Here is a 57,671-nt window from a genome sequence, read left to right as displayed (position 1 = left end):
TTGCTTTTCCGCGGCAAGCGGCCGGAAATCATTGCCGATCTGGCGCAGCAATGCGTCTAGGTTGAAGGCCGTGTCGTCCGGTTTCATGGCACCGGCATCGAGGCGGGAAATGTCGAGCACGGCGCCCAGAATGGTCTCGACCGATTCCAGCGAGGAGTCGATGTTGACCGCGGCCTTGCCGGCCGGGCCCTTGCCGGCCTTTTCGATCAGCGACGAGCAGTAGAGCCTGGCGGCGTTGAGCGGTTGAAGGATGTCGTGGCCGGCCGCGGCGAGGAAGCGCGTCTTGCCCAGATTGGCCTCCTCGGCAAGCATCTGCGCCTGCGCCAGTTCCTCGTTGACCCGGGTCAACTCCTCGTTGACCCTGGTCAGTTCGATGGTGCGGGTCTTCACCCGCTGTTCCAGCGACTCGTTCGCCCGCTTCAGCGCCAGGTCCTGCTCGACGCGGCCGGAAATGTCGGCATAGGTGGCGACGATGCCGCCGTCCGGCATCGGGTTGGAGCGCAGCTCCAGGATCCGGCCGCTGGTCTTCAGTTCCATCTGCCAGGGGCTGACGAAGCTGGTCAGCCGGTTGAGCATCGTCACCCGCTGGTCGGTCGGGATATCGCCGCGCTCCGCCAGATGGCGCAGGATCTGGTCGAGCGAGACGCCGACCTGGCCCATGTCGTCGGGCAGGTCGAACAGCTCCCGGTACTGGCGGTTCCAGCAGATCAGCCTGAAATCCCGGTCGAAGACGGTGATGCCCTGTTCCATCTGGTCGAGCGCGATCTGCAACAGGTCGCGATTGTGTTGCAATGCTTCCGTGGCGTCGTCGAGCAGCCGGAAGGCATCCCTGGATTCGCGGTCGTGGCGGCGAAACAGCAGCGACAGGATCAGCCGCGCCGACGAAGAGCCGACGGCGCTGGCCAAAAGCTGCTCGGAAAAGCGGATGACGTCCATGCTGGCCTGCTCATTGCCATGCAGGATGACGTTGGTGGTCTTTTCGAAGGACTGGAACGACCGCTCGGTGCGCTGGACGCCGAGATAGCGCGCGATGGTGTCCTTCAGGTCGTTGACGGTGACGGCGGTACGGAAACGGCGCAGGCTGGGCATCGGCCCGGCTTCGCGCGGCACGAAGATCGACGCCTGGATGCGCTCCAGCGGCACCGCGGCGCGTGACAGCGAGCCCAGTACGAAAAACAGTGCGTTGATCGACAGGCTCCACAGCACGCCGTGGTTCAACGGCTCCGCAACGGTGCCGAACAGCGCCTGCGGCCGCAGCGCTTCGAAGCCGAACAGGCCATGCACCAATATGCCGGTTTCGGGCGCGACGAGCGATGGCAACAGCAGCGTGTAGCCCCAGATCAGGATGCCGGCGACCATGCCGAGGGCCGCGCCCCTGCCATTGGCGCCGCGCCAGATCAGCCCGCCGATCAGCGCCGGCGCGAATTGCGCGATCGCCGCGAACGACATCAGGCCGATCGACGACAGCCGCGCGCTGTCGGTGCTCTCGCGATAGTAGAGGAAGGCGATGAAAAGCATGATGAAGATCGATGCCCGCCGCACGTTGAGGATGAGCGTAGACCAGTCCTCGTTTTCGGAAGACGTCGTCCTCAGCAGCCGCCGCACGAACAGCGGGATGATGAGGTCGTTGGAGATCATGATCGACAGCGCCACGCTCTCGACGATGACCATGGCGGTGGCCGCCGACAGGCCGCCGATGAAGGCAGCCATGGCCAGGAAATCGTGACCGCCGAACAAGGGCAGCGACAGCACATATAGGTCGCTGCTCGTCTTCGTGCCGACCAGCGACAGTCCGGCGAAGGCGATCGGCAGCACGAACAGGTTGATCGCCACCAGATAGAGCGGAAACACCCATGTCGCGGTGCGCAGTTCCGCCTCGCTGCGGTTCTCGACGATGGTGACGTAGAACTGCCGGGGCAGAAGGATGATAGCGAAGCCACTCAGGCAGGTCAGCACCAGCCAGGTGGCGAGTGACGTCGAATAGCCCATCGCCTGCCGCACCTGGCCGTTTTCGGCCAGCTTGCCGAACATGTCGCCGGGCCCGCCGAAGATCAGGAAAGTGACCATCAGGCCGATCGCCAGGAAGGCGGCAAGCTTGACCACGGTTTCGACCGCCACCGCCAGCACCAGCCCGTCCTGGTGCTCGGTGGCGTCGGCGTGGCGCGTGCCGAACAGCACCGCGAACAGCGCCAGCAGCATGGCGACCACCAGCGAGATGTCGCTGACGAAAGGATCGAACGAGGGCGGCGAGCCGGTGTAATGCTCGACCATCAGGCTGACGGAACCGGAGATCGCCTTCAGCTGCAGCGCGATGTAGGGCACCGCGCCGATGGTCGCGATCAGCGTGGCGATGGCGGCCACGGTGAAGCTCTTGCCATAGCGCGCGCCGAGGAAGTCGGCGATCGAGGTGATCTTCTCGGTCTTGGCCAGCCGCACGAGACGGTTGAGCAAGGGAAAACCGAACACGAACACCAGCACCGGGCCGGTGTAGATGCCGAGGAACTCCAGGCCGCGCTCGGAAGACAGGCCGACAGAACCGAAAAACGTCCAGGAGGTGCAATAGATGGCCAGGCTGAGCGCGTAGATGAACGGACGTGCGCGACCGGGCCCGGAGCTGGCCGAGCGGCGGTCGCCAAGGCTGGCGATGGCGAATAGAAGCGTCACATAAGCGATCGCGATGACAACGATGAACAAGCCCTGCACGGCTCGCGCTTCCTCCCTGGCCGGCTCGACGCCCGCTCACCGCACGCAACCACAGCTTGGAAGCTGAGTCCATCGGCGCATGGACGTCTGATGATGCGGGTAAAAACAAACCGGTGCCTTGGCCCTTTTTCCGGTTTTGCAACCGGAGGTTTTTGCTATTGTGGGCTTGGCCGGCGCTGGAGAATGCGGCCGATCATGGCAAGGAGGGTCGAAATGCTGAAAGAATTCCAGGAATTCATTTCCAAGGGCAATGTGATGGACCTGGCCGTCGGCGTCATCATCGGCGCTGCTTTCGGCAGGATCGTCGATTCCCTTGTCAACGACATCATCATGCCGATCGTGGGCGCGATTTTCGGTGGGTTGGACTTCAACAACTACTTCTTCGGACTGTCCTCGAACGTCCACTCGGGCACGCTGGCGGAGGCAAAGAAAGAGGGCGCCGTCTTCGCCTATGGCAGCTTCATCACCGTCGTGCTGAACTTTCTCATCCTCGCATTCATCATCTTCTTGATGGTCAAGGCGGTGAACAACCTGCGCAGGCGCCTGGAGGCCGAAAAGCCCGCGCCTGCCGCCGCGCCGCCGCCTGCCGATGTGCAGCTTCTGACCGAAATCCGCGATCTGCTCGCCAGGAGATAAAGACATCAGGTTCTTCTGGACCAAAACCCCGGTCGTTCACGGCCGGGGTTTTTTGCTTTCGCCCGTAGTAGAACAGCCGGCATGCTATCCCTGTTCGAACGGACCTGCCCATGACCCTGATCCAGAACCTGCGCCCCGAGGCCCTGGCTGCGCCTGAAAGCGGTATCGTCGCCGTCGTCAACTATGGCAGGCTGCGCGACGGCTTGATCCCGCTCTGGGCCGGCGAGGGCGATCTGCCGACGCCGTCCTTCATCACCGATGCCGCGTCGAAGGCGCTGGCCGGTGGCGAGACGTTCTACACCTGGCAGAGGGGCATCCCCGATCTCAGGCAGGCGCTTGCCCGCTATTACCAGAGGCATTTCGGCAAACACTTCGCCGAGGACGAATTCATCGTCACCGGCTCGGGCATGCATGCGATCCAGCTTGCGCTCGACGCGCTCGCCGGTGCCGGCGACGAGGTGATCTATCTGTCGCCCGCCTGGCCGAATTTCGACGCCGCCGCCGCCATCGCCGGTGCAGTGCCGGTGCCGGTCACGCTCGATCAATCCGGCAATGGCTGGTCGTGCGACGTCGAGAAGATCGCGGCCGCCATCACGCCCAGGACCAAGGCGCTGTTCATCAACACGCCGTCCAATCCGACCGGCTGGACCGCCGACCACGAGACTTTGCGCGCCATTCTCGATCTCGCCCGGGCAAATGGCCTTTGGATCATCGCGGACGAGATCTATTCGCTGTTCCACTATGGCCAAGGCCGCGCGCCGTCCTTCCTCGACATCGCGACCGCAGAGGACCGCATCCTGTTCGTGAACAGCTTCTCCAAGAACTGGGCGATGACCGGCTGGCGCGTCGGATGGATCAAGACCCATCCGAGTTTGCAGCAGGTGTTCGAGAACCTGATCCAGTATTCGAATTCAGGTGTCGCCCAGTTCATGCAGCGCGGCGCGGTCGCGGCGCTCGATGAAGGCGATGTCTTCGTCGCCGAACAGGTGGAGAGGGGTAGGAAGGCGCGCGATCTGGTCTGCGGCATTCTCGGCGCCACCGACCGCGCCCGGTTCACCGTGCCGCAAGGTGCTTTCTACCTGTTCTTCAGGGTGGACGGCATCACCGATTCGCGCAGCGCCGCCTTCGAGATCGTCGACAAGGCCAATGTCGGCCTGGCGCCGGGCACGGCCTTTGGCCCAGGCGGCGAAGCCTTCCTCAGGCTGTGCTTCCACCGCCGCCTCGACCAGCTCGAGGAGGCGGCGCACAGGCTGGCGAAGTGGATGACGACTGTTTGAGAGGTTGATGACGCCCGAATTGAAAGTCGCTCCGGCGCCCCAGACGGCCGCCGGAGTGGAGTTTCAAACGGGTTTCAGCCGCCTGACTTGGGCACCAGCAGGGGAATGATCCGGTCGGTCTTGGCCACGGAAGGTCGTCCTGCTGAACCATAGGAAATGCCGAGCGCGTCCCAGGTCTCGACCAGGGCGTCCTGCAGCTCGGCGATCAGCGCATCCGAATGGAACGGCGTCGGCGTGATGCGCAGCCGCTCCGTGCCGCGCGGCACGGTCGGATAGTTGATCGGCTGGATGTAGATGCCGTGCACGCCGAGCAGCCGGTCGCTTGCCATCTTGCAAAGCTCGGGGTCGCCAACCAGCACTGGCACGATGTGGGTCGCCGAGTCCATCACCGGGAGGCCGGCGGCGGAGAGGATCTGCTTGGTCCGCGTCGCCTGCTGCTGCTGGGCGTCACGCTCGGCCTGCGAGCGCTTGAGATGACGGATCGAGGTAGTGGCAGCGGCGGCGATGGCCGGCGGCAGCGCGGTGGTGAAGATGAAGCCCGGCGCATAGGAGCGCACGGCGTCGATGACAGCGCTCGTGCCGGTGATGTAGCCGCCCAGCGTGCCGAAAGCCTTGGCGAGCGTGCCCTCGATGATGTCGATGCGGTCGGCGAGGCCTTCCCGCTCGGTGATGCCGCCGCCGCGCGGACCATACATGCCCACGGCGTGGACCTCGTCGATATAGGTCATGGCGTTATAGCGCTCGGCGAGGTCGACGATCTCTCTGATCGGCGCGATATCGCCATCCATCGAATAGACGCTCTCGAACACGATCAGCTTGGCGCGTTCGCGGCCCGCCGCCTGCAGCAGGCTTTCCAGGTGCGCGACATCGTTGTGGCGAAAAATCTTCTTTTCCGCGCCCGAGCGCCGCACGCCTTCGATCATCGAGGCATGGTTGAGCTCGTCCGAAATGATCAGGCAGTTGGGCAAAAGCCGCGCGATGGTCGAGATCGAGGCTTCGTTGGAGACAAAACCGGAGGTGAAGACGAGCGCGGCTTCCTTGTCGTGCAGGTCGGCGAGCTCATGCTCGAGTTCGACCAGCGGATTGCTGGTGCCGGAGATGTTGCGGGTGCCGCCGGCGCCCGAACCCATCCGGCCCGCCGCGTTCTGGAACGCTGCGATGACATCCGGGTGCTGGCCCATGCCGAGATAGTCGTTGGAGCACCAGACGGTGATTTCCTCTGCGCGGCCGTTGGCGCGCCAGATGGCACGCGGAAATTTGCCCGCTATGCGCTCGAGGTCGGCAAAGACGCGGTAGCGTCGTTCCGCATGGAGCTGGTCGATCGCGTCCTCGAAGAACCGCTGATAATTCATGTCGGCTTCCCAGTTTTGCGCTGGATCATAATCATTGCCCGATTGGCCGTCCACCGGCCCGTTTTGGTCAAAATGCCACGCCCCGCACCTGTTCCTAACGAGGGCGGATCATGGCCTATTTCCTGGCAACACCGGCCTGTAGGGCGCTTTTGTTTCGACATGATGCCATATGCCAGCCAAGTCGGTTACGCAGGGTTTTATTGGTCATAGGGCGGGCTTTCCAGTAGAGCGGGTGTTGAGACAGTTTCCGATAGATCTTGAATGCGAGGACGCGGAATGACGGTTTTGGTGACAGGCGGCGCCGGCTATATCGGCAGCCATATGGTCTGGGAATTGCTGGATGCGGGCGAAAGCGTGGTCGTTCTCGACCGGCTTTCGACCGGTTTCGAATGGGCGGTGGCACCGGAGGCAAAGCTGGTCGTCGGCGACATCGCCGACAAGGAATTGGTCGGCTCCATCATCCGCGACAACAATGTCGACGCGATCATCCATTTCGCCGGCTCGATCGTCGTTCCCGAATCCGTCGCCGATCCGCTCGGCTACTACGAGAACAACACCTGCAAGACGCGCACGCTGATCGAAACGGCGGTGCGCGAGGGCGTGCCGAACTTCATCTTCTCCTCGACCGCCGCCGTCTATGGCGGCGCCGGGCTGGAACCGGTGCGCGAGGATGCCCACCTGGCGCCGGAATCGCCCTACGGCCTCTCCAAGCTGATGAGCGAATGGATGCTGCGCGATGCGGCGATCGCGCATGGCCTGCGCTATACGGCGCTGCGCTATTTCAACGTCGCGGGCGCCGATCCCAGGGGGCGCACCGGCCAGTCGACGCCGGGCGCCACGCATCTGATCAAGGTCGCTTGCGAGACGGCGCTCGGCAAGCGGCCGTTCATGCAGGTGTACGGCACCGATTATCCGACGCCCGACGGCACCTGCATGCGCGATTATATCCATGTCAGCGACCTGGCCGCGGCGCATCGCCTGGCCCTTGAGCGGCTGCGCGCCGGGGGCGCGAGCCTCGTCGCCAATTGCGGCTACAGCCACGGCTACTCGGTGCTGGAGGTGATCGAGAGCGTGCGCCGCGCCTTCGGCCATGATTTCGAGGTCAGGACGGGCGAGCGCCGCCCCGGTGACGCCGCCGCGGTGGTTGCCAATTCCGATCTCGCCCGGACGGAACTCGGCTGGACGCCGCAACGCGACGATCTCGACCAGATCGTCGCCGACGCGCTCGCCTGGGAGCGTATCCTGACGGGGAAGAATTCCGCACGCGGTTGAGCGGGTTTTCCCAAGGGCTCGCAAGCCGCTCCGCGAAGCGCTATGGAAGCGTTCGCGGAGGGTGCGGAAGCGCGCTGCCCGGTTCGACCTTTTTTGGGGGGACGACATGAAGATAACGGTGCTCGGGGCCGGCGTCGTCGGCACGGCGGCCGCCTACTATCTGGCGAGCGACGGCCATGAGGTCACCGTCATCGAGCGTCATCCGGCGCCGGCGCGGGGCACCAGCCAGTCGAATGCCGGGCTGGTGTCGCCGGGCGATGCCACCGCCTGGGCTTCCCCGGCGGCGCTGAAGACCTTCCTGCGCGGGCTCTACAACCACGATCTCGGCATCAAGGTGCGACTGCGCTTCGATCCCTATTTTCTCGCCTGGAGCCTGCGCTTCCTGCGCCAGTGCACGGTGGCGCGCCTGCGCGCCAACACCGACATCAAGCTGCGGCTCGCGCTCTATTCGCGCGACTGCATCAATGCGCTGTCGGAGGCGACCGGCATCCACTATGACGAGCGCAAGAAGGGCATCCTCTACTTCTTCCGCTCGCAGAAGAGTCTCGACACCGGGACCGACAATTATCGCTATCTTGCCGAGCATGGCTTGCCGATCGAGATCGTCGGGCGCGACCGGCTGGTCGAACTGGAGCCGGGGCTTGCCGGGGTGAAGGACAAGATAGCCGGCGGGGTTTATTCGCCCACTGACCAGACTGGCGATTCCAAACTGTTTGTCGACAGGCTCGCCGCCTATGCGACCGAGAGGCTTGGCGCCGAGTTCCGGTTCGGCACCACGGTCGAAGGTTTCGATATCGAAGGCGACAGGGTGCGGGCCGTCATCACCTCGTCAGGCCCGGTGGCCGGCGATGCGGTTGTCATCGCAATGGGCCCGGAAAGCGGCCTACTCGGCCGCCGCTACGGCATCGACCTGCCGGTTTATCCGGTGAAAGGCTATACCGCGACGATCCCCCTGGAGGACGAAAGCAAGGGGCCGACTATGGGTGGCGCCGACGAGGACCGGCTGATCGGCTATTCCAGGCTGGGCAACCGCTTGCGGATGTCCTCGACGGCCGAGTTCACCGGCTTTGACCGAAGCTTCAAGCCCGCTGACTTCAACACCATCATCAGCACCGGCAAGGATCTTTTCCCTGGCGCCTTCGACGAGAAGAAGGCCATGTTCTGGGCGGGCCTGCGGCCGATGATGCCCAATTCCGTGCCGGTCATCGGCCGGGCCCGCTACAAAAATCTCTATCTCGACACCGGCCACGGCCATGTCGGATGGACCATGGCCTGCGGCTCGGGCAAATTCCTCGCCGATCTCGTCGCCGGCCGAAAGCCCGAAATCGATCCACAGGGGCTGGTCTATGAAGATTAGGCAAGCGGATCCGTAGTTAGCCCCGCCCTTCGACCGCCGCACGCCAGGTGCTTGCATAATCCGTCAAGGCGGGGTCGACCGGCGGTTCTTGTCTCAAGCCCTTGCCATGCGCCTCAGCCTTGTCCGATGCCAGCAACGCGGCACCGATGCTGGTGCCGGTCGCGGCTTCGGAGGCGACGACGCTTCTGGCGGTCGCCGCCGCCAGCATGCCGACAAAGAGCCGGTTGCGGGCGAAAGGGCCTTCGACAATGGTCGGGCCGTCGGCGCCGATCAGATCGAGGCAGGTCGCCGTCATCAGCGCCAGATAGAAAGAGATGGCGGCAAAGCGCTGGCCGCTGTTCATGCCGTCAGCGTTGAGCCACGCCGCCGCATGATGCGGGAACGGTCCCGACCCCTGTTGTGTCGATGGCAGCAGCAGCGTCCTTTTTGCCAGCACGGCCCCGACATCGTCTTCGGTCCAGTTCTCCGGCTGATCATCCGTCAGCACGGAAAATTCGCGGCCGCCCATGAAGCGCGCCGATGGCACGGGATCGCCCAGCGCGTTGACGTTGACCAGCGTATCACGCGCCGGGTCGAGCGCCACCGATCTGCCGCTGACCGACATCGACACCACCCAGGTGCCGGTCGAGACGACGCTGAAAGGCGGCGCGTCGGCGAGAAGATGCGGCAACAGCGAGGCGTTGGAATCGTGCAGGCCGCAGAACACAGGCGTCCGCGGATCGAGCCCCGTTCGCTCGGCAAGCGCCGGCAGGAGCGGGCCGAGCCGGTCCCTTGCGGGCCGCACCGGCGCCATCAACGCGCGCCAACCGAGGCGGTCGATCATTGCCGAAAAATCCGCTTTCCACGGGTTCCACAGATCGGTGTGGCAGCCGAGCGAGGTCACCTCGTTGGCGGCGATGCCGGTCAGCCGCAGCGCCCAATATTGGGGATACATCAACATCGCCGTTGCCCTGGCGAATTCCGTCGGAAAGCGCTTCTGCTGCCAGAAGAATTGCGCGCCGAGATTGAGGCCGAGCGGCAGCCGCGGCGTGCCGGTTTCAGCGAAGGGCGGACGGATCGCGTCATACTCGGCCGCGAGTTCCTCGGGGCCGTCGAATTCGTAGTCGAGCACGGGCAACACCAGTTCGCCGGAGGCCTCAACCAGAGCGCCCGTCGCGCCATGGGTAGTGATCGAAACGGCGTCGATGGTCTGTTCGCGGTTGAGATCGGCAAGACTGTCGAGGATGAAGGCCCACAGCGCCTCGACGTCGTGATGCGGGTAGCGGGCTTGCCGCACCGGCGCGTTCGCCACTCGGCGCAGCGAGACCTCGCGCAGCGTGGCGAGGTCGACCAGCGCCACCTTGGCGTTGGTCTTGCCGATGTCGATGACGGCGATGTGGCGCGGGGCACTCATGCCATGTGGAACATGGTTTCCAGGGGCACGGCCACCGGCTCATTGTCAGGCCTGGTCTCCATGAGGTCGGCCATGTCTGCCCACCAGCGCTGCATCACCGGATGCTTCGGCAGGTCGGCCATGCCATGGTCGTCCCGCCGCCACAGCACGCCGAACAGGATGTTGGTCTCCTCGTCGAGATGGATGGAATAGTCGGAAACCCCGGCCTGCTTCAACAGCGCGACCAGCGATGGCCATATCTCGTCGTGACGCTTCTTGTATTCCGCCTTCATGCCGGGCTTGAGCATCATCTTGAACGCGTATTTTTCGGCCATCAGCGTCCCCCGCGCAGCCGCCGCCAGACGATCGGCAGCGCGATGACGATGATCAGGAGCAGGCCGATGAAGATCGACATGACGATGCCGGGCACGTTGAGCAGGCCGAGCCCGAAGGTCACCAGCCCCATGATGAAGGCGGCGAGCACGACGCCGACAATGCTGCCTGCGCCGCCAAGGATGCTGACGCCGCCAAGCACCACCATGGTGATGACTTCCAGCTCATAGCCCTGCGCGATCGAGGGACGGGTCGAACCGAGCCGGGAGGTGATCAGCACAGAGGCGATGCCGGACATCAGCCCGGTCAGGCAGAACAGGATGAACTTGATGCGGCCGACACGCACGCCGGAAAACTGTGCCGCGACCGGATTGTTGCCGATGGCGAAGACGCGGCGGCCGAAACTCGTGCGGTGCAGCACGAACCAGTAGACGACGGCGGCGATGAGAAAGAGCACCAATTCGAACGACACCACCCACCGGACGTAACCCTGGCCGAAGAAGGCGAAGCTCTCGGGATAACCCTTGTAGGCCTGGTCGCCGAGGATGATGAAGGCGATGCCTCGAAACAGGCTCATCGTGCCGATGGTGACGACGATCGAGGGCAGGCCAAGCCTCGTGACCAGCAGGCCGTTGAAGGCGCCGCAGCCGAGCCCGACGACGATGCCGATTGCCACCAGCACCGGCGTTCCGGCGCCGGCCTGCACCGCCATGCCCATCATGGTCGAGGCCAGCGCGATGATGGCGGCGACCGACAGGTCGATCTCGCCCGAAATGATCAGCAGCGCCATGGCGAAGGCGATCAGGCCCTTCTCGGTGAAGTTGAAGGTCAGGTCCGACAGCGAATAGGGGTCGAGGAAATAGGGCGAGGCGAAGCTGTTGATGGCGAAGATGGCGAGGGCCACCACGACCAGCAGCGCTTCCCAGGAAAAGATCGCCGAACGAAACGGCTTGTCGAGCCGGTCCGGAATGTGGCGCGGGGCAGGGACGTCGCTCATGCCGCCTCCATTTTTCTCAGGATGATGCGGCCCTGCTGGCGTTCGCCGCGCGCGTTGAGCACGACGGCGAGGATGATGGCGCTGCCCGAAATCGCCATCTGCCAGAAGGGCGAGATGTTGATGACCGGCAGCGCGTTGGAGATGATGCCCAGGAACAGCGCCCCCAACACCGCGCCCCCGACCGAACCGATGCCGCCGGCAATCGAGATGCCGCCGATGACGCAAGCGGCGATGATGTTGAGCTCGTAGCCATTGGCGACCTCGACCGAGGCGATCACGTAGCGTGAGATCCAGAGATAGCCGGCGAGCCCGCCGATCATGCCGGAGATGCAGAAGACGATGAATTTCGTCCGCCCGACATCGATGCCGGCATAGACCGACGCCGTCGGATTGACGCCGATGGCATAGATCGAGCGGCCGAGCGCGGTGCGCGTCATCAGGATGAAGAACAGCGCGATGACCAGAATGGCGATCCAGGACAGCACCGGAATGCCGAGTAAGGCCGCGCGTTGGAAGCCGATGAACTCGGGGCTCATCTTGTCGGCATTGACCCAGGCGCCGCCGGAGATGACGAAGGTGGCGCCGCGATAGATGGTCAGCGTGCCCAATGTCACCACGATCGAGGGGATGTTCAGCCGCCACACCAGAAGGCCGTTGATGGCGCCGAGCACCAGGCCGACGACCAGGGCAATGACGATCAGCAGCGGGATCGGGATCGCCGGGTGAGCGGCGTTCAGCATCGCCACCACCATGCCGGTGAAGCAGAGGTTCGATGCCATCGACAGGTCGATCGAACGGGTCAGGATGACCACCATCTGCCCGAGCGCCAGGATCATCAGGATCGAGGTGTCGTTGAACACCTGGCGCAAATTGCCGGGGTCGGCGAAGGCGGGAAAACGCGTCGAGATCAGCCCGATCAGCACGACGATGGCCGCCAGCAACCAGATTTCGCGATATTTCAGCAAAGTTTTCATGCCGCGATCCCCGCCGCCGTCCGGACCAGCGTCTCGGCGTCCAGTCCGTTGTTGTCGTAGACGGCCGCGACAAGGCCCTCGCGCATGACGACGACGCGGTCGGACATGCCGAGGATTTCGGGCAGCTCCGACGACACCATGATAACCGACAGGCCTTGCGCCACCAGCTCGGCCATGAAGCCGTGCACGGCGGCCTTGGAGCCGATGTCGATGCCCTTGGTCGGCTCGTCCAGGATGATGACCTTGGGCGTGGTCGCCAGCCATTTGGCAATGACGATCTTCTGCTGGTTGCCGCCCGACAGCGTGCCGACATCCTGGCTGAGCGAGGAGGCCCTGAGGTCGAGCCGCTCGGTGTAGGAGCGGGCGAGCGAAAACTCCTCCGCCAGCCGCAGCACGCCGGATTTGGAGGTGCGTGCCAGTGACGGGAGAGAAACATTCTGGAAGGTGGGCAGGCCGATCACCACGCCTTGCTTGCCGCGCTCCTCCGGCACGTAGACGATGCCGGCCTCGATCGAATCCGCCGCCGATTTCGGCGCGATCGTCTTGCCGTCCAGCGTGATCGTGCCGCCGGAGGTGCGGGTGATCCCTGAAATCGCCTGCATCACCTCGCTGCGGCCGGCGCCGACAAGGCCGTAGAAGCCGAGAATCTCGCCCTTGTGCAGCTCGAAACCGATGTCGTTGAATTCGGTGGGGTGCGACAGGCCGGAGACCGACAGCACCGGCGCGCCGATCTCGGCCTTGCGCTGTGGAAAGATGTGATCGACCGCACGCCCCACCATCATGCGCACGATCTGGCTCTGGGCGGCATCCTTGATCAGCCCTTCGCCGACCATCTCGCCGTCGCGGAACACGGTGTAGCGGTCGGCGATGCGGTAGATCTCGTCGAACTTGTGGCTGATGAACAGGATCGCCTTGCCTTCGCTCTTGAGGAACTCGATCAGCAAAAAGAGCTCTTCGATCTCCTTCATCGAAAGGGCGGCCGTCGGTTCGTCCATGATGACGATCCGCGCGTCGATCGACATGGCCCGCGCCACGGCAACGAGATGCTTGTTGGCAATGCCGAGGTCCTTTAGCCTTGCATCGGCGTCGATATGGCGGGCATGCATGGTGTCGAGCACTTCGCGCGCATTTCTGCGCATGGTGCGCCAGTCGATGGTGCCAAAGCGGGTGCGCGGCGCATGGCCGAGAAAGATGTTTTCGGCGACAGTCAGATCGTCGAACAGCACGGTTTCCTGATGGATGGCGGTAACGCCGTGGCCGAAGGCGGCGTGCGCGCTGGGCAGGGTGACGTCCTGCCCGTCTATGCTGATCGTGCCCGCATCGGGCTGGTAGATGCCGGTCATGATCTTGACCAGCGTCGACTTGCCGGCGCCGTTCTCGCCGATCAGCGCCGTCACCTGGCCCGGATAGAGCGAGAGGCTGACATTGTGCAGCGCGCGCACGCCGGGAAAGCTCTTCGAGATGCCGGACAGCGTCAGGCGCGGCGTGGAGGCCAGGGGCCCGTCCTTCACCGTGCCGTGTTGGGCTGTCGTGTCCATGGTCGTATCAAGCCCTGAAACAAGGTGCGTTTGAAGTTGCGGCGGGGCGTGAACCCCGCCGCGTCAGCTTGAAGCTCCGGATCAGTAGATCTTGGAGAACTTCTCGATGTTGGTCTTGTCGAACTGGAAGGGCGGAGCCATCGCAGCCGAATTGGTGTCGTCGAGCGTGACCTTGCCGACGCGGCCGATCGACAGCGTCGCACCGGGCTTGGCCTCTTCCTTCTTCACCGCCAGATCATGGGCGAGGTAGACGGCGGAGTAACCGAGGTCGATCGGGTTCCAAAGAGCCACGGCCTGTGAAGCGCCGTTGTCGATGAACTTCTTGAACTCCGACGGCAGCGCGAGGCCAGTGACGTTGACCTTGCCGATCAGCTTCTCATCGGTGACGACCTGGGCAGCGGCGACGACGCCGACAGTGGTCGGCGCGATGATCGCCTTCAGGTTCGGATAGGACTTCAAGAGGCCCTTGGCTTCGTCGGTGCTCTTGGCCGAATCGTCATCGCCATAGACGGTGGCGACGAGCTTGATCTTCGGAAATTTCTCCGGCAGCACCTTCTTGGCCGCGTCGATCCAGGCGTTCTGGTTGGTCGCGGTCGAGGAGGCCGACAGGATGGCGACGTCGCCGCCCTCAGGCAAATAGTCGGCGGCGAGCTTGATGATGGTCTCGCCGATCAGGCCGGTATCGGACGGGTTCAGGTGAAGCTGGCGGCCTTCCTTGGCGACGCCCGAATCCCAGGAGATGACGGTGATGCCGCGCTCCATGGCCTTCTTCAGCACCGGCACCAGCGCGTCGGCGTCATTGGCCGAGATGGCGATGGCGTTGACCTTTTGCGCGATCAGTGAATTGACCACCTCGATTTGCGCTTCGGCGGTCGCCTTGGTCGGGCCGGTGTAGATGATGTCGACATCGCCCAGTTCCTTGGCCGCCTCTTCGGCGCCCTTGTTGGCGGCGTCGAAGAAGCCGTTGCCGAGCGACTTCACCACCAGCGCGATCTTGACGTTCTCGGCATAGGCGGCATTCACGACCATGGCGGCGGAAAAGGCCGCCGTAACCATCAGTTTCTTCAGAAAGCTCATCGAATATTCCTCCCTTGAGCGTTGCATTCCATCGCCGCTGCGGGCGTGAGGGTGTCTCAGGCTTGCAGCGAAGATTCTTCCTTTGCCGACTTGCGGGCGACGATCAGCGTTACCCCCGCTGTTTCGAGCATCTTTGCCTCGCGGTCCTCGATGCCGTCGTCGGTGATGACGGTGGCGATGCGCGACAGGCCGCACAGGATCAGGCTGGAGCGTTTGCGGAATTTCGAAGAATCGACCAGCACCACCAACTCGTCGGCCTGATCGATCAGCTTCTGTTCCGCCTGGATCAAGAGCGGATCGCCTTCCATCAGGCCGAGCGGCCCGAGCCCCTGGGCGCCCATGAACATGCGGCGCGCGTAGAAATTGCGCGTCACGTCATTGTCGAAGGGCGACAGGATGATGTTCTGCTCGCGGTAGATGGTGCCGCCGGACAGCATCACCGTGTTCTTGGAGTGCTTGAGCAGGCTTTCGGCGATCGGGAAGGAATTGGTGAAGATCGGCATGCGGCGGCCGGTCAGGAAATGCACCATCTGGAAGGTGGTGGTGCCGCCGTTGATGATGATCGGCTCGCCGTCCTTGCAGAGTTCCACCGCTTCCCGCGCTATCGCCCGCTTCTGCGCGGCGTTGAGCGTCTCGTTGACGGAAAAAGGCCGGCCGGCAAGGCCGATGAACTGTGGCGGCGTGATCGCCTCGGCGCCGCCGCGCACCCGGCGCAGTCGCTTTTGCACGTGCAGGGCCGCGATATCGCGCCGGATCGTCGCCTCGGACGACTCCGTCAGGTCGACCATTTCCTGCACCGTCACCACAGGCTTTTCCTGGACGGCGGACAGAATGATCCTGTGGCGCTCTTTTTCGTGCATGGTTCCTCCCTGCATGGCCATCTGGCATTAGAAATCGCGCAGTGTCAATCATTTCCGATCATATAATTTCATTGTGCAGTGCAATATGATTGATGTTGATCGTTTGTGATTGACAAAGCCCCGCCTTGCGTAGACATTCCCGACGAAAAGAGGAGCGCACCGTCCGCGCTTCAAGGGAGGATTACCCATGCTCGACAAGCGCTCCGGCTCGCGCCTCGCCAATCTTTGGGATGATGCGAAGGTAAGGGGGATGAGCGATCCCGAGCTTCTGGTCTATCGTTCGAACACGCTCGGCTCCGACAAGCGTGTCACCAATTACGGCGGCGGCAACACATCGTCGAAAATCCGGCAACAGGATCCGCTCACCGGACAGGACGTGGAAGTGCTGTGGGTGAAGGGCTCCGGCGGCGACAGCGCTTCGATCAAGCTTGATGGTTTTGCCACGCTCTACATGGACAAATTGCGAGCCCTCAAAGGCGTTTATCGCGGCGTCGAGCATGAAGACGAGATGGTGGGTTATCTGCCCCACTGCACCTTCAATCTCAATCCGCGCGCGGCCTCGATCGACACGCCGCTGCATGCCTACGTGCCGAAGCCCTATGTCGATCACATGCATCCCGACGCCATCATCGCCATCGCTGCCGCCAAAGATTCCAAGGCCCTGACGAAGGAAATCTTCGGCGACGCCATAGGCTGGCTGCCGTGGAAGCGGCCGGGCTTCGAACTTGGCCTGTGGCTGGAGAAATTCTGCCTCGACCATCCAGCCGCCAAGGGCGTCATCCTGGAAAGCCACGGCCTGTTCACATGGGGCGACAGCCCGAAGGAATGCTACGAAACGACGATCTCGGTGATCAACCAGGCGATCGAGTGGTTCGAGCGGCGTTCCGAGGGCGTCGCCATTTTCGGTGGCGAAGCGGTCAAGTCGCTCGACGCCGCCGAACGCCGCGCCATCGCCGCGAAGCTGATGCCGAGGATCCGCGGCCTCATCTCGGAAAAGAGTCATAAGCTCGGCCATTTCGACGATTCCGCCGCCGTGCTCGAATTCGTCAATTCCAGGGATCTGCGCCCGCTGGCGGCACTCGGCACCTCATGCCCGGACCATTTCCTGCGCACCAAGATCCGGCCGCTGGTCATCGAGTTCGATCCGGCCAAGCCCGATGTCGATGCCGTCATCGCGCGGCTGGCCGACGACATTGCCGAATACCGCGTCGGCTACCAGGCCTATTATGACAGCTGCAAGCATGCGGACTCGCCCGCCATCCGCGATCCCAACGCCGTCGTCTATCTGATGCCCGGCGTCGGCATGTTCACCTTCGCCGGCGACAAGGCCACGGCGCGCATTTCGGGGGAGTTCTACGTCAACGCCATCAACGTCATGCGCGGCGCCTCGACCGTCTCCTCCTATGTCGGCCTGCCTGCGCAGGAAGCCTTCGACATCGAATACTGGCTGCTCGAGGATTTGAAGCTGCAGCGCATGCCGAAGCCCAAGGCTCTTGCCGGCAAGATCGCGCTCGTCACTGGCGGCGCGGGCGGCATCGGCCGCGCGACGGCGAGCCGGCTGCTGCGCGAAGGCGCCTGCGTGGTGCTCGCCGACATCGACGAGACAGCACTTGCCAGCGCCAACGACGAACTGGCCAAGGCCTATGGCAAGGATTTTGTCCGCCCCGTGGTCATCAACGTCACGTCGGAGGATCAGGTCGTCGCCGGCTTTGCCGAAACGGCGGTCGAGTTCGGCGGCACCGATATTCTGGTCTCCAACGCCGGCCTCGCCTCCTCGGCGCCGATCGAGGACACGACGCTGGCGCTGTGGAACAAGAACATGGACATCCTGTCGACGGGCTATTTCCTGGTGTCGCGGGAAGCGTTCCGGCTGTTTAGGGTGCAAAAGATTGGCGGCAACGTCGTTTTCGTCGCCTCCAAGAACGGCCTTGCCGCCTCGCCGAACGCCGCCGCCTATTGCACCGCCAAGGCCGCCGAGATCCATCTCGCCCGCTGCCTGGCGCTGGAGGGCGCGGAGGCGCAGATCAGGGTCAACGTCGTCAATCCGGACGCCGTACTGCGCGGCTCCAAGATCTGGTCCGGCGAGTGGAAGGAACAGCGCGCCGCCGCCTACAAGATGTCGACCGACGACCTTGAGGAACATTACCGCTCGCGCTCGATGCTGAAGCGCTCGGTGTTTCCCGAGGACATCGCCGAAGCGATCTATTTCTTCGCCTCCGACATGTCGGCCAAGTCGACCGGCAACATCGTCAATGTCGACGCCGGTAACGCGCAAAGCTTTACGCGCTAGGCCTTCCTTCTCCCCGTTCACGGGGAGAAGGTGCCGGCAGGCGGATGAGGGGCAGCGCCAGCCGAACGAAATCTGGGAGGAACAGCAGTGTCCGAAACCATCATCTCGGCTGACGTCGTCGAAAAAAACAACGCCGCGCGCAAGGCCGACCTCGAGCGTGACTACGCCTCGCTCGGCGAACGGCTCGACCGTCGCGGCATCGCCATCGACGCGATCCGAGACAAGGTCGAGAAATTCGCGGTGGCGATCCCCTCCTGGGGTGTCGGTACCGGCGGCACGCGCTTTGCCCGTTTCCCCGGCGCCGGCGAACCGCGCGACATCTTCGACAAGATCGAGGATTGCGCCGTCATCAAGCAATTGACGCAGGCGACACCGACGGTGTCGCTGCACATTCCCTGGGACAAGGCCGACCCGAACCGGCTGAAGCAGGCGGCCTCGCGTTTCGGCCTCGGCTTCGACGCCATGAACTCCAATACGTTCTCCGACGCCAGGGACCAAAAGCTGTCCTACAAATTCGGCTCGCTCTCGCATGCCGATGCCGGAACGCGCCGGCAAGCGGTCGAGCACAATCTCGAATGCATCGAGATCGGCAAGACGCTTGGGTCGAAGGCGCTGACGGTGTGGATCGGCGACGGCTCGAACTTCCCCGGCCAGGTCAACTTCGCCAAGGCGTTCGAGCGCTATCTCCATGCCATGAAAGAGGTCTATGTCGGGCTGCCCGCTGACTGGAAGCTGTTCACCGAACACAAGATATACGAGCCTGCCTTCTATTCCACCGTCGTGCAGGATTGGGGCACCAATTACATTATTGCCAAGGAACTCGGCGACAAGGCGTTCTGCCTGGTCGACCTAGGCCACCACGCGCCCAACGTCAACATCGAGATGATCGTGTCGCGGCTGATCCAGTTCAGGAAACTCGGCGGCTTCCACTTCAACGATTCGAAATATGGCGACGACGACCTCGATGCCGGTTCGATCGACCCCTACCGGCTGTTCCTGGTCTTCAACGAACTGGTCGACGCCGAACTGTCCGGCGCCGACGGCTTCGATCCGGCGCATATGCTCGACCAGAGCCACAACGTCACCGATCCGATCGAGAGCCTGATGCTGTCCGCGGTCGAGGTGCAGCGCGCCTACGCGCAGGCGCTGCTGGTCGACCGCAAGGCGCTTGAAGGTTTTCAGGACGGCAATGACGCGCTGATGGCAACGCAGACGCTAAAATCAGCCTACCGCACCGATGTCGAGCCGATCTTGGCCATGGCGCGGCTGAACACCGGCGGCGCCATCGATCCGGTCGCCGCTTACCGGGCGGCAGGCTACCGCGCCAAGGTCGCGGCGGAACGCCCGGCCGTTGCCGGCGGCAGCGGTGGCATTGTCTGAGGCCGAGCCCGCCCCTCATCCGGTCGCTTCGCGGCCACCTTCTCCCCGCTGGGGAGAAGAGACTGGCGCGAGCGCTGACAGCCTCCTCTCCACTAGACTAGGGAAGAGGTCGGATGGCAATCCGGGTGGGGCTCTTTCTCGTGCTCCCTCAATTGTTAGTGGACTCGATCACCCCAACACGGTTTCCTAGGCGTCCCCCGCCAGGAGCCTCGCCATGCATATCACTCGCCGCACGCTGATCGCCGTCAGCCTCTCCTTCACAATCGCTTTCGCGCCATGGGCGGCCGCCTTCGCCGCCTCGCCAGCGCCTGCCAAAGGCGAGAACGGCATGGTTGTCACCGCGCAGCATCTGGCGTCGGAGGTGGGCGTCGAAGTCCTGAAGAAGGGCGGCAACGCCGTCGATGCGGCGGTCGCCGTTGGTTATGCGCTCGCCGTCGTCTATCCCAATGCCGGCAATATCGGCGGCGGCGGCTTCATGACTGTCCGCTTCAAGGACGGCAAGTCGACCTTCCTCGATTTCCGCGAACGTGCGCCGCTGGCCGCGACCAAGACCATGTATCTCGACAAGGACGGCAAACCGGTGAAAGGCGCCAGCCTCGACGGCTACCTCGCCGTCGGCGTGCCGGGCTCCGTCGCCGGTTTCGAGATGGCGCGCGAAAAATACGGCACCTTGTCCCGGCAGGACCTCATGGCGCCGGCCATTCGCTATGCCAAGGACGGGTTCATCCTCAATCAGGGTGACGCCGCCTCGTTTGCCGGAGGTGCCGACAGGCTGGCGAAGGATCCCGCTGCGGCGGCCATATTCCTGAAGCCGGATGGCAAGCCCTATGGCATCGGCGAGCGGCTGGTCCAACCCGACCTAGCCGCGTCGCTCTCGGCGATTTCCGAAAAAGGCCCCGACGCCTTCTACAAGGGCGCCATCGCCGATGCCATCGTCAAGGCAAGCGGCGCCAAGGGCGGTATCCTGGCCAAGGGCGATTTCGAACAATATGCGGTGCGCGAGCTCAAGCCGGTGACCTGTTCCTATCGCGGCTACGAGATCATTTCCTCGCCGCCGCCCAGCTCCGGCGGCGTCATCATCTGTGAAATCCTCAACGTGCTGGAAGGCTATCCGCTGTCCTATCTTGGCGCCGGTTCGGCCGAGACCGTGCATGTCATGGTCGAAGCCATGCGCCACGCCTATGTCGACCGCAATTCGGCGCTCGGAGATCCCGATTTCGTCGACAATCCGGTCTCGAAGCTGCTGGACAAGGCCTACGCCAAGGATATCCGCGACAAGATCGATCCGTTCCGGGCCGGCGTCTCTCAGGACCTGATGCCGAAGGGGTTCGGCGAGAGCAAGGAGACGACGCATTATTCGATCATCGACAAGGACGGCAACGCGGTCGCGGTCACCTACACGCTCAACGGCTCGTTTGGCGCCGGCGTCGTCGCCGACGGAACCGGTATCCTGCTCAACAACGAGATGGACGATTTCACCCAGAAGCCCGGCGTGCCCAACCTCTACGGCCTGGTCCAGGGCGAGGCCAACGCCATCCAGCCGAAGAAGACGCCGCTGTCGTCGATGAGCCCGACCGTGGTGGCCAAGGACGGCAAGCCGTTCATGGTCATCGGCAGCCCCGGCGGTTCGCGCATCATCACCATTACGCTGGAAGCCATCGTCAACGTCATCGACCACGGCATGAACATCCAGGAGGCGATCGACGCGCCGCGCATCCATCATCAATGGCTGCCCGACACGGTCTATATCGAGCCGTTCGGACTGTCGCCGGACACCGAAAGGCTGCTGGCCGGCATGGGTTATCATCTCGATCTCAGCGACAAGACCTGGGGCCAGGCGGCGGGCATCCTGGTCGGCGGCAAGAGCCTGGAGGAAATCGGGAAGGGCGGCGGCGCGCGCTACAATGGCGCCATCGACAGCCGCGCTGCTTCCGGCGAGGCGCTCGGCTATTGATGGGACTGGGCGCACTCCGCAAGCGTGTGAACCCGCGTCCGAAATCGCGTCGAAAACGAAAAGACAGGGCGGCCTGAGTTTCCGTGAAACGACCGCTCTAATTGACGATCAAGCCGTCACGAAATCAGCGTGACGGTGGATGCGATCAGCATCAGGGCCGCGATGCCGACGAACAGTGCGTAGATGCGCGGCCGGTCGAGCAGAAGCGCGTTTCCCGATATCCAGGCCGATGTGGCGCCGCCGAGCGCGAACAGGAAACCGTTGCGGTGGCCGAAGGTCATCGACGCGGCCATCAGCCCGCCTATGATCAGGGCGCCGAACACGATTATGACGGCGACCGCGTATCTCTCGAAGTCATTGCCGCTGCCCATGGCCGGTCCGATCGCATTCAAATTCGGCAGGTCATCCGGATCGAAGGGGCTGGTCGACCCGTATTCGTCTTGACCGATGGATTCTCGCATCACTCGTTCTCCGCTGACCGGCAACAAACCATCAACACATGCCGAGCGCAACCCGATCGCGTGTTTCTCCCTACGTGTTGACCGCGATATCAAACCGTTCCGGCAGCGCGCGCCAACCGTTTTGTCGGGTTCGGATCACCGCCGCAACTCCAGCGGTGTCTGCCCGAATGGCAACGGCCCGCCAACCTGTTTTTATATGGGCGTTTCTTCTGGAGAAAACATGATGGCTGAGTTGATTCGGCTTCGGCAGAAGCATTTTTACGCGACCGGAGCCGCGGCGCCAGGCGCGGCCGCGTAAAATTTTCAACTCCAGGGGGCCGCTTGATGTTGAGCCAGATGTGTTCCGCACTTGGGGCGAGCGTCATGCTGGCGCTCGCGGGCTCATGATGAACCAGCTCGACCAAAGCGGCCGGGCTGATCGCATGGACAAAGCTCGGCCGGGGATCCAATTTCGGCGACGGCCTGCGATATCCTAAGCTGGTATCAGGGCGGCGATACGATGGATGCTGATCTCCTTGCGTGCCTTGGACGCCTCGTTGGTCAGCCTCATGTCGAACCTCTGTACTGGACAGCCTCGATCCATAGTGCGAGCGCGGTGGCAGGCGACCGTCCCTTTACTTTCAAATCGCGGCCTCGATAGCCGCCGGCCGCGATCCATACCGTTTTTGAACGCTGATAGATTGTTACGCCTCGTGCATTCGCCCAAGCGCATGATTCCGCGAACTTTGGAGCCATTGCCGAGCCCGCTCCCGAGAATGCTGTCTCTATGTGACAAAGCTGCGTGGCCATATCAGGTCCCCTAATCTTGACGGTCCCGGCCGACGATCCCGGCCCCCGCCCAAAATCACCGAATGATGATAGGACCGCTTCCGTTACGGTAATGTGTCGCCACCAGCGCGGTCAGGTATCTCCCGATGCAAAAGCCGCCAGCTTTCGGCAGGGACAGGTCTGGAGTGGCCAGGGATTAAACCCAGCTTAGGTCAACGAGCGGGCGGAGAGCCGGGATCGGCCGCCATTCAAACCTGATCAGGAGATCGGGCTGGAGATGATGATGCGCAAGGCGCACCTGTTCGACGCACAGCGCGGCGCCAGGATAAATTAGGGGGAATGGCTGACGCGCGCTGGCGACTGTCAGCTCATCCTGTCTATCAAGGTTTGGCGTTGGCTTTCCGCCAAGCCTCGTACTCGTCGTTCGCGCTTGGGTGCAGTGGATAGTAGCGTTGCAACGGCGCGCCCCCCATGAGTTTCATTCGTGAGAATTCCTCCCAATCGTGATGTTTCTGGGATTCTTCGATGACCTTCGAGGCCATTGCGACGGGCAGCACCACCACCCCGTCGTCATCGGCGACAATGATGTCGCCGGGGATCACCGTGACACCGCCGCAGGCAATCGGAACGTTGACCGCATTGGGATAGATGCTGGTCTGCACATGATAATTTGGCGTCCAGCCGCGCAGCCAAAGAGGCAGGTCGAGCTTTTCGACATTGGGCCGGTCGCGCATGCACCCGTCGATGACGATGCCCGCGCCGCCTCTGCCCTTGAAATAGGTCGACATCATATCGCCGAAGACACCGGAGCTCATGTCGCCGCGCGCGTCGACGACGACCACGTCGCCCTCCTGGGCATGGTAGAGCACATGTCTGTGAAGTTGCGTCTCCGGATCGGCATATTCTCCCTCGGTGAAGAGGTCCGGTCGCTGCGGCATGAACTGCAATGTCAGTGCCGGCCCGACGATCGACTTCCCATGGTTCTGCGGCACCGGGCCGACCATGTGCGGATTGCGAAAGCCCATGTGGCCAAGTGTGCCCGCGACCGTGGCGGCGCCGATCTCCCTTAGCGCGTCGATCAGGTCCTTGGGCGGCCGCGTGATATCGGGAGTATGCGTCATTTTCGGACTCCGGTTGAAATTGAATTACCAGTTGGTGACAGAGCCGTCGCGGCGCTTGAGATGTGGCGCTTCCCAGAAACGGAAACTCTGCGCCTGGACCGCCGCTTCATTGACCTCGACGCCGAGCCCCGGCAGGTCGCTGACCGGATAATCGGTCCCGTCGAGCCTTGGCTGTACGGGGAAAAAGTCGGAATTGTCGAAACCCAGCTTCCTTTCGGGGATCCTGGTCTCGAGCCACGCGAAGTTGGGCACCGCGGCGGCGAGATGCACGGTTGCGGCCGTGCACACGGGGCCAAGGGGATTGTGTGGCATCAGGTCCACATAGTGCGCCTCGCTCCAGCCAGCGACTTTCATCGCCTCGGTGAGCCCGCCGACATTGCAGACATCGAGCCGGTTGAACTGGTGGATGCCGCGCTCGATGTAAGGCAGGAACTGCCACTTGCTGGCAAATTCCTCGCCGATGGCAAAGGGGATGTCGGTCATCGTACGAAGGGACTCGTACGCCTCCGGTGTCTCAGCCCGTATCGGCTCCTCGAGGAAATCAAGCACGCCGCGGCCGAGCTTGCTGCAGAAGCTCGCCGCCTCGGCCACCGACAGCCGATGATGATAATCGACGCCGAGCACCACCTCATCGCCCAGCGCCTCGCGCGCTTTGTTCAGCATGCTCGCGGTAGGGCCGATCGATTCACGCGGCTCGAAGACGTCCTTGCTGCTTTGTCCGATGGGGAAGAAGCGGATCGCCTGCCAGCCCTGCGCGCGCAGTTCGCGGGCGCGTTCGATCGCAACATCGCCCTCGGCCTCGTCTCCGGTCGAGGCGAAGGTGGGCACGCGGTCGCGCTGCTTGCCGCCAAGCAACTCGTAGACCGGCACCCCCAGCGCCTTGCCTTTGATGTCATGAAGGGCGATGTCGATGGCGGAAATCGCCGCCTGCAGGACCCGACCCCCTTCGAAGTATTGGCTGCGATAAACTTCCTGCCAGATACGCCCGATATGCATCGGGTCGCGGCCGATGAGAAACTCGCGGTAGTGCTCGACCGCGCCGGCTACGGCTTTCTCGCGACCGCTCAAGCCGCTTTCGCCCCAGCCGAAGATACCCTGGTCGGTCTCGACCTTGACGAGCATCTGGTTGCGCGTTCCCACCCATACCGGGTAGGGCTTGATCGCGGTGATCTTCAGGTTCTTGGTCATACACGCCCGCGTTCCACGCGCATCCCCTGTCTCAGTCGGCCTTGAGGGCCATTTCAGTTTCGCCGTCGAACAGATGCATCCGCTCCTGGTCGAACTCGAGCCAGATCCGCTCATCAGGTTTGACGGCGACGTTGGGCGACACGCTGATGTTGACGATGGCGCCCGACAGGAATGCTTGCACGAAGGTGACGTCTCCGGTCGGCTCCACCGTATAGGCCTTGGCCGGAATGGCGCCCGGGACCGCGCTTTTGTGCAGCTTGATCGTCGAGTGCCGCGCGCCGAGCACGACCTTCTTGGTGGTCGCTCCCTGGACCTTGCGCGCGTTGAGTTGCGACAGCTCAAGCGTCCAGCCTTCCGCGCTGGTCAGCGCGGTGCTGCCGTTTGCCGTCGAAGCCTCCAGCGGAATGAGACTCATCGCCGGGCTGCCGATAAAGCTGGCGACGAACATGTTGACCGGATGGGCAAAGACCTGCGCCGGTGAATCGTATTGCTGCAGATAGCCGCCATTCATCACCGCCATCTTGTCGGCCATGGTCACGGCTTCGAGCTGGTCGTGCGTCACGTAGATAATCGTTGCCTTGAGGTCCTGGTGGAAGCGCTTGATCTCGGATCGCATCTGCACGCGCAGTTTGGCGTCGAGGTTGGAGAGCGGCTCGTCCATGAGGAACACAGCGGGGTCGCGGACGAGGGCACGGCCAAGGGCGACGCGCTGCTGCTGCCCGCCCGAAAGTTCCCGCGGTTTGCGCTCGAGCAGGTGCGTCATGTCGAGAACGCGCGCCGCTTCCCTGACCTTCTTGTCGATCTCGTCCCTGGAGAGTTTCCGCATCTGCAGCGGGAACGCCAGGTTCTTGTAGACCGATTTCTGCGGGTACAGCGCGTAGTTCTGGAACACCATTGCGATGTCCCGGTCCTTGGGGTCGAGATCATTGACCACCCGGTCTCCGATGACGATGTCGCCCGATGTGATCGAGGTCAGCCCCGCGACGAGATTGAGCGTGGTTGTCTTGCCGCAGCCTGACGGGCCGACCAGCGCAACGAACTCGCCGTCATTGACCGTCAGCGAAACATCGTTGACAGCTTTGAAGCCGCCATAGGTCTTGACGAGATCTTTGAGGACCACGTGGGCCATTGGCAACTCCCTAATGCTTGACCGCGCCTTCTGTAAGGGCGCGTACGAAGTATCGTTGCAGGACGAGGAACAGCACCACGACGGGCACGCTCATCATGAAGCTGGCCGCCATCAGGCCCGGAAAGTCCGTCGTGTTTTCCGAGAAGAAGCGCTGGATGCCGACCGGCAGCGTCAATTGCTCGTTCTTGGAAAGGAAGGTGTAGGCGTAGATGTATTCGTTCCAGGCGCCGATGAAGGAATAGATCGCGGTGGCGATGATCCCGGGCGTCGAGAGCGGCATCACGATCAGGATGAAGGCCTGGAACCGCGTTGCGCCGTCGATGCGCGCCGCTTGCTCGAGTTGCACCGGGATGTTGTCGTAGAAGCCCTTGAGCAGCCAGATCGCCAGCGGCAGCCCGAACGTCAGATAGGTGAGAATGAGCGAGCCGTGCGTGTTCACCAGGCCGATCGCGCGCATCAGGATGAAGAGCGGCACGAGAAAGATCACTGCCGGAAACATGTTGCGCAGCAAAACGGCGAAGAACAGGAAGTTCCGTCCGGGGAAACTGAAGCGCGAAAAAGCGTAGGCCGCGGGGACAGCCACGATTACGGAAAGGATTGTCGTGACGGTCGACACGAACAGGCTGTTCCAGAAGAAGCGGAGGAAGTCCTGGCCGACGCTGTTCTGCGGATCGAGCAATTTCTGATAGCTGGCGAGGGTCGGCTCGTCCGGCCACCATTGCGGCGGGAATTGCGTCGCCGCGAACCCGGATTTGATCGAGGTGATCAGCATCCAGATCATCGGCAACGCCGTATAAAGCAGCATGAAAACGAGGAAGATGCGCCCGGCCCACCGCCACCCGTCGACGCGCATACGGCGACGGGTCTGGCCTCGGGAGACCGTCTCGGCAATCGCGCTCATGCGCCGCCCTCCTTCCGCTCGTTGCCGCTCAGCGCACGGACGTAGAAGTAGCCCAGCGTCATCAGGATGATGAACAGGAGCACCGAATAGGCCGATGCCACGCCCCAGCGCTGCCGGCCGAAGGCGAGTTCGTAAATATGGGTGATCCAGATATGCGATGCATTCGACGGCCCGCCGCCGGTCATGATCCAGGGGATGATGAAGGAATTGAAGTTGGCCACTGCCAGCAGCAGGATCGTCACCACCGAGACGTTGCGCAGATGCGGGAAGGTGACGTGCCAGAAGCGCTGCCAGGCATTGGCTCCGTCAACTTTCGCGGCGAGCAGCAACTGCTCGGGGACTGTCTGCAGGCCCGCCATCATCATGATCATGGCGAACGGAAACTCGCGCCAGATATTGACGACGATCAGCGAGGGGAGAACCGTGCTGACGTTGTCGATGAAATTCGGCGGTCGGTCGGCCAATCCGAGGCCGACCAGCACTGCGCCGATGATGCCGAAATCCGAATGGTAGATCCACTTCCAGATATAGGAGGCGGCGACCGCGCTGATGACCCAGGGAATGATCAGGATAGCGCGCAGCATACCGCGGCCGATAAAGTCGCGGTGGAGCGCCAGCGCAGTGGCAAACCCCAGGACAAAGGAGATGAAGGTGGACCCGAATGTCCAGATCAGCGTGTTCCAGGTGACTTTCCAGAACACCTCGCTGGTGAGGATGGCCGTGTAGTTGTCGAAGCCGATGAAGGTCTTGTCACGAAGCTGCAAGCCGGGCGGCGTTTTATAGAACGACAGCTCGATCGTGTAGTAGATCGGATAGGCGATGACGATGAGCATCACGGCGATCGCGGGCAGCACGTACGCGTAGTCGGCGCGATGCTCCCAGATATTCCGCAGCGCACCGGACCTGCCGGGTTGCAATTTTCGGCGCGCCTCGGCCTTGCCGGTCACGATCGTCACGATGGTATGCCCTTGTTTCTTCGGAACGAACCGGCTGCGCTGTCAGCGCAGCCGGTCAGGTCGTGGGTCAGGCGCAGGCTAGAGCCCGCCCATCAGGTCTTTCACCTTCTGGGCCGCGTCGTCCGCCGCCTGGTCGACGGTCATCGCTCCGGTCAGAGCATTCTGCAGCATGTCCGGGACGATGATGTTCATGATCTCCGGGGCCTGCGGCAGCGCCGGGAACGGGATGCCGTATGGCAGCATCGAGGTCGTGACATCGAGGAATTTGATGTTGTCCAGACGTTCCTTCATCCATTTGGTCTTGAAGCCGTTCAGGTTGCCGGGATTCGATCCGGCATAGGCCATCTTCAGCGACCATTCAGGGCTCGTCCACATGCAGATGATAGCCTTCGCCGCCGGCTCGTCTACCTTGCCGCCTTCGACATATTCGGGCTTCAGGATGTGGATGTTCGAGCCGCCGAACACGACCGCGCGCTTGCCGTCGGGCCCGGCCGGGATCAGGCCGTAGCGCATGTTGTCGATGACGGTCTGCGCCTTGTCCTTGTCGGTGCCCGTCGCCTTCTTCTGCAGGTCGAGCATGACATTGTAGTCGGACGGGTGCGAGATCATCATGCCGAGTTGGCCGGCGACGAACAGGGGCTGGTTATCGGCCTGCTGGTTGGTGAGTGCCGAAACCGGAACCGACTTGTCGCGAACATACATGTCGTAGGAAGCCTGCAGCGCCGCCTTGCTCTGCGGGCTGTCCAGCTCGACCTGCTCATAGGTCGGGTTTGCCGCCGCTTCGTCGAAGACGCCGCCACCATAGGCCCATAGCTGCGGCATGAAGCGATACGGCGTATTGCCGGCATTCTTGCGAGCCACGAGGCCATACCCGGCAATGCCGAGCTTGTCGTGGATCTGCTTGGAATACTTGATGACGTCGTCCCAGGTTGCCGGTGGCTTGTCCGGATCGAGGCCGGCGCGTTTGAAGATGTCGGCGTTCCAGATGAACGCCATCGTTTCGTTGTTGGTTGGAATGCCGTAGGTCACCCCGTCCCAGGTCACGGCCTTCATGGCGCCGGGCCAGAAGTCCTCGGTCGAATAGCCCACGTCCTCGGGCTTCAGCGGCTGCAGATAGCCTTTTGAAGCGAATTCGGTACCACCCAGGATTTGCAAGCGGACCGCCATCGGCGCGGCATTGCCGAGGAGCGCGGTGCGGAACTTGTCGAGAAGATCGTTATAGGTGAGGGCTTGTTCCTCGAGCTGGATGTTTGGATAGGTCTTGCGGAAGGTTTCGAAGAATTCCTTGTAGTATTGGCGCAGGAGGTCGGGGTCGCCCTCGAACACGCCCTGATACCAGAAGGTCAGTCGCCCCTTGTAGTCCAGCGGGGTGACCTTGGCACAATCGGCCGCCGTGTCGAAATCCTGTGTGCCCGCAATGGCGCGAACATATTCCGGCGACCACTTGCTGAGGTCGACCGGCGGTGCGCCCAGCGCCGATGTGGACATCAGTGATGCCGCCAAAACGCTGACGACAGTGCCGCGCAGGACCGCACTGCCGAGTATAATCCTCGTCATAGGTATCCTCCCTGGTTCTCCCATGCCGCTTTGCGGCGAGGCAAAGCGGTCTTGCTCGTTTGATCGCAGGACGTCTTTGTATCTGTGTACCCGTTCGGGAGCCTTGTACGTTTTCAGATCATGAATTGCCTGTCAACGCGTTAGATCGTACATTGTTTATCGAAACTTTGCGTGTTAATCGGAAAGGGTGTGTATTAATCCAGGGGAGCCGGCCTTGGCCGAACCAAACGATTTCAAAGCCAAGCCACCGGTGGGGATTGACCCCATAGGGGCGTCCAGCGAAGGCGCCTCGCTTTATGAGCTGATCAGGGAAGACATCATCGAGGGACGGCTTGCCGCCAACGAACGGCTCGTGGTCACTGATCTCGCCCGGCGCCACGGCACCTCGACCAACCCCGTGCGCGAAGCCTTGCAGCTGTTGCGCGGCGAAGGCTTTGTCACCTTTCTCCCCAACCGCGGGGCGCGCGTCCGGCCTATCGATCAGGAGTTTGTCCGCGACATTTATGAGATCGGCGTTCTGATCGAGCCGGCTCTGACGCGATGGTTTGTGAATATGGCCACCGGCGAGGACATCGCCGAACTCCAACGTCTCCAGGACCTGATTGAAGAGAACAACTTCGCCGATACGTTCAGGCACAGCGAGCTGGATACCGCCTTCCACACCGTGATGTACCAGCGGCATTACAACCGCCATGCCGCCGAGCTTTGGTGGAAGCATCGTGAAGTGCTGCGAGCCGTGAGCCGGCGTTTCAATTTCACGCTTGCCCGGCGTGCCGCGATCATTCGCGAGCACCGCGAGCTCATCGCGCTGGTAAAGGCGGGAGATGCCGACAAGGCGGCCGAACTCGTTGCTCGCCATGTCGAGGGCTCCGGCCGGCACATCCTCGAACATATGCGTGCGCGCAACGCCGCTCGGGCCGGATAGAATGCGCGATCCAGAACATCGTTAGCCAGACGATCAGACAGAGGTAGCTGACATGAAAATTACGAGCATTCGGCCGTGGCTGATCAAGTCCGATGCGTCCTATTGGGGAGAGTACCTGTTCGTCGAAGTGACGACCGACGAGGGGGTGAGCGGCTGGGGAGAGATCACGACCACCACCAAGCTCGCCAACCGCGCGCTCTGCACGATCCTACGGCAGATCGGCGCCGCCGTGACCGGCGAGGACCCGGCCCGGATCGAGCATCTCTGGCACAAGATTTTCCGCAGCTTCACCTATATGGGCAGCCGCGGCGCCGCGGTCGAATGCGTGAGCGCCATCGACATAGCTCTCTGGGACATCCGGGGCAAAGTTTTGGGCAAGCCCATCTACGAGCTGCTGGGCGGGCCGGTGCGCGATGAAATCGCGCTCTACACCCATCCCAACCAGTCCAAATTTACCAGCAAGGAGGCGGTGGTCCGCGAAATTCGGGACATCGTCGAGTCCGGACACACCGCGCTCAAGTTTGATCCTTTCCCGCATCAGGGACGTGGCGCCGATGGCGTGTCGCGCGAACAGCGGGACGGCTACCTCGATGGCAGCATGACTCGCAAGGACGAGCGCGAAGCGGCCGAACTCACGGCTCTGATCCGCGAAACGGCGGGCCCTGATGTCGATATCCTCATCGATGCGCACGGCCGTTTCGACGTTCCGACCGCCATTCGCCTCTGCCGAAGCCTCGAGGAAGCCGGCCAGATCGACTGGTTCGAGGAGCCTTGCCCGCCCGAGAGCCTCAATGCCCTCAAGCAGGTGCGTGAGAAGGTCAGCGCCGCCATCTCGTGGGGCGAACGCGGCCACACCAAGTGGGACTTCGTGCCGGTGCTCGAAAACAAGCTCGCTGACTACATCATGCCTGACGTCACCTGGACCGGCGGCATTACCGAACTCAAGAAGATCTCTGCCCTGTGCGAAGCCTACTACGTCCCGGTCTCGCCGCATGACGCCGCGGGGCCGATCAACGTGGTGGCGGGGGCGCAGGTGATGATGACAGTTCCTAACTTCTACAAGCTCGAGACGTCGGAGTGGAACTTGGGTAAATACGATCATCTCATCGACACACCGCTCGACGTTTCGAACGGCAGCCTGAAACTGACGTCGAAGCCCGGTCTCGGCATCGAGATGGACCGCGAGTACCTGCAAGCCCACGAGATTGAGCTGGGCTGACGCATGTCGCCTCATGTCGGGGCTGCATGCCGCCGAAAAGCCCGCCTACCAAAACGAGGATAAGTGATGCCCAAGACCGGTGGAGCCGACGAAGCCCTTGATCGGGTGAACATGAACTCCAAGCCGTCCGATCTTCGCATCACCGACATGCGGGTGGCTGAAATCGTCGGCGCACCGTTCACAACGGCGCTGCTCAAGATCTACACCAACCAGGGCATCGTCGGGCTTGGCGAGGTGCGCGACGGGGCCAGCGCCACCTACGCGCTGATGCTGAAGAGCCGGTTGCTTGGCGAGAATCCCTGCAACATCGATCGCCTGTTTCGCCGGATCAAGCAGTTCGGCGGGCACGGCCGGCAAGGCGGCGGCGTCTCGGCGGTCGAAATCGCGCTGTGGGATCTCGCCGGCAAGGCCTATGGCGTTCCGATCTACCAGATGCTCGGCGGCCGGTTTCGGGAGAAGGTGCGCCTCTATTGCGATACCGATGCAACCGTGCCGAGCGGCACAGAGACCGGCAAACGTCTCAAGCAGCGCATGGAGCTCGGCTTCACCTTCCTCAAGATGGATCTGGGGCTGATGCAGATCGCGGATGTGCCCGGCGCGGTCGTGTCTCCTGCCGGCTCACTCGAAGGCTATCGCGTTCATCCTGCCCGCGGCCCGCTCAAGACCGTTGATGAGCGGCGCGCCCGCAACGCGGCCTACGACCTGCATAATGTCGCCCACCCGTTTACCGGCCTCCATTTTTCCGACAAGGGCCTCGACCTGCTCGAGCAGTACATTGCCGAAGTTCGCGAGGTCATCGGCATGGAGATCCCGCTCGCTATCGACCACGTCGGCCACATCTCACTCCAGAACGGCATTCGGCTCGCCAGGCGAATTGAAAAATACGTGCCGGCCTGGCTTGAGGACGTGATTCCCTGGCAATACACCGAGCAGTACCGGCAGTTGCAGGACGCCACCACGGTGCCCATCTGCACCGGCGAGGACATTTACCTCAAGGAGGGGTTCGAGCCTCTGCTCAAGAGCGGTGGCCTCTCCATTGTCCACCCGGACCTGCTCACCAGCGGGGGCATCCTGGAGACCAAGAAGATCGGCGACATGGCGCAGGATCACGGCGTCGCCATGGCCATCCACATGGCCGAAAGTCCAATCGCCGCGATGGCCGCGGCCCATGTCGCCACCGCGACCGAGAACTTCATGGCGCTCGAATATCACTCCGCCGATGTCGACTGGTGGGACGATATCGTCACCGGCCTTCCCAAGCCGTTCGTGCAGGACGGGTTCATCACGGTTCCGGACAAGCCGGGTCTGGGGATCGACGACGTCGTGGACGAGGTGATCTCGCAGCATCTGCAGCCGGGTGTCACCGGCATCTGGCAATCCACCGAGCATTGGGACAATGAATATAGCTGGGACCGGACCTGGAGTTAGCCCAGACGCCCAGCCCTCATTCCTCAAGCTCACAGGGCCAACGACCGACCATTCGTGTCGACCTCTCCGAGGGGAGAGGCGAAGAAAGAAACGGACGAAACCATGATCTACGAACTGCGTATCTACGACTGCCTGCCGGGCAGGCTGCCGGCTTTGCTCAAGCGCTTTTCCGACCAGACGCTGGCCATCTGGGAGAGGCATGGCATCCGCCAAGCCGGGTTTTTCACCACGGCGATCGGCGAAAACAGCAATCGCCTTACCTATTTCCTCGCCTGGGAATCGCTGGCCGAGCGTGAGGCGAAATGGGCGGCTTTCGTCACCGATCCGGCATGGCACAGGGCCCGGGACGAGTCTGAGCGTGACGGGCAGATCGTTGCCAATATCGCCAGCCAGCTGCTCACACCGACAGCTTTCTCGTCTGTGAAATAGGACTGTGCCATGAAGATCACCGACCTGCGCTGCGCCGTCATCGGGCGGCATCCCATCGTTCGCGTCGTCACTGACGAGGGCCTCCATGGCCTTGGCGAGGTCGAGTTCACAAAGACCTATCTCAAGCCCTTTGTGCTGCATTTCCGCGAGGCGCTGATCGGCGAGGATCCGACCGACGTCGAGCGGGTGATGCTGAAGATCCGCCAGCGAGGTTCGTTCAAGCCCTATGGCGCCGCCGTCTCCGCGATCGAGCATGCGCTGTGGGACATTGCCGGCAAGGCCGCTGGCGTGCCGGCCTACAAACTGCTCGGCGGCAAGGTGCGCGACAAGGTGCGCGTCTATAACGGCTCGATCCGCCGGAAACGCGCGGGCGACCGGCCGGAGGATTATGCGGCCGACGTCAAATGGATGATGGAGCAGCCGCAGAACTTCTTCATGGTCAAGCAAGGAATCTCGTTCCACTCGAACATGAAGGACAGCATCGAGGACTTCCATTATGGCGTGACGCAGAAGAAGGCCGGCTATCACGGTGCCATGGATCAGGGCGTGATCAGCGAGCGCGGTTTCAACCACATGCTCGACTGCGTGATCGCCATGAAGGAAGTGCTGGGCGACAAGGTCAGCCTGGCGCTCGACTGCGGCCCGGGCTGGATGCTGCCCGATGCGATCAAGTTCGCTCGCGCGGTGGAGAAGTACAATTTGATGTGGCTCGAGGACATGCTGACCGGCGACTATGTGCCGTGGGTCAATCCGCAGGCCTATCGGGAGCTGACAACCTCCACCTCGACGCCGATCCATACCGGCGAGCAGATCTACTTGCGGCACAATTTCAAGGAGCTAATCGAGACGCAGGCCGTGCGCGTCATCGGCCCCGATCCTGCCGATATCGGCGGTATTGCCGAACTCAAATGGGTCGCCGAGCACGCCTATATGCACTCCATCCTGATGGCGCCGCACGGCACCGCCAACGGCCTGCTGGGCCTCGGCGCCCTGATCAACGTTTGCGCCACCTTGCCCGCCAACTACATTGCCTTCGAATATCCGAGCGCCTCTGACCCCTGGTGGGAGGATCTCGTGATCGGCCTGCCGTCGCAGATCGTGAAGGACAGCATGGTGGACCTGCTGGAAGCGCCGGGACTGGGCCTCGATATCGACGCCGAAGCAGCCAGGAAGTATCTCAGGGAAGAGGATACGGGCTTCTTTGATTGAAGCCCTCTTCTTTCGCCACCGGAACCACGCCGACCGCGCCGCTACATTCTCATCGGTATCCATTGTCAGACGCCTGTTGATGTGATCCACAGCTTGGGTCAAAGTCGGTTGGTCTGAACTGGACCTTCAAAGGCGGTGGCGTTGAAGCGGACTGGCAAAAACATCGTTGTCTGCTGCGATGGAACGGGAAACCAGATCGAGCGCAATCTCTCGAATGTCTTGAAGTTGTTCCGCATCCTGAAGAAGAATGAGGAGCAGCGCGTCTATTATGACGCCGGCATAGGAACCATCGGTGCCAGCGATGCCTGGACGCGATGGCGCCAGAACGCGAAATCCGTGTTCGAGCTCGCAACTGGATATGGTCTCGACGCCGAAATCGCCGGCGCCTACGCCTTCATCTGCAGGCACTACGTCGAAGGGGACGCAATCTTCCTCTTTGGCTTCAGCCGCGGAGCCTATACAGCCCGCGCCGTTGCGGGCTTGATCCACATGATCGGCCTGCTGCATCCGGACCAACTCAACATCGTCGAGTATGCCGTAAGCTCTTACAAGCAAGCCAGCGATGAGCACGACCTTAGCGTTGCCTGGCACTTTTCCAAGGTTTCAGGAGCCCGGGACGCGCGCATCAAGTTTCTTGGTGTCTGGGACACCGTAGCGTCGATCATCGTGCCGCGAAGCGACCGGCTTCTGCCACAGCTCCTCACACTGCCGCATACGAGGACCAACCCGAGCGTCGAAGTCTTTCGACATGCAATTGCGATCGATGAGCATCGTCGCATGTTCCGGCTGAACCGGTGGGTCGAGCCGCAGCCATTCGTCGAAAATCCTTTCGACAAGATTGCGCCGGCAAAAGAGCAGGATATCAGGCAAGTCTGGTTCGCCGGATCTCATTCGGATATCGGCGGTGGCTATCCTGAAGAGGACAGCGCCATATCCAAATTTCCGCTCGACTGGATGATTGATCAGGCCAAAGCATTTGGATTGCAGACCAATTCCCGCATGCTGGAGCGGCTTGTCTTCGGGGAAGGGAAGGGCGAGGGGACGATGACGTTCGTCAGCCCCGATCCGTTGGGGATCGTGCATGATTCAATGGCCGTGGGCTGGAAGCCGCTCGAGTGGATTCCAAAATCGGTTAAATGGCGTGAATGGAAGCGAAAATCGATCCTCGGCTTCTACCTACCGCAAGCCGAGCCGCGCATGATCGAGCGACAGGAACGGCGGCCGCTGGTCCATCAGTCGGTTCTGGATCGGAAGGCGGCGATCCCGGCCTATAAGCCCGAGAATTTTCCAACGGCATTCAATGTTGAACCCTATGGTGACCTCATGAAGGATCACCTGGCCAACGAAGCCGCTACCTAGCGCAGACACCGAGCGGGCCAGCAGGTCTGTGACGGCAGAGAATTTCGGGTGGGTCGGTCCTACTTCGGCAGTCAACGCGTGGAACGCGCGCGTTTCGTCGGGTCATGGAACTCTGCTGCTTTCAACGCCGGTTCAACGAGACGGCAATGATGATGATAGCGCCCTTGATCACCTCCTGGATGCTGGTCGAAAGACCGAGCACGAGAAGACCGAATCCGAGAATTCCTATGAAGATTGCTCCGACGACAGAACCGACGATCGATCCATAGCCGCCGAAGAGACTTGTCCCGCCTATGATCACGGCCGCGATGACGTCGAGTTCGAGACCCGCCCCCAGGCTGGGATTGCCGGCGGTGGAGCGGGCCGCGAGCATCATGCCTGCAAGGGATGCCATCATGCCGGACAGCACAAAGGCGAAGATCTTGACGCTGTCCGTCCGCACCCCGGAAAAGCGGGCGGCTACAGGGTTTCCACCAGTCGCATAAACACGCCTGCCGAAGGGCATCTGGTGCAGAAGATAATAGCCGACGGAAGTTAGGACGATCGTCCACCAGATTGGCGCCTGCACGCCCAGAAAACTGCCGTTCCAGAACAGGTTCGAGAAATCATCGTCGACGATCGACACCGGCCGGGTGCCGGTGATCGTCAGCGCCAGTCCGGAAAAGATCGACAGCATGCCAAGGGTCACAAGAAACGATGGAATGCGTATTTTCGTAACAAGGATGCCCGAGGTGGCCCCGATCGCTGCGCCGGCGGCCAGCACCAGAAGAGCTGCCACATAGGTGGGAACATCCTGGCCGAGCAGCAGCGCTCCGATCATCCCTGAAAAACTCGCAACCGATCCTACCGACAGGTCGATTTCGCCGCAGATGATGACGAATGTCATGCCGATCGCCATTGCCGAAACGATGGCTGTGATTCGCAGAACCGCGCTTGCGGTCGAGACAGACGCGAAGTGTGGAGCAAACAGGACGAAGTAGAGGGTTATCGCCAGGAAGATCACATAGGTGATGTGATCGCGGAAAAAATTTATCGCATTTGCGTGCGAGGGCATAGGGGACGGTTTCATGCTGCAACTCCCTGGGCGCGCGCACTGGCTTGTCTGGCCGCCTCGGCCTGCAGCAACGCGCGAAGTTTTGTCTCGTCGTCCGCGCGATCGATGCTGCGCGTGATCCGCCCTTGCGCCATGACCAGAATGCGATCGGACAAATCCAGAAGTTCTTCGAGTTCCGAAGAAATAAGCAGCACGGCGACGCCTTCGCCGGCCGTGCGGCGCACAAGGTCGCGCATATCGCGCTTGGCATTGATGTCGACGCCGGAGGTTGGTTCGTCGAGGATCAACAGCTTCGGCTTCATGGCCAGCCATTTGGCGAAGACGATCTTCTGCTGATTGCCGCCCGAAAGCTCCTGGGCTTTCTGTAAGGGACCGCGGCACAGGATACTGAGATCGTCCCGGTATTGTCTGAACAGAGCCGTTATCCGGGCCTTCGCCATCGGCCCGAACGGACCCGCCAGCGAGAACTCGGAAAGGCGGGGGAGCGCGAGGTTCTCCTCGATCGAGCGCCCACCCACAAGACCTTCGAGCCGACGGTCTTCGGGAACAAGCGCGATACCGGCAGCGATGGCCCTGCTCACACTGCCCGGCTGGACGGGGTCGCTCCCGACGGCGATGTGGCCGGTTACATCCGGAAGGATGCCGAACAAAGCCTTGCCCAGGGTCGAGCGGCCACTGCCGACAAGCCCGGCAAGGCCGACGATCTCGCCCGGGTCGATCGAGAACGACACGCCGGACAGTTTGCGCGAGGTGGCAAGGTCACGGACCTCAAGAGCCGGCATCCCGGCGGGCGTCGCCGGTTGACGATTTGCTGGCGCGGCTGCGGCTGGGGAAGCTGTTTCGACCTTGGGCCGGGACATCAACGACGCGATATCCTCGATGGACGTCTTCTCCGGATCGAGCGGGCCGACCAGTCGCCCATCCTTGATGATCGAGATGCGATCCGAAAGCTGCAGCACATCGGCCATGCGATGGCTGATGTAGACGATACCGATTCCGTTCTGCTTGAGCTGACCGATTGTCCGAAAAAGCGTTTCCTCCTCATGGATGGTCAGGGACGAAGTCGGCTCGTCCATTACGAGCAGCTTGGCGCCCCGCGAGATCGCTTTGAGAATCTCGACCATCTGGCGCTGAGCGAACGCCAGGTCGCCCACACGTGCCGAAGCATCGAGCGAGAAGGCAAATCGCTCGATCAGAGCCCGGGCCTCGCGCAGCATTTTTCTGGCATCGACACGTCGGCCGAAGGCGAGCGGCTCGCGAAGGATAAACAGGTTTTCGGCAACCGAACGGTTCGGCAAGACGCTCAGCTCCTGGAAGATCATCGCGATTCCGCGATCGATCCTCTCTCGAAGCGACAGGGCGGTGACGTCCTCGCCGTCGAACAGAATCCGGCCTTCGTCCGTCCGATACGCGCCCATGAGGATCTTCATGAGCGTCGACTTGCCCGCACCGTTTTCGCCGAGCAGTGCATGCGTTTCGCCGGCCTTGACCTCGAACGAAATGTCCGACAGCACGCGGTTCGCGCCAAACGACTTGCCGATGCGTTGCATCGTTACGATAGGGCGCTGGGACGTTGAAGTTTTCGCTTCGGCCATGACGATTTCTCGATCGCTCGGGGAGCGCCGGCGGACTGCTGCGGCCCGCCGGCGAAAGAAGGAGCCAGAGCAATTCCAGGAAAAGTGTGTACGGTTTTCCGTCTGGAATTGCGCAAAAACAAAGAGATAGAGCGGTTCGCCGTTTCCGTGAAACGGTGAACTGCTCTAGAAGCACTCGCCGTTGCAGATTTTCACCACCGAAGCCGGCGCATCTTCCTTGGTGACCTGCTTGAGGGCACTGAGAAGGTCGAGCTTCTTGACGCGCAACGTCGGTACCGAAATGTACGGCGGGACGTCATGTCCAAGCAGAGCAAGCGCGGCCGCCTTGGCCTCCGCGACACCCTGGTCATAGGGGCGTTGCGCACCCACGGCCAGAAACTCGCCACGTGCAACGTTCAGCGCGCTGTCTGCGGCAATGTCATTCGTGGTGATGACGATGTCGCGGCCGAGTGTCTTGGCCGCGGCCACGACCTGCTGCGCGGGCGTGTCCCAGGCAACGAAGATGCCCTTCATGTCGGGATGCGCCGTCAACATGGCGGTGGCGACCTCGTAGGCCTTCTCAGGCGCGGTGAAGGTACCGACGTCCGCGACCTTGATGTCGGGGTGTTCGCCGAATGCCTTGAGTGCGCCGACCTTGCGGGCCGCGACAGAGTAGTAGTAGTCATAGACCAGCGTGATGATGCCGACCTCGCCCTTGCCGCCAATGGCCCCGACAAGTTCCTGCGCGGCGAAATAGGCGTTCTTCTCATTGTCGGAAGCGACAACGGACACATAGTCCTTGCCCGGCGCCATATCGACCGGAACGTTGTCCATGAAAACCAGCTTGATGCCGGCTGCCGCCGCCTTCTTGTAGGCTTCGGATTCGGACTTCGGATCGATCGGGATCGAGAAGATCACATCCGGCTTGCGTGCGATCATCTGCTCGAGATCACTGATCTGCTGGCCGGGCTGGAACTTGGCGTCGGTGGTTCCGACAACCTCGATGCCAAAATCCTTGAGCGTGTTCGAGATCCCGGCCACCTGCAATTGGGGCCAGCCGGCATCCATGGTGTGCATCACCAGCCCGGCGGTGAACTTTCCGGCCTTCAGCTTTGCAAGGTCGGCATCGGAGAATTTCAGCACGTCTGGCGACACCGCCGGTGGACCGTCCGGGAAGCCCGGAACGGGTTGGCCTCTCGGCGATAGGGGCAGCGGCTCAAGCAGCGCCTTTGCTTCCGGTGGAATGGTGTCGTCGGCGATCGCCGAAGATGCGGCCAGTCCTGACAGTGCCACGGCCAAAGCCGCCGCCATGAATCCGCGATAGTGCATTTTATTCCTCCCGATGAGATGAAACGGCCATTTTGGCCGGGTAGCGACCTGGCTGGTCGTACTGTCTGGGCGCTGTTCAGCGCCCGTAAGGCATCAATGCCGCCGTGGCGGCACCCGAGTAATTCACGTAGACCGTCTTCTTGCGCATGTAGCTCTCGAGCCCGTGTACGCCGTCATCGCCGCCCAATCCGCTCTCGCGGAAGCCGACATGGAAGCCCTGCAGCATTTCTGGCCCGATCCGGTTCACATAGATTTCGCCAAACGAAACCTCGTTGACGGCGTTCATGACGCGACCCAGATCGTTGGTGAAAAGATAGGCCGACAGGCCATAGCGACTGGCATTGGTGATGCTGACTGCCTCCTCGAAGGTGTCGAAGGGCATGATCGGCACGACCGGGCCGAAGATTTCCCGCGTCATGATCGGCATGTCGGGCGTCACGTCGGTCAATACGGTCGGATTGAGCCAGTAGCCACCGTCGATCGGCGCCTTGGCCGGGCGTCCGCCGGCCAGAGCCAGCTTCGCGCCGCCCGCGACGGCTTCCGCCAGGACCACCTCGACCTTTTCCAATTCCTCACGGCTGACTTTGGGACCGATATCGGTATTCGCCTGCATCGGATCACCGACGACCAGCGACTTCGAGAACTCCACGAAGCGCGTGACGAACTGATCGTAAATCGAACGGTGGACGAGCGTGCGTTCGTTGCATATGCAGACCTGCCCGCAATTCATGTAGCGCGAGGTGGCCGCCGACCGCACCGCCAGGTCGAGATCGGCATCGGCCAGGACGATGAAGGGCGCCTTGCCGCCAAGCTCCAGCGAAACGGGCGTCAGGTTGCGCGAAGCATTCGCCATGATGCGCTTGCCGGTCGGCACGCTTCCGGTCATGGTGATGAGGTCGACGCCGGGTTCCGTGCACAGCACCTCGCCTATGGTTTCGCCTCGTCCTGTTATGATGTTGACGACGCCGTCCGGCACGCCCGCTTCCACAAAGATGCGAGCCATTTCGAGCGCCGAAAGCGGCGTGTCTTCATGCGGTTTGAGGACGATGGTGTCGCCGGCGATCATGGCGGGCGCCACCTTTCGGCTGACCAGGGCGCTCGGGTAATTCCAGGGAATGATGGCGGCGACGACGCCTACGGGTACGCGCTGGATCCAGACCTGCTCTCCCGCGTAGTCGGATGGCAGGATCTCACCTTGAATGCGGCGGGCAAACTCGGCGTAGTAGTCGAAGAACTCGGCCGCACCGCCGACTTCACCCATGGCCTCATTGATCGGCTTGCCTTGTTCCCTGACGACCACCTCGGCCAGATGTCGGGCGTTCTGCCGGATCAAGACCGCGATCCGCTTCATGATCGCCGCACGAGCGAGGGGTGATTTGAGCCCCCAGGCTTTCTGCGCCTTACGGGCTGCCTCTATCGCCTGGCGAGCCTGATCCGGACTTGCCTCGGGCACGTCGACAAAAGCCTTGCCGTTGGCCGGGTTGATCACCGGGCGCGTGCCGGCTTCGCCGGTGACAAATCTGCCGTCGATCAGCATGAGATGGGACTTCTCTACAGCCATGGTTCGATCCGCTTCTTCGTGCGTTGCAGGCGTGCCGGCGCCTAAGGTTTGGATTTTGCCGCGGCCATCTGGACGGCGAACTCGATCGCCTCGACCAGGCTGTCCTCGTTGGCGATGCCCTTGCCGGCGATGTCGAAGGCCGTGCCGTGGTCGACGGAGGTACGAATGATCGGAAGGCCGAGCGTCACATTGACACCGGAGAGCGCTTTCCATTCACCGGTCGCGGGATCGACATTGAAGCCGAGCAGCTTCACCGGAACATGGCCCTGATCGTGATACATCGCGACCACCGCATCATACTGACGCGCACGTAGCTTGACGAAGACCGTGTCGCCCGGAACAGGTCCAACCACGGTGAAATCGGGCGATGTGTAAGAGGCGACGACCGGGGTCGTGATGTCGATGTCCTCACGACCGAAAATGCCGCCTTCGCCAGCGTGCGGGTTGAGCGCGGCAATCGCAATGCGCGGATGCGCAATGCCGAGGCCCTGCAATGCCTCGACAGTCAACTTGATAACCCGGCGCAAACGAGGTCCGGTCAGTTTCGAGGGAACTTGAGCCAGCGCCACATGGGTCGAGACATGGCTGACGCGAAAGTCGCCATGGGCAAGCATCATCACGGAATCGCGGGCGCCCGTCAGTTCTGCCAGCATGTCGGTATGGCCGGCATAGTGATAGCCGGCCAGGTTGAGCGCTTCCTTGTTGAGGGGGGCCGTAACGATACCCGCAATCGAGCCGGCCTGGGCCAGGCGAACAGCCTTTTCGATGGCCAGGTAGGCAAGGCGCCCGCCTTCGGCCGACATGACGCCTGTCTCTATGGGGGTCCGCTCTGGTCCGGCCTCAAGAATGGCCACGGGCGGAAAAGGTCTGGCGGCCGAAGCCGACGGTTCTTCCCGCTCGATACGTCCTGAAATGGACTCCATCGCGCGCATCGCGGTGGCGCTGCCGATGATGAGAAGCGACAGTGACCCGTCGGCCAGGCGCGGTTTCAGCCGTGCGCATGCCTTCGCGATGATCTCGGGGCCGATGCCCGCGGGATCACCCATAGTGATGCCGAGCCTTGGACCAGACATAAACACCCCATATCGGTCAATTGTGATCATCTTCTAATCCTTCTGGCCATATATGCGCAATAGTTTTCTTTCGCGATCATTCGCAATCAAACTTCACGGCTGATCGGGCTCGCGTCTCTCCCTTTGCGGGCTGAAATCTCGACCACACCCGGCTTCGCAGTGCTTTTTGACGCTATTTGACCGGCAAGGCGGATGTACCGCGGCTTCGCCGGCGATCGTTTTGATCAGGGACGCGCGAGAGCGGCAAGCCTGCAGAGCAGGGCGCTGTCGCCGAACGCGCCCGATTTCGAAATCGTGGCCAGCCCCTCGAAAACGCCGCCTTTGATGACGGAAACCGGCAGCCCCGGCTCGATCTCGCTTTCGACCGTGAGTTCGACGGCGCCTAGGCTGTCGCACACCGACCGCAATGTTTCGCCGCCAGTGACGAGCAACGTGCCGGGCCTTGGCAAACCTTCGAGAAGCGAGGCAAAAACCTTGCCGATATGATCCGCCACCGCGTGGCGATCACCCGATGCAGCGACGCTGACAATTGATGGCGCGCCTTGCATCATACGCTCCGCCAAGCGCTTTTTCGCTTTGTCGATGTCGCGTTCGACGACGATATGCGCATCCGCATGCCCGGCGGCAAAGACGGCCACCTGTCCCGCCGTGATCTCGTGATTTGTGCCGACAAGGCCAAGGAACGGCCCGGATAACGCAAGAGCAGGCTTCTGCGGTGCTTTCATGTGCCGGGCGAGTGCCGCCGCCAAGCCGCCTGTACCGACCCACAAGATCCGTGCCTCCGGCATTCCGGCCGTTGCGACGATCTTGTCCAGGTCCGTGTCCGTTTCGGCGTCGTAGAGGGTGATGAAATGAGCCGACCGTGCCCCCGGTGTTGAACGCCCGACCGAAAAGCGCTGGCCGAGGTCGGCGAGGAGGTCGGGACCTACCATTTCGGGGCGATCGAGCCGCCATTGGCGTCCGACGCGCGTAACGCGCCCCTGAAACGGGAAAGCAGGCGCCAGCACAACGCGCTGGTATGTCCCCTCGACGATGCAGGCTTCTATTTCGGCGATGACGTGACCGCGCAAAAGGCTGTCGATCTTCTTGAAACTCAGCTGTCCGGCGGCGAGCCATGGCGCGAGCGCCCGGTGCCTGGCGACGGCCGTCGCCTCGGCGCCCTCTCGTGTGGCGACATCGACAGCCATGCGCTCCGAAAACGGACCGTCCAGTCGCCAGCTCACCCCAATGCCGTGGCCGGGCGATGCGAAGGAAACCGCGCTGTCCAGGGCGCCGGTCAGGTCATCGGCTACGACCCGGATATCCACGCCCTCAAGAGCGCTCAACTGAAGAACCTGGACGGCTGACGCGCACGACGCGGACGTTCACATCGAGCGTCCGAAGATTGGTGAGGTGAGCTTGATCGATGCCCTCGTCGGTAATGATCTGGTGGATATCGGCCAGACGGCAGATGGTGCAGAAATTGGGGGCAGTGAACTTCGAATTGTCCGCAAGCACGACGACACGGCGCGCCGCCGCGATCATCGCCTGCTTCATCGCCGCAACCTCTAGCGAGGTCTCCGTGAGCATGTCTCCGGTGATGGCATGGGTCCCAAGAATGGCCACATCGGCGTGGATGGTTCGCAGGAAATTCTCGCCGGGCTGGCCGACCAGGGTCAGTGAGCCTGGCTTGCAGGTGCCTCCAAGCATGACGAGGCGTACTTCCGGCACGGTTGCAAGTATCTGCGCGATCGCGAGGCTGTTGGTAACGGCGGTAAGCGGAATAGGCGCCGCGGCGATGGCGCGGGCGACTTCCAGCACGGTCGTGCTTGCGTCGAAAATGACGCTTTGGCCGGCGCGGAGTTCCGACATCATGGCGGCACCGATGGCCTCTTTCTCTGCCCTGGCGAAATGCGCCGCGGTGGCGAGATCCGGCTCGAAGGTGGCGAGTTCCGTGCGCTGAAGCATCGCCCCGCCATGCGTTCGCTCCAGTGCTCCCTGCCGTTCAAGCATCTCGAGATCGCGCCGGATGGTCGAAGGCGATGCGCCGATGAGATCGATGAGTTCCTGAACGCCTACAGCTCCTTGCCGTTTGAGGCATTCGAGAATGAAGGCATGACGCTTGGCTGGAATCAAATCGACCCGTCCGCGCCCGCCATCGTCTTCCCGTGACCCGGCGGACGCCGAGGGCGCCATGTCCTCCACCGCTGATTTTCGGACATTCCTAGCCACGTTTGTATCTCCGCACGGCGTCGCAAACGCGCTCGCCTGAATCACGGCGAGCGATCTGCCGCAAATATCATGAATCCATCCAGCAAGCCCAATCGTTTGTCATTTTTGGTGGGCGATTTCCCATTGTTTGGCTCCATTGGAATTATTTTGACTGATTTTGACCGCATATGCTAATCAAATGTGGTCATCCTTGGTCAGGAGAAATTGAAAAACGAGCAGTTTTCGTCAAAAAACTTTCTGCGGTGGCGGTAACGGCGCGGCAGATGGGGGGTGTAGACGATGAAGCGGCACTTCGTGATGCCGTTCTGCTGACGCGACCTGGAGACGACGTCGGTCCCGCCGGCCGAATTGGCTTGGCGCTGGCTGGCAACTCGGCCCGCGGAGGATCTTCTGACGAGGCGAGCGTCGTCGGAGTTCTCGATGCCCTGGGGCTTGCCCGGGATGACGAGACGGCGGCCGACTTGGCAGACGAGCTTACGCATCTTGCTGCGACCCACGGCACTGTCGGAACGACGATCGGCGCCTTCGCGGCCGTCGAGCGCCGAGGCCTTCCACGCACTGGCGGGTCCTGGTTCGCCGACGCGCTGTTGGTACAGCGGCTGGGTTGGCCCCACGCGGGTCCCGCTGTTCGGTGGCGAAACCGCCAATGATCTTCATTTGAAATGCTTGCGGTCGATGTGATCTCGATATAACATTTACGCAATCCAGGCATGACCCCACCGCTCCACTCGATCATTTCCAGGCTCCACCTGAAACAGCTGCGGCTCCTAGTCGCGCTGGGCGAGCACGGCTCGCTTTTGAAGGCATCGCAGCAGGTCGCGTTGACGCAACCGGGCGCGAGCAAGGCATTGCAGGAAATCGAGACGACCTTCGGCACGCCGCTGTTCGTTCGCACCAACCGGGGCCTGGAGCCCAATGCCGTCGGCCATTGCGTGATCCGCTATGCGCGCCTGATCCAGACGGATCTCGCGCACCTGCGCGACGAGATCGTCGGAATCATGCGTGGCCAGGGCGGGCGGGTGGCGGCCGGCGTCATCATGGGCGCGGTGCCGCTGCTCACCGATGCCATCTCCGCGCTCGTTGCGCGGCAGGCCGACTTGTCCGTCGAGATCGTCGAGGACACCAGCGCCGCCCTGCTGGCCCAGCTCGAAGCCGGCCGGCTCGACCTGGCGATCTGCCGCACGACCATCAGCCAGGCGCCGCAGGTCTACGACAGCGTGAAGCTCCAGGATGAAACGCTCGCGGTGATCGCGAACGTCGGCCATCCGCTGCGACACGCGAAGAAGCTAACCCTGCAGGAGCTGGCGCCATACCGATGGGTGGTATACCGCGCGAACATGCCGATGCGGCTCTTGCTCGAACGCGAATACCGCGATTGCGGGATCCGGTTCCCGCAGCACCTGCTCGAGACGACCTCCGCTTTTGCGACGCTGGCGCTGCTGCAGGCCAACCCGTCCTTCGTGGCCCTGGTGTCGATCGAAGTCGCGCAGTTCTTCGCGCACCGGCAGATGACGCGCATCCTGCCGCTGGCCCTGGCGTCGCGAAGCGAGGCCTATGAGCTCGTCACCCGCAAGGGGGCGTGGGTTCCGCCCGCCGCCAAACTGCTGATCGACGAATTGGTCCATCGCCAGTCCTGAGCATCAGGTCGGCGCGACCGCGCCGGTCAGCGCTGTATCCGCCAGGGTGCCGCATGGGCAAGGCGATGGACCTGGCCAGCGGGGCCGAGGTGGGGCCGTCCGTGCGCGCCATGACCGAGCGGCTCGGCTTGCCGACGGGCTTGGCCCAACTGGGCGTGGCGCGCGATGTTCCCCGACATCGTCCGGGGCGCCTTGAAGGACCACAGCCACCTGACCAACCCGCGCGTTGCATCCGACACCGGTTATGAAGCGATGCTCGAAGTCAGCCTTTAGGAAGCAAGCACACTATGTTCAACACCTGATCGGCGGCGAGTGGGTCGAAGGCCCTCGCGTCTCGCGCAACATCAACCCCTCGGACACGCGCGACGTCATTGGCGAGTTCGCGCAAGCCGAGGCGGCCCAAGCCAGGCAGGCCATCGCCGCAGCCACCCAGGCCCGGTCCGCCTGGGGCCTGTCCACCCCGCCGAAGTGGGCCAGGTGCTGCTGGACGACAAACGCGCCAACGCGATCAGCTTCACCGGCCCGGTGGCCACCGGCCAGCGCATCGCGCAGGCCTGTGTCGCGTGCATGGCCAAGTTCCCCATGCCGCCGGTGCTGGAATCACTGGCCTCGGGTCCGCGGAACAGGTAGTCCCGCCGGACCGAGAGGCCTGGCGGGACTATTGTTGAGAGCCGTAGTCCTGCTAATACGAACTGGAGGCTGCGTGCCTTCCTGCGATGATGCCCTGAGAGAGAGCTCGACCGTTCCCGTGCTGACTGAATCCGCCAGCAGCTTCGCCGGCGGCGTAGAGGCCGGGAATCACCTGAGCGGCATAGTCGAGGACCTGGCTTGAGCCGTTGATGCGCAGGCCGGACCGGGCGTCGTGGATCACCGGCGTCGACCAGGCGGCATAGAAGGGGCCCCGTTGGATCTTGAATTGGGGTGTCGGTTTGCCGAAGTCGGCGTCGGCACCCGCGTCAACAAAGCTGTTGTACCGTGTCACCGTTTCGACCAGGTTGCTTGCCGGCATGGGAACCCGCTGATGCGGCATGACGATCTTCTGTGCGAGTTCCTCCAGCGTGTTTGCCTGGAAGAAGAATCCATCGGGATCGACGAAGGGCGGCGCCACATTCCATCTCTGGCGGGCCACGGCATCTGCATCGAAGATGGCCCAGATCGGGCCACCGCCGTTGTGGCCGTCGCCGATTCCAGCCAGAGCGGCGTTGATCCAGTTTTGCGGGTTGTATGTGATGTTCTTGGCGTTCAGGTAGCTGCCCTGAGTGTACGGGTTGACCGAGCCAGCGCTGTTCGTCCCGAATTGACCTCCCGTTTCGTCGTAGAACCGCCTCCCGATCATGTTTACATGGATAACGTTCTGGTTGTTGACGTTGGCTAGTCCCGAAGCTTTCGCAAGGTGGAAGACAGGGCTATTGGGCCCCCACTGCAGGAACGAGTAGTTGTACCGCGTTCCGATGGCGGTTGGCTTGGTGATGTTAGTGCCGAACTCTCCAGTCTGGTTGTACGTGCCCGCGAGCGACGCGCCGACATTCAGCCCTGCGAGTATGCCGCTGGCGTCCTGGAAGGAATAGGGCTCGCCAGCGACGCCGCAGTACTCCGCGGTGAGCCGTGGGTCGAACTGTCGGCGGTATTCCACATTGCCGTTTCCGCCGCCACTCGCAATCACTACGCCCTTGCGTGCCTGAATGTTAACGAGGCGGCCCTGATTGGAGGCTACGACCCCGACCACGCCCGCTTTCGTCCGCAGCAGTGACTCCAAACGGTAATTCAGCAGGATCTTCACGCCACGCGCCTTTGCCGCGGCCTCCAGCGGATATATGAAGCCGGGCCCTTGAGACGTCGTCCGCTGTTGGCTCGCGGCTACCGGCAAGCCGGTCCGGACCGAGACGTAGTTCATGATCGCCGTATGCATCATACGGTTCACCGAGTTGCCGACCTCATTGCCGCCGACATTGTCGGGCCTGGATGTCGTCCACACGACGCCATGGCGGACCAGAAAGTTGTAAAGGTCGACGTTGACGTCGGCAAATGCCCGGATCAGCTCGCGATCGTTATAGCGGTAGCTCGGAAAGCCGTTCGCCTGGACGATGGACCAGTCGGTAAGGTCGCGATACAGGAGGTCTGGCGAGTCCGCGATGCCGGCCGCCATCTGGGCAGGGGTTCCGCCTCCCAGGGGAATGTTGCCTGAGCTGACGATGCCACGTCCCCCGATGTGCGGTTGCGCCTCGAGGACAATAACCGACGCGCCCGCCTCTGCGGCGGCGACTGCGGCCCCGAGGCCCGCCGAGCCGCAACCCACAACGACGATATCGGCTACGCGCGGGTCCGCGGCATTGGCAATGCTCGGCTGCAATATGCTGCTGGCCACCCCTGCGGCGGCGATTCCGGCGCCGGCCTTCAACAATGAGCGTCGGCTGACTGTCATTACGTTCTCCTCCTGATATTTTTAGACCAGCGCATTCGGGCCAGCGCATTCGGGATTGTTTGGATCTGGGCCTGAACAGCGAAACTCATTAATCGTGATCGCCGCAGAGACTTGGCCGGCCGGAGTATTGCAGCATTCGCTCGCGCGACAACTGAGAAGATGTGATCTCGGTATAACGTTTACTCAACCCAGGCATGGCCCCACCGCTCCACTCGATCGTTTCCAGGATCCACCTGAAACAGTTGCGGCTCCTACTCGCGCTGGGCGAGCATGGCTCGCTCCTCAAAGCCTCGCAGCAGGTCGCGTTGACGCAACCGGGCGAGCAAGGCATTGCAGGAAATCGAGACGACCTTCGGTCGCCGCTGGGTTACGGCAGGCCGGAACGCATTGTCATCGACGGCAGCCAAACCAACCGCGAGGCGGTCATTTCCTGCGATGCTGAAAGCCGTCTGCGGGACCGCCCGCGACGTTCACCGAAGCCGATTCACATCCGCAACAGCAAGTACCTCTATAATTGGATCGAACAGAACCATCGACGCGTCAAGCGCCGCATCCACTCCATGTTCGGCTTCAAGTGAATGCGACCGCCGAGGTTATTCTCACTGGCATGGAGATGGTTCACATGATGCGCAGACAGCAGGCGAGGTTTGCCTACAATCCATCTCCCTCGATCGCCGAGCAGTTCGAGATCCTGGCAGCCTGATCAGCGACGCGAAAACAAAAGAACGATTTGCGACAGAGCCCGCGAATGTCGATAGCCAGCGGCAGCCTTGCGCCGTCTGCATGCCACGCTGTTTTGCAAGCCTGTTATCGGCGCCAATCGTACAGCCCTGCGGAGTTCAGAAGCCGATGCCGTAGCGCTGCAGACACGGCGCGAGCGCTTCGGCCGCGCCGCAACGCGCGGGCAGCTCGACGCGTAACCGCGCATAGGCCCATTGCCGCCAGGGACGCGGAGAACTGCCGGATATCTCGATACGGACGAGTGACGGCATGCGGTTGGTGCTTGTCCATTCGGGGCTGAGCGCGCCGTCCGGCCCGGCATAGCTGAACGAAAGCTTCAGATCGCCTCGCACCAGCGGAAGATCCTCCCCGCCCTCGCCCATCCTGTGATCGCGGCGGGCACGAATGAGGGCCTCGTCGGCTCCGGCCCGACCCATCGAATAGGTGATGTCATCAAGTCCCGCACGCGGCTCGTAGCCGAGCGCCGGGCGCTCGAAGGTGACCTCGTCGGCATGGCCGGTGAAGCGGATCGCAGCGGCTCCCTCCGGGTTGGAATAGCCGGGCTGCGCCGCCTCCAGATCCTCGACCATCCGGTCGAGAATCACCGCCACCGTGTCCTCCTGCCCGCCTCTGGCGATTATCCCCTGCCATTGGCGCAGCCAGGTTCCGGTGTAGAGTGCCAGCCCGCCAAACAGCATCGTCGCAAGCACCAGCGAAGCCAATGCCTCGATCAGCGTGAAGCCGGCCCGAGCGCTGCGTTTCCTTGTCATTGCCGCTTGCCGAGGCGCACGGTCTGCATCGCGTCGTCATCCGATCCGTCGGTGCTGCGAACGGTGACGGAGTAAAGCTGCCATCCGGCGCGAGCCAGGGCAGTGCCGCGTTCGAAGCGGTACGGTTCCACGATGACCGTGAAGCCTCCGATCACGCGCCGGCCCGTTCGCAACGGGCTAAGGGTCATCGCCGCCGCCATGGCAGCCTGCATGCCGACACGGCGTTCGGTCGATCGTTCCAGACCCGCGAACGCACCTGCGGTGCCCGTGATCATGCGCGCGATCGGAACGATCAGCAGCACGGCGACGGCAAGCGAGGCCAGAACCTCGATCAGCGTGAAGCCGCGTCTGCGCCGTCCTGTCATTTCGGCCTCATTTCCACGCGGCCGGTCAACCAGTCGACGCGCAGTTCGATCTCCCGGCCGCTGGCGGACAGTGTCATGACGCCCCCACACGACCGTCCGTCGGCAAGGAAGCGCAAGGCTCTGCTTCCGCCTCGTATGGGACACCGGTCCGACGTGACCCAGTTCATGGCCACCCCATCCCTGATCGAGATCGGATTGGCGCCATCCACCTGGATGCGTTTGTTTCCCGGATCGACCCTCACGTCGGCGACGCTGCCCGTGGTCAGCGCCTTCGCTCTGCCCTTGCGGAACTCCCCGCTGACGCGAACCGCCTCGCCAGAAAGCTCGGCAGCCCCGATGCTGGAACGCGGGCGCGGCATCAGCACGAAGGCCGCGAGAGCGACGATCGCAAGCGCCGCGACCACGTCGAGCAGCACGACACCGCGTTGCGTCCTTTTGCGGTTGCTGTTGCCCTTAGGGCTGGGCGGACACATTGGAGCCGCGCCCACCGGGCCCGTCGGTGGTGATGTTGAACGTCTTTCCGTCGCTTGCGTATCTGTATTCATGACCCCACGGATCGAGCGGAACGGTCTCGCCGCGAACGTATGGCCCGTTCCAGACCTGGATGGTCGAGGGCTTGCGCACCAGCGCTCCCAGCCCCTCTGCCTGCACCGGATAACGGCCGACATCGATGTAGAAGATGTCGAGCGCGCTGGAAAACGCCTCGATCTGAAGCTTCGCCGCACGCACGCGCGAGTCGGACAACTGCGCGAGAACACGAGGACCGACGAGCGCCGAGATCAGGCCGATGATGGCCAGCACGACCAGCATCTCGATCAGCGTAAAGCCTGCCTCGCGGCGCCGGGCACGCTTGCGCTGCATGAGATTGGGACCAACTGCGAAATGAACGCTCATGCAAACAGCCTCCTAGCGGACCATGTCGTTGAATGACATGAGGGTGGACATGATCGACACGATCATACCACCGATCAAGATACTGATGGTTGCCACTGCCGCAGGGCCGACAAGCCCGACGATACGGGACAGCGAACGCTCCAGCCGCACTTCATAGAAGTCGGCGACACGATAGGCCAGCCCTGCGAGTTCGCCACTTTGCTCGCCGAGCCTCAACATGCGCACCGCCAGCGGGGGAAGCTGAAGAATCTCAAGCGCATGGCCAAGCCTATTCCCCTGCCTCAGCGCGTCGGACGCCTGCTGCGCGCGTGCCCGCGCGGCCTCGCCGTGGTCGACGGTATCGCTGATGAGCTTGAAAGCCACAGGAACCGCCACGCCAGTCTCGACCATGATGCCCAGGAGACGGGCGAAGCGCCCCGTCCGATAGCTCCCCGGTATCTCCGACAAAAGCGGAAGTTTCTTGGCGAAACCCCAAAGCCATGCCCAGAGAAGGCCCCGCCGCGCCGCCACGAACCCCAGCAATACGAGTATCGAAGCCGCAAGCAAAAGGACCAGCCCATAAGCGCGCAGGAAATTCGAGACCGCGAACATCACCACCATCAGCGTGTCCTTCTTGCCGCTCTGCATGAGCATCGGTTCGAACTGAGGAACGACCCCCACCAGGAAGAAGACCAGTACGCAGATCGTGCCGGCAAACAGGACTGCCGGATACCGCAGCGCCTCGCTGACTTTGGCCCGCAATGCCTCGAAATGCTGGCGCTCCTGCACGATGCGCGACAGGAGGGTGGCTAACTTGCCGGAGGTCTCCGCGACACGAACCATGGCGACCTGGAACGCCGGGAACAGAGCGGGCCAGGCTTCCAGCGCTCTGGAGAACGAGGTGCCCGACGCCAGGTCGGTGCGAATGCCGGCAACCACGGGCTGAAGCCTGCCGCTGTCGAATTCCTTTTCCATGATCGCCAGCGCTTCGTCGATCCGGATCCCCGCATTCAGCATGATCGACAGGTCGGAGAGCAGCCGCGTGACCTGCGACGCCGGTATTCGGGTCGAAAACAGCGGTGCGCGCGATGCAGACTGCCTCGGTTCGACACTTACCGGGATCAGCCCGCGCGCCCCGAGCTTCTGGACGGCATCGTCGGAATCGGACGCATCGATCCGCCCGAGTTCGAGACGACCCTCGCCATTCAAAGCCTTGTATGCGAATGCCGTGGAGACCATGGAGGCCAAATTTCCTAACTGTACGCCTCTACTGGAGACGTTCGTTCCTGATAGCTGTCTGTGAAAGAAACTCGCTCCATTAATCCCTGCCGGAGGCTCGGAATGTGCAACCACTCCATTTGGATCAACCCCCTGAAGGCGTGGGCACCGGCTCCTCCGGTGGCAACATTTGTTCACCGCTTGCCTCATCCGAAAACCGCAGCGAGGCGCGTCCTCCCGCTCCATCGAGCTTGACTTCGAACTGGCCGACTTCCTTCAGGGTCCAACCTTCCCGGCTTTCCCCCGTGCGCAGCGTGAAGGCCGCCATTTCGGCCGGGGTGGTGAAGGTCGCGCTGTTGAGCCTTTCCGACCGCACGATGCCAACCAATTGCCACTCGGGCGCCGCGGCAGGCGGGGGCTCGGGTTCCGGCTCGGGCTGCACGACAATAAGTTCCGGCTCGGGGGCACCGAACGCGATCGGGGCAGTCCGGTCCGGCGAGAACAGGGGCCGATCCCGAAGCGCCGCATAGTCGCTCACCTGGCGTTCCCTGACCGATAGCTTTTCTGCGCCGAAGGACAGGCTCGAAGAGGCCGCGATGGCGGCGAGCATCATTGTCGCGCCCAGCATGGTCATCATGACTGGGGTCCCTTCTCCCGGAAGGCCGACAGCGTGACGTTCAGCGACAGCGGCCGATCCATGGAACCCGAGGTCTGATTCCCCCCCAGATCGACGTTTCGGTTCAACCGAAGCCTGAAGCTATCAACGACCATGACGGGCGAGCTTGCCTCGATGGCGTACATGAGATCGGGCAGCGATTGCTCCATAACCTCGATATCGGCAGTTAAACGAATGCGTTCCAAAGACTCCAACTGAGGATCGCTTATATCGGCGACCTCACCGTCTGTGGGAACATCGACGCGCCGGATAACGGCACCCACGCGTTCAACGCGGTTGGAGAGCAGACTCTGGAATTCGGCCGAGACGAGCCCACTGGTTTGGGCATCGAGAAGAATCTTGCCCTCGCCGGGATCCAGAGCCTGGTTCGCGCCTTGGGGAACCGGGGAAGTGGACGCCTTGCTTTCGAGCAAGGCGGTACGTTCCTCATAGAGCGCCAGCGCGCCCGCCTCCGCGCGCCAGGACAGCAGCGTATCGGCGACGAGTACAAGAGCTCCGACGACCAGCAGGGCCATGACGACCAGGGATTGAAGCCGCGTGTCGCGCCACAGGGGTGTCGTCCTCATCGCAGCGAACCTCCCGTGCGGATGAGCGGGCGGGTATCGACCTCGAACTCCGAGGTAACGCCATCCTCGCCGCGCAGGGCCGATCCGACCAGCTTGCTGTCTTCGAAGCGACCCGACGATTCCAGCGCGGTCAGTACTTCGGGCACGTCCTTGGTCCGGCCCGAGAGACGCATGCGGCCATTGGCGAAGGACACCTCAATGGCATAGGAATGCGTCGGCAAAACCTGAGCCAGGTCGTCCAATGCTCCCAGCGCGCTTATCGCGTCGTCCTTGATATTCAGCGCCTCCTGCTCAGGCGCTGTTTCAGCCTTGTCCGGAGTCGCCGCCAGCGCGATTGCCTGGCGCGCCTTCTCGGCCCGGATCTCGACGGCGGCGCGGCGCTCGGCATAGTTGTTCTGGATCATCGGCCGCACCGCCGGAGCCGTGACTGCAGCGACTAGGCTTACGCCCAGAACTCCGGCAAGGACAAACTTTATCCGGCCACGCGTGCCGGTGACCCGTTGCCGCTGTGTCAATACTTCCACGGCATCGCCTTCCGGAAACGGCGCCGAGATCACGACCTGGCGGGCCTCGGCCACGTTCAGGCAGGCCAAGGCAGCAGCGACACGCGACCTCGGAACGATTGCGACGGCGACGGTGATCTGCCGCGCCTCACGGCTGATCCCGAGGACCCGGTGGCCGAAATAGATATCGGAAGCAGGCAATGGCGAAAGCGCGCCCATCCGCGACGTAACGATGCCTTCGACGTGGCTGGCAGCCTCCATCGGCAGTTCGATCCGGCGCGCGATCACCCAGCTCGCCGGGATGCCGAGATGGACCGCCTTTCCATTCACCGCGGTGCGCAATGCGGCCGGCGCCTGCGTGTCTGGAGAAATCGGTATCAACAGGGGTGCTGACGGCTTTCGGCTGGTCGCCGGCTCGATTTCAAGCGCGCTCCCATCGTCCGCGACCCGCGCGACCACGCGGCTGCCGGATTTGACGCGCGCAAGTTCATCCAGCAGGGAGGCCGGTCCCGCGATCCAGTCATCCAAGCCGCGGATCGCCGCGGTGAAAGGATAAGCCATTCCGGTCAAACCCCAGAGCAGAAGCCGGCACCGGATCCGGAGTTCCGTCGCCCGCGTGAATACAAATCATAGCGCATCTTCAGGCCCTAATTCCAGATCAGTCACAGTTCTTCGCCAATCGAGCACCGATCTTGAACGCAGAGTAGGAACTGTTCTAATGATTGTCGCGCGGCAGGCCGCTGGTGACGGCGATGTTCTGGTACTTCACCGCCGGCTTCAGAACCATTCCCTCGGACAACTGGTCAACCATTGACCGCTGGATCTCCTGCCAGGGTGTCTGATGCTTCGGATATGCATAGCCGCCCTTGTTTTGCAGGTCGACGCGACGGCGCTTGATCTCGTCGTCCGACACGAGGATGTCGGCGGTCCCCTTGCGCAGGTCGATGCGTACCCGGTCACCCGTACGCAGCAGCGCAAGGCCACCACCGACGGCCGCCTCGGGCGAGGCGTTGAGGATCGATGGAGAGCCGGAAGTGCCGGACTGACGGCCATCGCCGATGCAGGGCAGCGAGTGGATGCCCGCCTTCAGCAGGTAGGCCGGCGGCTGCATGTTCACGACTTCGGCGCCGCCCGGATAACCGACAGGGCCGGCTCCGCGCATGAACAGGATGGTATTCTCGTTCAGGCCGAGTGACGGATCCTCAATGCGACGGTGGTAGTCTTCCGGACCGTCGAAGACGACGGCGACGCCCTCGAAGGCATCGGGGTCTCGCGGATTTGACAGATAGCGGTCGCGAAACTCCGGCGAGATGACCGACGTCTTCATGATTGCGGAATCGAACAGATTGCCTTTCAGGTTGATGAAGCCGGCTTCCTTCCTGAGCGGATTGGCCACGGTACGGATGACCTTGCCGTCGAGATTCTCCGCCGCGGCGCAATTGTCGCCGATCGTGCGGCCGTTGACGGTCATGGCTCCAGGATGCGGCAGCAAGCCGGCCTTCATCAGCTCTGCCACCACGGCCGGCACACCGCCCGCATGATGATAGTCCTCGCCGAGATATTCACCGGCCGGCTGGAGATTTACGATCAGCGGAACGTGGTGACCGACCTTCTGCCAGTCATCGACGGTCAGCGACACGCCGAGATGCCGCGCGATGGCGTTGAGGTGGATCGGCGCATTGGTCGAGCCGCCGATGGCAGAATTGACGACGATGGCGTTCTCGAAGGCTTCCCGCGTCATGATGTCGGAGGGTTTCAAGTCCTCGCGCACCATGTCGACGATGCGCTTGCCGGTTTGGTAGGCGATCTGGCCGCGCTCGCGATAGGGTGCTGGAATGGCGGCGGAGCCCGGCAACTGCATGCCGAGCGCCTCGGCCAGCGAGTTCATCGTCGTCGCCGTGCCCATCGTGTTGCAGTAGCCGACGGACGGCGCCGATGAAGCGACGATGTCCATGAACTGGTCGTAGTCGATCTCTCCTGCCGCCAGCCTTTCGCGTGACTTCCACACGACCGTGCCGGAGCCGGTGCGTTCGCCCTTGTGCCAGCCGTTCAGCATCGGGCCGACGGACAGCGCTATGGCTGGAATGTTGACGGTGGCCGCGGCCATCAGCAGCGCCGGGGTGGTCTTGTCGCAGCCGATGGTCAGCACGACGCCATCCAGCGGATAGCCATAAAGCAACTCGACGAGAGCGAGATAGGCGAGGTTGCGGTCGAGCGCGGCGGTGGGCCGCTTGCCTGTCTCCTGGATCGGGTGGACCGGGAATTCCAACGGCACCCCGCCGGCGGCCACAATGCCGTCGCGCACGCGCTTGGCGAGCTCGATATGATGCCGGTTGCAAGGTGACAGGTCCGAGCCCGTCTGGGCGATGCCGATAAGCGGCTTTCCGGACTGCAGTTCTTCGCGGGTCAGCCCATAGTTCAGATAGCGTTCGAGGTAGAGCGCCGTCATGCCGGGATTGTCCGGATTGTCGAACCACTCGCGCGAGCGTAGCCGCTTCGCACCATTGATCTTGGACATTTACACCTCCAGAACCGCCGTTTGGCCATCGATATGGCATCGGCAACTGGCGGACAAGTACCCTCAATCAGATATGTGGACAAATTGCCCATTTTGTGGATTGTAGTAAGATGTGAACGATACGGCAGGCGCGCAGATGCGCCGCGTGCCGGGGAGGGGTAGCCAAGCGTGAGCCAGATCATCTTCATTCCCGCCGAGGGCGGCTCGGGCGAACCCCGTGTCGCGGCGTCGCCCGATACGGTGAAGCGCATAGCCGCCCTTGGCTTCGACGTGGTGGTTGAGAGCGGAGCGGGCACACTGTCCCGCATCGCCGACGAAGACTACGCGAAGGCCGGTGCCACCATTGGTTCCGCATCCGATGCGGCCCGTGCGGATGTGATTCTGAAGGTGCGCCGGCCGACTGATGCGGAGCTGAAAAGCTACAAGTCAGGCGCTGCGGTCATCGCCATCATGGATCCGTATGGCAACGATGCCGCCGTCGCGGCGCTGGCCAAGGCCGGGCTGACGGCCTTTGCGATGGAATTCATGCCGCGCATCACGCGCGCCCAGTCGATGGACGTCTTGTCCTCGCAGGCTAAC

51 protein-coding genes and 2 pseudogenes (1 of these 53 running past the window's edge) are annotated in these 57,671 nt (G+C 62.6%); 19 read left to right on the top strand and 34 right to left on the bottom strand.

Going from position 1 to position 57,671, the window contains the following annotated elements; all coding sequences use genetic code 11:
- A protein-coding gene (locus tag FJ959_RS08450) for a PAS domain-containing hybrid sensor histidine kinase/response regulator (protein WP_140624792.1) crosses the window boundary here: on the bottom strand, positions 1-2,703 show its 5' portion. The gene continues 804 nt to the left of window position 1, outside the view; only the first 2,703 of its 3,507 coding nucleotides appear in the window; it begins with the start codon at positions 2,701-2,703; its stop codon lies off the left edge, out of view.
- A gap of 213 nt (positions 2,704-2,916) precedes the next feature.
- On the opposite strand from FJ959_RS08450, the gene mscL reads away from it, so the two are divergent.
- The gene (gene mscL / locus FJ959_RS08445; protein ID WP_140496583.1) at positions 2,917-3,339 is read left to right on the top strand and encodes a large conductance mechanosensitive channel protein MscL; all 423 of its coding nucleotides are present in this window, start codon (positions 2,917-2,919) and stop codon (positions 3,337-3,339) included.
- Positions 3,340-3,449: 110 nt separating this feature from the next.
- On the top strand, positions 3,450-4,616 hold the full coding sequence (locus FJ959_RS08440) for a pyridoxal phosphate-dependent aminotransferase (protein WP_140629517.1): 1,167 nt from the start codon (positions 3,450-3,452) through the stop codon (positions 4,614-4,616).
- 74 nt (positions 4,617-4,690) lie between these two features.
- On the opposite strand, the gene hemA is transcribed toward FJ959_RS08440, so the two are convergent.
- Entirely contained in the window at positions 4,691-5,968 is a 1,278-nt protein-coding gene (gene hemA, locus FJ959_RS08435) for a 5-aminolevulinate synthase (protein WP_140523996.1), read from the bottom strand.
- 276 nt (positions 5,969-6,244) lie between these two features.
- Here hemA and galE point away from each other — a divergent pair, with 276 nt between their 5' ends.
- Both galE and FJ959_RS08425 read left to right on the top strand, forming a co-directional pair.
- Positions 6,245-7,240, top strand: coding sequence for a UDP-glucose 4-epimerase GalE (gene galE, locus FJ959_RS08430; RefSeq protein ID WP_140629514.1), 996 nt, complete (start codon positions 6,245-6,247; stop codon positions 7,238-7,240).
- 106 nt (positions 7,241-7,346) lie between these two features.
- Positions 7,347-8,597, top strand: coding sequence for a D-amino acid dehydrogenase (locus FJ959_RS08425; protein ID WP_140496573.1), 1,251 nt, complete (start codon positions 7,347-7,349; stop codon positions 8,595-8,597).
- Positions 8,598-8,613: 16 nt separating this feature from the next.
- On the opposite strand, the gene FJ959_RS08420 is transcribed toward FJ959_RS08425, so the two are convergent.
- The 7 genes from FJ959_RS08420 to FJ959_RS08390 form a co-directional block, all read right to left on the bottom strand.
- A complete protein-coding gene (locus FJ959_RS08420) occupies positions 8,614-9,990 on the bottom strand; it encodes an FGGY-family carbohydrate kinase (RefSeq protein WP_140513289.1) in 1,377 nt (458 codons plus the stop codon).
- Entirely contained in the window at positions 9,987-10,304 is a 318-nt protein-coding gene (gene rhaM, locus FJ959_RS08415) for an L-rhamnose mutarotase (protein WP_140496569.1), read from the bottom strand. Before rhaM ends, FJ959_RS08420 begins: the two co-directional genes overlap by 4 nt.
- Complete coding sequence (locus FJ959_RS08410; RefSeq protein WP_140513291.1) at positions 10,304-11,299, bottom strand: ABC transporter permease; 996 nt, start codon at positions 11,297-11,299, stop codon at positions 10,304-10,306. Before FJ959_RS08410 ends, rhaM begins: the two co-directional genes overlap by 1 nt.
- On the bottom strand, positions 11,296-12,273 hold the full coding sequence (locus FJ959_RS08405; RefSeq protein ID WP_140564780.1) for an ABC transporter permease: 978 nt from the start codon (positions 12,271-12,273) through the stop codon (positions 11,296-11,298). Before FJ959_RS08405 ends, FJ959_RS08410 begins: the two co-directional genes overlap by 4 nt.
- A complete protein-coding gene (locus FJ959_RS08400; RefSeq protein WP_140629511.1) occupies positions 12,270-13,811 on the bottom strand; it encodes a sugar ABC transporter ATP-binding protein in 1,542 nt (513 codons plus the stop codon). Before FJ959_RS08400 ends, FJ959_RS08405 begins: the two co-directional genes overlap by 4 nt.
- Before the next feature lie 81 nt (positions 13,812-13,892).
- Positions 13,893-14,888 carry a rhamnose ABC transporter substrate-binding protein gene (gene rhaS / locus FJ959_RS08395; protein WP_140496561.1) on the bottom strand — a complete coding sequence of 332 codons (996 nt, stop codon included), beginning with the start codon at positions 14,886-14,888 and terminating at the stop codon, positions 13,893-13,895.
- 56 nt (positions 14,889-14,944) lie between these two features.
- Positions 14,945-15,748, bottom strand: coding sequence for a DeoR/GlpR family DNA-binding transcription regulator (locus FJ959_RS08390; RefSeq protein WP_140496559.1), 804 nt, complete (start codon positions 15,746-15,748; stop codon positions 14,945-14,947).
- Between the two features lie 187 nt (positions 15,749-15,935).
- Between FJ959_RS08390 and FJ959_RS08385 the strand changes: the two genes are divergently transcribed.
- The 3 genes from FJ959_RS08385 (at position 15,936) to ggt (ending at position 21,372) form a co-directional block, all read left to right on the top strand.
- Positions 15,936-18,038, top strand: coding sequence for a bifunctional rhamnulose-1-phosphate aldolase/short-chain dehydrogenase (locus tag FJ959_RS08385; protein WP_140629509.1), 2,103 nt, complete (start codon positions 15,936-15,938; stop codon positions 18,036-18,038).
- 87 nt (positions 18,039-18,125) lie between these two features.
- Positions 18,126-19,418, top strand: a complete 1,293-nt coding sequence (gene rhaI / locus FJ959_RS08380; RefSeq protein ID WP_140629507.1) for an L-rhamnose catabolism isomerase — start codon at positions 18,126-18,128, stop codon at positions 19,416-19,418.
- A gap of 214 nt (positions 19,419-19,632) precedes the next feature.
- The gene (gene ggt, locus FJ959_RS08375) at positions 19,633-21,372 is read left to right on the top strand and encodes a gamma-glutamyltransferase (RefSeq protein WP_140629505.1); all 1,740 of its coding nucleotides are present in this window, start codon (positions 19,633-19,635) and stop codon (positions 21,370-21,372) included.
- A 116-nt stretch (positions 21,373-21,488) separates the two neighbouring features.
- On the opposite strand, the gene FJ959_RS08370 is transcribed toward ggt, so the two are convergent.
- Positions 21,489-21,833: a hypothetical protein gene (locus FJ959_RS08370; protein WP_140496551.1), complete on the bottom strand. Its 345-nt coding sequence runs from the start codon at positions 21,831-21,833 to the stop codon at positions 21,489-21,491.
- Between FJ959_RS08370 and FJ959_RS08365 the strand changes: the two genes are divergently transcribed.
- The gene (locus FJ959_RS08365; RefSeq protein ID WP_140524017.1) at positions 21,820-22,131 is read left to right on the top strand and encodes a hypothetical protein; all 312 of its coding nucleotides are present in this window, start codon (positions 21,820-21,822) and stop codon (positions 22,129-22,131) included. The genes FJ959_RS08370 and FJ959_RS08365 overlap by 14 nt on opposite strands.
- An 850-nt stretch (positions 22,132-22,981) precedes the next feature.
- Here the strand turns inward: FJ959_RS08365 and FJ959_RS08360 are convergent.
- The 6 genes from FJ959_RS08360 to FJ959_RS08335 form a co-directional block, all read right to left on the bottom strand.
- Positions 22,982-23,722: a ribonuclease activity regulator RraA gene (locus FJ959_RS08360; RefSeq protein ID WP_140524019.1), complete on the bottom strand. Its 741-nt coding sequence runs from the start codon at positions 23,720-23,722 to the stop codon at positions 22,982-22,984.
- A gap of 24 nt (positions 23,723-23,746) precedes the next feature.
- Positions 23,747-24,910: a mandelate racemase/muconate lactonizing enzyme family protein gene (locus tag FJ959_RS08355; protein WP_140629502.1), complete on the bottom strand. Its 1,164-nt coding sequence runs from the start codon at positions 24,908-24,910 to the stop codon at positions 23,747-23,749.
- Between the two features lie 31 nt (positions 24,911-24,941).
- Positions 24,942-26,039 (bottom strand): ABC transporter ATP-binding protein, encoded by a 1,098-nt coding sequence (locus tag FJ959_RS08350; RefSeq protein ID WP_140496545.1) that lies wholly within the window; start codon positions 26,037-26,039, stop codon positions 24,942-24,944.
- A gap of 10 nt (positions 26,040-26,049) precedes the next feature.
- Positions 26,050-26,940 carry a carbohydrate ABC transporter permease gene (locus tag FJ959_RS08345; RefSeq protein WP_140496543.1) on the bottom strand — a complete coding sequence of 297 codons (891 nt, stop codon included), beginning with the start codon at positions 26,938-26,940 and terminating at the stop codon, positions 26,050-26,052.
- Positions 26,937-27,896: a sugar ABC transporter permease gene (locus FJ959_RS08340; protein WP_140629499.1), complete on the bottom strand. Its 960-nt coding sequence runs from the start codon at positions 27,894-27,896 to the stop codon at positions 26,937-26,939. The genes FJ959_RS08345 and FJ959_RS08340 overlap by 4 nt, the downstream gene beginning before the upstream one ends.
- Positions 27,897-27,974: 78 nt before the next feature.
- On the bottom strand, positions 27,975-29,453 hold the full coding sequence (locus tag FJ959_RS08335; protein WP_140524025.1) for a sugar ABC transporter substrate-binding protein: 1,479 nt from the start codon (positions 29,451-29,453) through the stop codon (positions 27,975-27,977).
- Positions 29,454-29,667: 214 nt separating this feature from the next.
- Between FJ959_RS08335 and FJ959_RS08330 the strand changes: the two genes are divergently transcribed.
- From FJ959_RS08330 to FJ959_RS08305, 6 genes are all read left to right on the top strand, one after another.
- On the top strand, positions 29,668-30,378 hold the full coding sequence (locus FJ959_RS08330; RefSeq protein ID WP_140524027.1) for a GntR family transcriptional regulator: 711 nt from the start codon (positions 29,668-29,670) through the stop codon (positions 30,376-30,378).
- Positions 30,379-30,430: 52 nt separating this feature from the next.
- Positions 30,431-31,597 carry a mandelate racemase/muconate lactonizing enzyme family protein gene (locus FJ959_RS08325; RefSeq protein ID WP_140513313.1) on the top strand — a complete coding sequence of 389 codons (1,167 nt, stop codon included), beginning with the start codon at positions 30,431-30,433 and terminating at the stop codon, positions 31,595-31,597.
- Between the two features lie 66 nt (positions 31,598-31,663).
- The gene (locus tag FJ959_RS08320; protein WP_140629496.1) at positions 31,664-33,025 is read left to right on the top strand and encodes a mandelate racemase/muconate lactonizing enzyme family protein; all 1,362 of its coding nucleotides are present in this window, start codon (positions 31,664-31,666) and stop codon (positions 33,023-33,025) included.
- Between the two features lie 102 nt (positions 33,026-33,127).
- Entirely contained in the window at positions 33,128-33,454 is a 327-nt protein-coding gene (locus FJ959_RS08315) for an NIPSNAP family protein (protein ID WP_140496531.1), read from the top strand.
- A 9-nt stretch (positions 33,455-33,463) separates the two neighbouring features.
- Positions 33,464-34,663 carry a mandelate racemase/muconate lactonizing enzyme family protein gene (locus FJ959_RS08310; RefSeq protein ID WP_140496529.1) on the top strand — a complete coding sequence of 400 codons (1,200 nt, stop codon included), beginning with the start codon at positions 33,464-33,466 and terminating at the stop codon, positions 34,661-34,663.
- A 141-nt stretch (positions 34,664-34,804) separates the two neighbouring features.
- Positions 34,805-36,022 carry a DUF2235 domain-containing protein gene (locus tag FJ959_RS08305; RefSeq protein ID WP_140624782.1) on the top strand — a complete coding sequence of 406 codons (1,218 nt, stop codon included), beginning with the start codon at positions 34,805-34,807 and terminating at the stop codon, positions 36,020-36,022.
- Between the two features lie 121 nt (positions 36,023-36,143).
- On the opposite strand, the gene FJ959_RS08300 is transcribed toward FJ959_RS08305, so the two are convergent.
- The 7 genes from FJ959_RS08300 to FJ959_RS08270 form a co-directional block, all read right to left on the bottom strand.
- On the bottom strand, positions 36,144-37,091 hold the full coding sequence (locus FJ959_RS08300) for an ABC transporter permease (protein ID WP_181167353.1): 948 nt from the start codon (positions 37,089-37,091) through the stop codon (positions 36,144-36,146).
- Entirely contained in the window at positions 37,088-38,671 is a 1,584-nt protein-coding gene (locus FJ959_RS08295) for a sugar ABC transporter ATP-binding protein (protein WP_140624780.1), read from the bottom strand. Before FJ959_RS08295 ends, FJ959_RS08300 begins: the two co-directional genes overlap by 4 nt.
- A 165-nt stretch (positions 38,672-38,836) precedes the next feature.
- The gene (locus FJ959_RS08290) at positions 38,837-39,979 is read right to left on the bottom strand and encodes a substrate-binding domain-containing protein (protein ID WP_140557683.1); all 1,143 of its coding nucleotides are present in this window, start codon (positions 39,977-39,979) and stop codon (positions 38,837-38,839) included.
- 76 nt (positions 39,980-40,055) lie between these two features.
- Positions 40,056-41,540: an aldehyde dehydrogenase gene (gene aldA / locus FJ959_RS08285; protein WP_140629491.1), complete on the bottom strand. Its 1,485-nt coding sequence runs from the start codon at positions 41,538-41,540 to the stop codon at positions 40,056-40,058.
- Positions 41,541-41,581: 41 nt separating this feature from the next.
- Complete coding sequence (pdxA, locus tag FJ959_RS08280) at positions 41,582-42,613, bottom strand: 4-hydroxythreonine-4-phosphate dehydrogenase PdxA (RefSeq protein ID WP_140630157.1); 1,032 nt, start codon at positions 42,611-42,613, stop codon at positions 41,582-41,584.
- Between the two features lie 224 nt (positions 42,614-42,837).
- Positions 42,838-43,938 carry a four-carbon acid sugar kinase family protein gene (locus tag FJ959_RS08275; protein WP_140524039.1) on the bottom strand — a complete coding sequence of 367 codons (1,101 nt, stop codon included), beginning with the start codon at positions 43,936-43,938 and terminating at the stop codon, positions 42,838-42,840.
- Positions 43,925-44,653, bottom strand: coding sequence for a DeoR/GlpR family DNA-binding transcription regulator (locus FJ959_RS08270; protein WP_319023033.1), 729 nt, complete (start codon positions 44,651-44,653; stop codon positions 43,925-43,927). Before FJ959_RS08270 ends, FJ959_RS08275 begins: the two co-directional genes overlap by 14 nt.
- Here FJ959_RS08270 and FJ959_RS32575 point away from each other — a divergent pair.
- Entirely contained in the window at positions 44,570-44,764 is a 195-nt protein-coding gene (locus tag FJ959_RS32575) for a hypothetical protein (RefSeq protein WP_319023034.1), read from the top strand. The genes FJ959_RS08270 and FJ959_RS32575 overlap by 84 nt on opposite strands.
- Before the next feature lie 254 nt (positions 44,765-45,018).
- Here FJ959_RS32575 and FJ959_RS32100 read toward each other — a convergent pair whose 3' ends face one another.
- Entirely contained in the window at positions 45,019-45,438 is a 420-nt protein-coding gene (locus FJ959_RS32100) for a hypothetical protein (protein WP_246679055.1), read from the bottom strand.
- A gap of 96 nt (positions 45,439-45,534) precedes the next feature.
- Between FJ959_RS32100 and FJ959_RS08260 the strand changes: the two genes are divergently transcribed.
- Together FJ959_RS08260 and FJ959_RS31600 are read left to right on the top strand one after the other, a co-directional pair.
- A complete protein-coding gene (locus tag FJ959_RS08260) occupies positions 45,535-46,461 on the top strand; it encodes a LysR family transcriptional regulator (protein ID WP_140496511.1) in 927 nt (308 codons plus the stop codon).
- A 477-nt stretch (positions 46,462-46,938) separates the two neighbouring features.
- On the top strand, positions 46,939-47,091 hold the full coding sequence (locus FJ959_RS31600) for a hypothetical protein (RefSeq protein ID WP_181172008.1): 153 nt from the start codon (positions 46,939-46,941) through the stop codon (positions 47,089-47,091).
- Positions 47,092-47,143: 52 nt separating this feature from the next.
- Here FJ959_RS31600 and FJ959_RS08250 read toward each other — a convergent pair whose 3' ends face one another.
- A complete protein-coding gene (locus tag FJ959_RS08250; protein ID WP_140630155.1) occupies positions 47,144-48,883 on the bottom strand; it encodes an FAD-dependent oxidoreductase in 1,740 nt (579 codons plus the stop codon).
- Positions 48,884-49,251: 368 nt separating this feature from the next.
- On the opposite strand from FJ959_RS08250, the pseudogene FJ959_RS32095 reads away from it, so the two are divergent.
- Positions 49,252-49,586 (top strand): annotated as a pseudogene (locus tag FJ959_RS32095) (DDE-type integrase/transposase/recombinase); the annotation flags it as partial.
- Between the two features lie 136 nt (positions 49,587-49,722).
- Here FJ959_RS32095 and FJ959_RS08240 read toward each other — a convergent pair.
- The 9 genes from FJ959_RS08240 to FJ959_RS08200 form a co-directional block, all read right to left on the bottom strand.
- Positions 49,723-50,373: a prepilin-type N-terminal cleavage/methylation domain-containing protein gene (locus tag FJ959_RS08240; RefSeq protein ID WP_140496507.1), complete on the bottom strand. Its 651-nt coding sequence runs from the start codon at positions 50,371-50,373 to the stop codon at positions 49,723-49,725.
- Positions 50,370-50,738, bottom strand: coding sequence for a prepilin-type N-terminal cleavage/methylation domain-containing protein (locus FJ959_RS08235; RefSeq protein WP_140496503.1), 369 nt, complete (start codon positions 50,736-50,738; stop codon positions 50,370-50,372). Before FJ959_RS08235 ends, FJ959_RS08240 begins: the two co-directional genes overlap by 4 nt.
- Complete coding sequence (locus tag FJ959_RS08230) at positions 50,735-51,211, bottom strand: hypothetical protein (protein ID WP_140624775.1); 477 nt, start codon at positions 51,209-51,211, stop codon at positions 50,735-50,737. The genes FJ959_RS08235 and FJ959_RS08230 overlap by 4 nt, the downstream gene beginning before the upstream one ends.
- Positions 51,192-51,632 (bottom strand): type II secretion system major pseudopilin GspG, encoded by a 441-nt coding sequence (gene gspG / locus FJ959_RS08225; RefSeq protein ID WP_140496499.1) that lies wholly within the window; start codon positions 51,630-51,632, stop codon positions 51,192-51,194. The genes FJ959_RS08230 and gspG overlap by 20 nt, the downstream gene beginning before the upstream one ends.
- 12 nt (positions 51,633-51,644) lie before the next feature.
- A complete protein-coding gene (locus FJ959_RS08220; RefSeq protein ID WP_181175175.1) occupies positions 51,645-52,850 on the bottom strand; it encodes a type II secretion system F family protein in 1,206 nt (401 codons plus the stop codon).
- Between the two features lie 124 nt (positions 52,851-52,974).
- A complete protein-coding gene (locus FJ959_RS08215; RefSeq protein ID WP_140629482.1) occupies positions 52,975-53,466 on the bottom strand; it encodes a hypothetical protein in 492 nt (163 codons plus the stop codon).
- Entirely contained in the window at positions 53,463-54,071 is a 609-nt protein-coding gene (gene gspM, locus FJ959_RS08210) for a type II secretion system protein GspM (protein ID WP_140629480.1), read from the bottom strand. Before gspM ends, FJ959_RS08215 begins: the two co-directional genes overlap by 4 nt.
- Entirely contained in the window at positions 54,068-55,033 is a 966-nt protein-coding gene (locus FJ959_RS08205; RefSeq protein ID WP_140629477.1) for a PilN domain-containing protein, read from the bottom strand. Before FJ959_RS08205 ends, gspM begins: the two co-directional genes overlap by 4 nt.
- 256 nt (positions 55,034-55,289) lie before the next feature.
- Positions 55,290-57,092, bottom strand: coding sequence for an IlvD/Edd family dehydratase (locus FJ959_RS08200; RefSeq protein WP_140560836.1), 1,803 nt, complete (start codon positions 57,090-57,092; stop codon positions 55,290-55,292).
- Positions 57,093-57,260: 168 nt separating this feature from the next.
- On the opposite strand from FJ959_RS08200, the pseudogene FJ959_RS08195 reads away from it, so the two are divergent.
- Positions 57,261-57,671: pseudogene (locus FJ959_RS08195) on the top strand (NAD(P)(+) transhydrogenase (Re/Si-specific) subunit alpha); the annotation flags it as partial.

The organism is Mesorhizobium sp. B2-2-4 (genome assembly GCF_006442375.1).
In the GTDB taxonomy this organism is placed as follows: Bacteria; Pseudomonadota; Alphaproteobacteria; order Rhizobiales; family Rhizobiaceae; genus Mesorhizobium.
This window is presented reverse-complemented; position numbering and strand designations above follow the sequence as displayed.

Excerpts from the sequence above, each read along its gene's own strand:
- FJ959_RS08420 (WP_140513289.1), bottom strand. The coding sequence starts at position 9,990 with ATGAGTGCCCCGCGCCACATCGCCGTCATCGACATCGGCAAGACCAAC.
- FJ959_RS08335 (WP_140524025.1), bottom strand. The coding sequence starts at position 29,453 with ATGACGAGGATTATACTCGGCAGTGCGGTCCTGCGCGGCACTGTCGTC.
- mscL (WP_140496583.1), top strand. The coding sequence starts at position 2,917 with ATGCTGAAAGAATTCCAGGAATTCATTTCCAAGGGCAATGTGATGGAC.
- galE (WP_140629514.1), top strand. The coding sequence starts at position 6,245 with ATGACGGTTTTGGTGACAGGCGGCGCCGGCTATATCGGCAGCCATATG.
- FJ959_RS08230 (WP_140624775.1), bottom strand. The coding sequence starts at position 51,211 with ATGTGTCCGCCCAGCCCTAAGGGCAACAGCAACCGCAAAAGGACGCAA.
- FJ959_RS08310 (WP_140496529.1), top strand. The coding sequence starts at position 33,464 with ATGAAGATCACCGACCTGCGCTGCGCCGTCATCGGGCGGCATCCCATC.
- FJ959_RS08390 (WP_140496559.1), bottom strand. The coding sequence starts at position 15,748 with ATGCACGAAAAAGAGCGCCACAGGATCATTCTGTCCGCCGTCCAGGAA.
- FJ959_RS08350 (WP_140496545.1), bottom strand. The coding sequence starts at position 26,039 with ATGGCCCACGTGGTCCTCAAAGATCTCGTCAAGACCTATGGCGGCTTC.
- gspM (WP_140629480.1), bottom strand. The coding sequence starts at position 54,071 with ATGAGGACGACACCCCTGTGGCGCGACACGCGGCTTCAATCCCTGGTC.
- FJ959_RS08260 (WP_140496511.1), top strand. The coding sequence starts at position 45,535 with ATGACCCCACCGCTCCACTCGATCATTTCCAGGCTCCACCTGAAACAG.
- FJ959_RS08315 (WP_140496531.1), top strand. The coding sequence starts at position 33,128 with ATGATCTACGAACTGCGTATCTACGACTGCCTGCCGGGCAGGCTGCCG.
- FJ959_RS08250 (WP_140630155.1), bottom strand. The coding sequence starts at position 48,883 with ATGACAGTCAGCCGACGCTCATTGTTGAAGGCCGGCGCCGGAATCGCC.
- FJ959_RS08355 (WP_140629502.1), bottom strand. The coding sequence starts at position 24,910 with ATGACCAAGAACCTGAAGATCACCGCGATCAAGCCCTACCCGGTATGG.
- hemA (WP_140523996.1), bottom strand. The coding sequence starts at position 5,968 with ATGAATTATCAGCGGTTCTTCGAGGACGCGATCGACCAGCTCCATGCG.
- FJ959_RS08405 (WP_140564780.1), bottom strand. The coding sequence starts at position 12,273 with ATGAAAACTTTGCTGAAATATCGCGAAATCTGGTTGCTGGCGGCCATC.
- gspG (WP_140496499.1), bottom strand. The coding sequence starts at position 51,632 with ATGAGCGTTCATTTCGCAGTTGGTCCCAATCTCATGCAGCGCAAGCGT.
- FJ959_RS08400 (WP_140629511.1), bottom strand. The coding sequence starts at position 13,811 with ATGGACACGACAGCCCAACACGGCACGGTGAAGGACGGGCCCCTGGCC.
- aldA (WP_140629491.1), bottom strand. The coding sequence starts at position 41,540 with ATGGCTGTAGAGAAGTCCCATCTCATGCTGATCGACGGCAGATTTGTC.
- FJ959_RS08300 (WP_181167353.1), bottom strand. The coding sequence starts at position 37,091 with ATGAAACCGTCCCCTATGCCCTCGCACGCAAATGCGATAAATTTTTTC.
- FJ959_RS08290 (WP_140557683.1), bottom strand. The coding sequence starts at position 39,979 with ATGCACTATCGCGGATTCATGGCGGCGGCTTTGGCCGTGGCACTGTCA.
- pdxA (WP_140630157.1), bottom strand. The coding sequence starts at position 42,613 with ATGTCTGGTCCAAGGCTCGGCATCACTATGGGTGATCCCGCGGGCATC.
- FJ959_RS08325 (WP_140513313.1), top strand. The coding sequence starts at position 30,431 with ATGAAAATTACGAGCATTCGGCCGTGGCTGATCAAGTCCGATGCGTCC.
- FJ959_RS08215 (WP_140629482.1), bottom strand. The coding sequence starts at position 53,466 with ATGATGACCATGCTGGGCGCGACAATGATGCTCGCCGCCATCGCGGCC.
- FJ959_RS08220 (WP_181175175.1), bottom strand. The coding sequence starts at position 52,850 with ATGGTCTCCACGGCATTCGCATACAAGGCTTTGAATGGCGAGGGTCGT.
- rhaS (WP_140496561.1), bottom strand. The coding sequence starts at position 14,888 with ATGAGCTTTCTGAAGAAACTGATGGTTACGGCGGCCTTTTCCGCCGCC.
- rhaM (WP_140496569.1), bottom strand. The coding sequence starts at position 10,304 with ATGGCCGAAAAATACGCGTTCAAGATGATGCTCAAGCCCGGCATGAAG.
- FJ959_RS08235 (WP_140496503.1), bottom strand. The coding sequence starts at position 50,738 with ATGACAGGACGGCGCAGACGCGGCTTCACGCTGATCGAGGTTCTGGCC.
- FJ959_RS08365 (WP_140524017.1), top strand. The coding sequence starts at position 21,820 with ATGGATTCTCGCATCACTCGTTCTCCGCTGACCGGCAACAAACCATCA.
- FJ959_RS08440 (WP_140629517.1), top strand. The coding sequence starts at position 3,450 with ATGACCCTGATCCAGAACCTGCGCCCCGAGGCCCTGGCTGCGCCTGAA.
- FJ959_RS08320 (WP_140629496.1), top strand. The coding sequence starts at position 31,664 with ATGCCCAAGACCGGTGGAGCCGACGAAGCCCTTGATCGGGTGAACATG.
- FJ959_RS08410 (WP_140513291.1), bottom strand. The coding sequence starts at position 11,299 with ATGAGCGACGTCCCTGCCCCGCGCCACATTCCGGACCGGCTCGACAAG.
- FJ959_RS08360 (WP_140524019.1), bottom strand. The coding sequence starts at position 23,722 with ATGACGCATACTCCCGATATCACGCGGCCGCCCAAGGACCTGATCGAC.
- FJ959_RS08385 (WP_140629509.1), top strand. The coding sequence starts at position 15,936 with ATGCTCGACAAGCGCTCCGGCTCGCGCCTCGCCAATCTTTGGGATGAT.
- FJ959_RS08240 (WP_140496507.1), bottom strand. The coding sequence starts at position 50,373 with ATGACAAGGAAACGCAGCGCTCGGGCCGGCTTCACGCTGATCGAGGCA.
- FJ959_RS08295 (WP_140624780.1), bottom strand. The coding sequence starts at position 38,671 with ATGGCCGAAGCGAAAACTTCAACGTCCCAGCGCCCTATCGTAACGATG.
- FJ959_RS08200 (WP_140560836.1), bottom strand. The coding sequence starts at position 57,092 with ATGTCCAAGATCAATGGTGCGAAGCGGCTACGCTCGCGCGAGTGGTTC.
- FJ959_RS08370 (WP_140496551.1), bottom strand. The coding sequence starts at position 21,833 with ATGCGAGAATCCATCGGTCAAGACGAATACGGGTCGACCAGCCCCTTC.
- ggt (WP_140629505.1), top strand. The coding sequence starts at position 19,633 with ATGCATATCACTCGCCGCACGCTGATCGCCGTCAGCCTCTCCTTCACA.
- FJ959_RS08345 (WP_140496543.1), bottom strand. The coding sequence starts at position 26,940 with ATGAGCGCGATTGCCGAGACGGTCTCCCGAGGCCAGACCCGTCGCCGT.
- FJ959_RS08425 (WP_140496573.1), top strand. The coding sequence starts at position 7,347 with ATGAAGATAACGGTGCTCGGGGCCGGCGTCGTCGGCACGGCGGCCGCC.
- FJ959_RS32575 (WP_319023034.1), top strand. The coding sequence starts at position 44,570 with ATGCGTTCGCTCCAGTGCTCCCTGCCGTTCAAGCATCTCGAGATCGCG.